44 protein-coding genes (2 of these 44 running past the window's edge) are annotated in these 57671 nt (G+C 65.4%); 26 read left to right on the plus strand and 18 right to left on the minus strand.

Going from position 1 to position 57671, the window contains the following annotated elements:
- The 3 genes in view from NMB41_RS06995 to NMB41_RS07005 are tightly spaced (at most 56 nt apart) and all read left to right on the plus strand, a layout consistent with a single transcriptional unit that may run on beyond the window.
- Positions 1 to 1084: the 3' portion of a DegQ family serine endoprotease gene (locus NMB41_RS06995; RefSeq protein ID WP_494381752.1), read on the plus strand. It extends 437 nt beyond the left edge of the window; the window shows 1084 of its 1521 coding nt (coding positions 438-1521); its start codon lies beyond the left edge, outside the window; its stop codon occupies positions 1082 to 1084.
- A 56-nt stretch (positions 1085 to 1140) separates the two neighbouring features.
- Positions 1141 to 1803: a response regulator gene (locus NMB41_RS07000; protein ID WP_494381753.1), complete on the plus strand. Its 663-nt coding sequence runs from the start codon at positions 1141 to 1143 to the stop codon at positions 1801 to 1803.
- Positions 1804 to 1817: 14 nt separating this feature from the next.
- Positions 1818 to 3143 carry an ATP-binding protein gene (locus NMB41_RS07005; RefSeq protein ID WP_494381754.1) on the plus strand — a complete coding sequence of 442 codons (1326 nt, stop codon included), beginning with the start codon at positions 1818 to 1820 and terminating at the stop codon, positions 3141 to 3143.
- Positions 3144 to 3269: 126 nt separating this feature from the next.
- On the opposite strand, the gene NMB41_RS07010 is transcribed toward NMB41_RS07005, so the two are convergent.
- Entirely contained in the window at positions 3270 to 4241 is a 972-nt protein-coding gene (locus tag NMB41_RS07010) for a Bug family tripartite tricarboxylate transporter substrate binding protein (protein WP_494381755.1), read from the minus strand.
- Positions 4242 to 4444: 203 nt separating this feature from the next.
- Between NMB41_RS07010 and NMB41_RS07015 the strand changes: the two genes are divergently transcribed.
- The 4 genes from NMB41_RS07015 (at position 4445) to NMB41_RS07030 (ending at position 13578) form a co-directional block, all read left to right on the plus strand.
- Positions 4445 to 9460, plus strand: a complete 5016-nt coding sequence (locus tag NMB41_RS07015; RefSeq protein WP_494381756.1) for a diguanylate cyclase domain-containing protein — start codon at positions 4445 to 4447, stop codon at positions 9458 to 9460.
- A gap of 112 nt (positions 9461 to 9572) precedes the next feature.
- Positions 9573 to 11051 (plus strand): alanine/glycine:cation symporter family protein, encoded by a 1479-nt coding sequence (locus tag NMB41_RS07020; RefSeq protein ID WP_494381757.1) that lies wholly within the window; start codon positions 9573 to 9575, stop codon positions 11049 to 11051.
- Between the two features lie 227 nt (positions 11052 to 11278).
- The gene (locus tag NMB41_RS07025) at positions 11279 to 13228 is read left to right on the plus strand and encodes a sensor histidine kinase (protein ID WP_494381758.1); all 1950 of its coding nucleotides are present in this window, start codon (positions 11279 to 11281) and stop codon (positions 13226 to 13228) included.
- A 98-nt stretch (positions 13229 to 13326) separates the two neighbouring features.
- A complete protein-coding gene (locus NMB41_RS07030; RefSeq protein ID WP_494381759.1) occupies positions 13327 to 13578 on the plus strand; it encodes a hypothetical protein in 252 nt (83 codons plus the stop codon).
- Between the two features lie 71 nt (positions 13579 to 13649).
- On the opposite strand, the gene NMB41_RS07035 is transcribed toward NMB41_RS07030, so the two are convergent.
- From NMB41_RS07035 to NMB41_RS07045, 3 genes are all read right to left on the minus strand, one after another.
- On the minus strand, positions 13650 to 16043 hold the full coding sequence (locus NMB41_RS07035) for a TonB-dependent receptor plug domain-containing protein (protein WP_494381760.1): 2394 nt from the start codon (positions 16041 to 16043) through the stop codon (positions 13650 to 13652).
- A gap of 139 nt (positions 16044 to 16182) precedes the next feature.
- On the minus strand, positions 16183 to 17151 hold the full coding sequence (locus NMB41_RS07040; protein WP_494381761.1) for a Bug family tripartite tricarboxylate transporter substrate binding protein: 969 nt from the start codon (positions 17149 to 17151) through the stop codon (positions 16183 to 16185).
- A gap of 33 nt (positions 17152 to 17184) precedes the next feature.
- A complete protein-coding gene (locus tag NMB41_RS07045) occupies positions 17185 to 17973 on the minus strand; it encodes a PhzF family phenazine biosynthesis protein (RefSeq protein ID WP_494381762.1) in 789 nt (262 codons plus the stop codon).
- Positions 17974 to 18054: 81 nt separating this feature from the next.
- Here NMB41_RS07045 and NMB41_RS07050 point away from each other — a divergent pair, with 81 nt between their 5' ends.
- The 5 genes from NMB41_RS07050 to NMB41_RS07070 all read left to right on the plus strand — a co-directional run bounded on the left by NMB41_RS07050 (position 18055) and on the right by NMB41_RS07070 (position 24957).
- Entirely contained in the window at positions 18055 to 18381 is a 327-nt protein-coding gene (locus tag NMB41_RS07050) for a hypothetical protein (RefSeq protein WP_494381763.1), read from the plus strand.
- Positions 18382 to 18521: 140 nt separating this feature from the next.
- Complete coding sequence (locus NMB41_RS07055) at positions 18522 to 20102, plus strand: TerC family protein (RefSeq protein ID WP_494381764.1); 1581 nt, start codon at positions 18522 to 18524, stop codon at positions 20100 to 20102.
- Entirely contained in the window at positions 20099 to 20716 is a 618-nt protein-coding gene (locus NMB41_RS07060) for an exopolysaccharide biosynthesis protein (RefSeq protein ID WP_494381765.1), read from the plus strand. The genes NMB41_RS07055 and NMB41_RS07060 overlap by 4 nt, the downstream gene beginning before the upstream one ends.
- A 344-nt stretch (positions 20717 to 21060) precedes the next feature.
- Entirely contained in the window at positions 21061 to 24249 is a 3189-nt protein-coding gene (locus NMB41_RS07065; RefSeq protein WP_494381766.1) for an error-prone DNA polymerase, read from the plus strand.
- A gap of 93 nt (positions 24250 to 24342) precedes the next feature.
- Positions 24343 to 24957 carry a pyridoxamine 5'-phosphate oxidase family protein gene (locus NMB41_RS07070; protein WP_494382803.1) on the plus strand — a complete coding sequence of 205 codons (615 nt, stop codon included), beginning with the start codon at positions 24343 to 24345 and terminating at the stop codon, positions 24955 to 24957.
- On the opposite strand, the gene NMB41_RS07075 is transcribed toward NMB41_RS07070, so the two are convergent.
- Positions 24954 to 25340, minus strand: coding sequence for a hypothetical protein (locus tag NMB41_RS07075; RefSeq protein ID WP_494381767.1), 387 nt, complete (start codon positions 25338 to 25340; stop codon positions 24954 to 24956). The two genes, NMB41_RS07070 and NMB41_RS07075, sit on opposite strands and share 4 nt — an antisense overlap.
- A gap of 173 nt (positions 25341 to 25513) precedes the next feature.
- Between NMB41_RS07075 and NMB41_RS07080 the strand changes: the two genes are divergently transcribed.
- Positions 25514 to 25891: a COG4315 family predicted lipoprotein gene (locus tag NMB41_RS07080; RefSeq protein WP_494381768.1), complete on the plus strand. Its 378-nt coding sequence runs from the start codon at positions 25514 to 25516 to the stop codon at positions 25889 to 25891.
- 53 nt (positions 25892 to 25944) lie between these two features.
- Here NMB41_RS07080 and NMB41_RS07085 read toward each other — a convergent pair whose 3' ends face one another.
- The 8 genes from NMB41_RS07085 to NMB41_RS07120 all read right to left on the minus strand — a co-directional run bounded on the left by NMB41_RS07085 (position 25945) and on the right by NMB41_RS07120 (position 40381).
- Entirely contained in the window at positions 25945 to 26202 is a 258-nt protein-coding gene (locus tag NMB41_RS07085) for a hypothetical protein (protein ID WP_494381769.1), read from the minus strand.
- Between the two features lie 66 nt (positions 26203 to 26268).
- Positions 26269 to 26703 (minus strand): hypothetical protein, encoded by a 435-nt coding sequence (locus NMB41_RS07090; RefSeq protein WP_494381770.1) that lies wholly within the window; start codon positions 26701 to 26703, stop codon positions 26269 to 26271.
- A 113-nt stretch (positions 26704 to 26816) separates the two neighbouring features.
- Positions 26817 to 27746, minus strand: coding sequence for a hypothetical protein (locus NMB41_RS07095; RefSeq protein WP_494381771.1), 930 nt, complete (start codon positions 27744 to 27746; stop codon positions 26817 to 26819).
- Positions 27743 to 30082: an LTA synthase family protein gene (locus NMB41_RS07100; RefSeq protein WP_494381772.1), complete on the minus strand. Its 2340-nt coding sequence runs from the start codon at positions 30080 to 30082 to the stop codon at positions 27743 to 27745. Before NMB41_RS07100 ends, NMB41_RS07095 begins: the two co-directional genes overlap by 4 nt.
- On the minus strand, positions 30076 to 31338 hold the full coding sequence (locus NMB41_RS07105; protein WP_494381773.1) for a YaiO family outer membrane beta-barrel protein: 1263 nt from the start codon (positions 31336 to 31338) through the stop codon (positions 30076 to 30078). The genes NMB41_RS07100 and NMB41_RS07105 overlap by 7 nt, the downstream gene beginning before the upstream one ends.
- A gap of 402 nt (positions 31339 to 31740) precedes the next feature.
- Positions 31741 to 36759: a two-partner secretion domain-containing protein gene (locus NMB41_RS07110; protein ID WP_494381774.1), complete on the minus strand. Its 5019-nt coding sequence runs from the start codon at positions 36757 to 36759 to the stop codon at positions 31741 to 31743.
- A 12-nt stretch (positions 36760 to 36771) separates the two neighbouring features.
- Positions 36772 to 38475: a ShlB/FhaC/HecB family hemolysin secretion/activation protein gene (locus NMB41_RS07115; protein WP_494381775.1), complete on the minus strand. Its 1704-nt coding sequence runs from the start codon at positions 38473 to 38475 to the stop codon at positions 36772 to 36774.
- A 217-nt stretch (positions 38476 to 38692) separates the two neighbouring features.
- Complete coding sequence (locus NMB41_RS07120; RefSeq protein ID WP_494381776.1) at positions 38693 to 40381, minus strand: methyl-accepting chemotaxis protein; 1689 nt, start codon at positions 40379 to 40381, stop codon at positions 38693 to 38695.
- 290 nt (positions 40382 to 40671) lie between these two features.
- Between NMB41_RS07120 and NMB41_RS07125 the strand changes: the two genes are divergently transcribed.
- A complete protein-coding gene (locus tag NMB41_RS07125; protein WP_494381777.1) occupies positions 40672 to 42000 on the plus strand; it encodes an amidohydrolase in 1329 nt (442 codons plus the stop codon).
- A gap of 58 nt (positions 42001 to 42058) precedes the next feature.
- Here NMB41_RS07125 and NMB41_RS07130 read toward each other — a convergent pair.
- A protein-coding gene (locus NMB41_RS07130) for an ISNCY family transposase (RefSeq protein WP_494382804.1) occupies positions 42059 to 43575 on the minus strand; the annotation gives its coding sequence in 2 pieces (ribosomal slippage) (positions 42059 to 42699 and positions 42699 to 43575; 1518 coding nt in all).
- Between the two features lie 601 nt (positions 43576 to 44176).
- Between NMB41_RS07130 and ltrA the strand changes: the two genes are divergently transcribed.
- Together ltrA and NMB41_RS07140 are read left to right on the plus strand one after the other, a co-directional pair.
- Complete coding sequence (ltrA, locus tag NMB41_RS07135) at positions 44177 to 45571, plus strand: group II intron reverse transcriptase/maturase (protein WP_494379832.1); 1395 nt, start codon at positions 44177 to 44179, stop codon at positions 45569 to 45571.
- Positions 45572 to 45742: 171 nt separating this feature from the next.
- The gene (locus tag NMB41_RS07140; RefSeq protein WP_494381778.1) at positions 45743 to 47335 is read left to right on the plus strand and encodes an FAD-dependent oxidoreductase; all 1593 of its coding nucleotides are present in this window, start codon (positions 45743 to 45745) and stop codon (positions 47333 to 47335) included.
- Between the two features lie 96 nt (positions 47336 to 47431).
- On the opposite strand, the gene NMB41_RS07145 is transcribed toward NMB41_RS07140, so the two are convergent.
- Positions 47432 to 49159: a methyl-accepting chemotaxis protein gene (locus NMB41_RS07145; protein WP_494381779.1), complete on the minus strand. Its 1728-nt coding sequence runs from the start codon at positions 49157 to 49159 to the stop codon at positions 47432 to 47434.
- Positions 49160 to 49424: 265 nt separating this feature from the next.
- Between NMB41_RS07145 and pyrG the strand changes: the two genes are divergently transcribed.
- The 9 genes from pyrG (at position 49425) to NMB41_RS07190 (ending at position 55773) form a co-directional block, all read left to right on the plus strand.
- Positions 49425 to 51110 (plus strand): CTP synthase, encoded by a 1686-nt coding sequence (gene pyrG / locus NMB41_RS07150; RefSeq protein ID WP_494381780.1) that lies wholly within the window; start codon positions 49425 to 49427, stop codon positions 51108 to 51110.
- Entirely contained in the window at positions 51107 to 51964 is an 858-nt protein-coding gene (kdsA, locus tag NMB41_RS07155; RefSeq protein ID WP_494381781.1) for a 3-deoxy-8-phosphooctulonate synthase, read from the plus strand. The genes pyrG and kdsA overlap by 4 nt, the downstream gene beginning before the upstream one ends.
- Before the next feature lie 88 nt (positions 51965 to 52052).
- Positions 52053 to 53336: a phosphopyruvate hydratase gene (gene eno / locus NMB41_RS07160; protein WP_494381782.1), complete on the plus strand. Its 1284-nt coding sequence runs from the start codon at positions 52053 to 52055 to the stop codon at positions 53334 to 53336.
- 59 nt (positions 53337 to 53395) lie between these two features.
- Positions 53396 to 53761: a cell division protein FtsB gene (gene ftsB / locus NMB41_RS07165; RefSeq protein WP_494381783.1), complete on the plus strand. Its 366-nt coding sequence runs from the start codon at positions 53396 to 53398 to the stop codon at positions 53759 to 53761.
- Positions 53762 to 53765: 4 nt separating this feature from the next.
- Positions 53766 to 54032: a helix-turn-helix domain-containing protein gene (locus NMB41_RS07170; RefSeq protein WP_494381784.1), complete on the plus strand. Its 267-nt coding sequence runs from the start codon at positions 53766 to 53768 to the stop codon at positions 54030 to 54032.
- Positions 54033 to 54152: 120 nt separating this feature from the next.
- Positions 54153 to 54725: a hypothetical protein gene (locus tag NMB41_RS07175; protein ID WP_494381785.1), complete on the plus strand. Its 573-nt coding sequence runs from the start codon at positions 54153 to 54155 to the stop codon at positions 54723 to 54725.
- A gap of 72 nt (positions 54726 to 54797) precedes the next feature.
- On the plus strand, positions 54798 to 54929 hold the full coding sequence (locus NMB41_RS07180; protein ID WP_494381786.1) for a hypothetical protein: 132 nt from the start codon (positions 54798 to 54800) through the stop codon (positions 54927 to 54929).
- A gap of 62 nt (positions 54930 to 54991) precedes the next feature.
- Positions 54992 to 55396 (plus strand): DUF3224 domain-containing protein, encoded by a 405-nt coding sequence (locus NMB41_RS07185; protein WP_494381787.1) that lies wholly within the window; start codon positions 54992 to 54994, stop codon positions 55394 to 55396.
- A 59-nt stretch (positions 55397 to 55455) separates the two neighbouring features.
- Positions 55456 to 55773, plus strand: a complete 318-nt coding sequence (locus tag NMB41_RS07190; protein WP_494381788.1) for a DUF5076 domain-containing protein — start codon at positions 55456 to 55458, stop codon at positions 55771 to 55773.
- A gap of 73 nt (positions 55774 to 55846) precedes the next feature.
- Here the strand turns inward: NMB41_RS07190 and NMB41_RS07195 are convergent, their stop codons facing one another.
- Positions 55847 to 56353, minus strand: coding sequence for a Dps family protein (locus tag NMB41_RS07195; protein WP_494381789.1), 507 nt, complete (start codon positions 56351 to 56353; stop codon positions 55847 to 55849).
- A 232-nt stretch (positions 56354 to 56585) separates the two neighbouring features.
- Here NMB41_RS07195 and NMB41_RS07200 point away from each other — a divergent pair, with 232 nt between their 5' ends.
- Positions 56586 to 56891: a YciI family protein gene (locus NMB41_RS07200; protein ID WP_494381790.1), complete on the plus strand. Its 306-nt coding sequence runs from the start codon at positions 56586 to 56588 to the stop codon at positions 56889 to 56891.
- Here NMB41_RS07200 and NMB41_RS07205 read toward each other — a convergent pair.
- Complete coding sequence (locus NMB41_RS07205) at positions 56888 to 57316, minus strand: acyl-CoA thioesterase (RefSeq protein ID WP_494381791.1); 429 nt, start codon at positions 57314 to 57316, stop codon at positions 56888 to 56890. The two genes, NMB41_RS07200 and NMB41_RS07205, sit on opposite strands and share 4 nt — an antisense overlap.
- A gap of 17 nt (positions 57317 to 57333) precedes the next feature.
- Positions 57334 to 57671, minus strand: the end of a protein-coding gene (gene hslO / locus NMB41_RS07210) for an Hsp33 family molecular chaperone HslO (RefSeq protein ID WP_494381792.1). The gene runs 619 nt beyond the window's last position; the window shows 338 of its 957 coding nt (coding positions 620-957); its start codon lies beyond the right edge, outside the window; it ends in the stop codon at positions 57334 to 57336.

The following is a 57671-nucleotide window of genomic DNA, read 5'->3' on the forward strand; positions in this document are numbered from 1 at the left end:
CCTGACAAATGCCCACGTGGTGCAAGGCGCCGACGAAGTCACGGTCAAGCTGGCCGACCGGCGCGAATACCGCGCCAAGGTGCTCGGCTCCGACCCGAAGACCGACGTCGCGGTCCTGAAAATCGATGCGAAAAACCTGCCGGTAGTCCCGGTCGGTAATTCGCGTAACCTGCAGGTGGGTGAGTGGGTGCTGGCGATCGGTTCGCCCTTCGGGCTCGAATCGACCGTGACGGCCGGCGTGGTCAGCGCCACCGGCCGCAACCTGGGCAGCGACAGCAACGTGCCCTTCATCCAGACCGACGTGGCGGTCAACCCCGGTAACTCGGGCGGCCCGCTGTTCAATACGCGCGGCGAAGTGGTCGGCATCAACTCGCAGATCTATAGCCAGACCGGCGGCTACATGGGCATGTCCTTCGCGATCCCGATGGATGTCGCGGTACGCATCAAGGACCAGATCGTCGCCACCGGCAAGGTGCAGCACGCCAAGCTCGGCGTCTCGATCCAGGAAGTGAACCAGGGCTTTGCCGATTCGTTCAACCTGGCGTCCCCGGAAGGCGCCCTGATCGCCAATGTGGAGCGCGGCAGCGCCGCCGAGCGCGCCGGCCTGAAGGCGGGTGACGTGGTGCGCAAGGTGAACGGCCAGGCCATCGTCGGCTCGGCCGACCTGCCGGGCATGCTGGCGGTCTCGAAACCGGGCGAGAAGATTGCGCTCGACGTCTGGCGCGACGGTAAAATCGTGCGCGTGAACGCGACCCTGGCCAATGCCGACGACAAGCCGGAACGCCTCGAGCGCGAAGAGATCGCCGACGTCGACAAGGGCGCCAGGCTGGGCTTGTCCCTGCGTCCGCTCGAGCCGATCGAACAGCGCCAGAGCGGCATCTCCTCGGGCCTCGTGATCGAGGACGCGGGCGGGCCGGCGATTGCCGCCGGCGTGATGCCGGGCGACGTGCTGCTGTCGGTGAACGGCAAGCCGGTGTCGAGCGTCGCGCAGGTGCGCGCGATGGTGAGCAAGTCCACCAAGTCGGTGGCCTTGCTGATCCAGCGCGGGAGTGACAGAATCTTCATTCCGGTGCGGATTGGCTAAGTGAGCTCACACTGAGCTTTGCCAGCGCGGCCGGGTCACACAAAGAGGTAACAAACATGCGGCTGCTGCTGGTAGAAGATGACACGATGATCGGCGAAGTGGTGCTCGACCTGCTCAGGGCCGAGCACTACGCCGTCGATTGGGTGAAAGACGGCGAGATGGCCGACACGGCCCTGGTGCAGAACCAGAACTACGACCTGGTGCTGCTCGACCTGGGCCTGCCGCGCAAGGACGGCCTCGACGTCCTGCGCTCCATGCGCAACCGCAAGGACCGCACCCCGGTGCTGGTCGCCACCGCGCGCGATTCGGTCGCCCAGCGCATCGCCGGGTTAGACGCCGGCGCCGACGACTATGTATTGAAACCCTACGACCTCGACGAGCTGCTGGCACGCATCCGCGCGCTGCTGCGGCGTGCCGCCGGGCGCGCCGAACCCATCTTCGAATACAAGAACATCTCGATCAATCCCGCCACCCGCGAAACCCTGGTCGATGGCGAGCCGGTCTCGCTGTCGGCGCGCGAATGGGCCGTATTGGAGGCGCTCGTTGCCCGGCCTGGCGCCGTGCTCTCGCGCGCCCAGCTCGAGGAAAAGCTCTACAGCTGGCGCGATGAAGTCTCCAGCAATGCCGTCGAGGTGTATATCCACGGCCTGCGCAAGAAGCTCGGCAGCGATTTGATCCAGAACGTGCGCGGCGTCGGCTACATGGTTCCGAAGGCATGAAGGTGAAGGTGACGATGACGCATTCGCTGCGCGGGCGATTGCTGTGGTTCCTGCTGGCGGCCATCACCCTGGCGGCGCTGGCCCAGGCCTCGATCGCCTACCGTACGGCGCTGGACGACGCCGACCAGATCTTCGACTACCACATGCAGCAGATGGCGCTGTCGCTGCGTTCCAGCACGCCGCTGTCGAACACCGAAGCGACCGAACGCCTGGAAAGCGCACCCGGCAACGACGACCTGGTGGTGCAGATGTGGTCCCCGGACGGCGTGCAGGTGTTTCACAGCGTCTCGCGCGCGCGCCTGCCGCAGCGCGCGGTGCTCGGCTTTTCCAACCTGAAAGCCAACGGCACGACTTATCGCGTGTTCTCGATCCAGACCAACAACCAGACCGTGCAGGTCGCCCAAGACCTGGCCGTGCGCCGCAACATGGCCGGCAACCTGGCCCTGCGCACGCTGGGGCCGATCGCGGTCATGATGCCGATCCTGATGGTGGTCGTGTGGTGGGTGGTGAGCGGCTCGCTCGAACCCGTGGCGCGCGTGCGCTCGCAGGTCGCGCGGCGCCAGGCCGACGATTTGTCGCCGGTGTCCGAAGCCGGCCTGCCCGACGAAGTGCGCCCGCTGGTGCACGAACTCAATTTGCTGTTCGGGCGCGTGCGCACGGCCTTCGACGCCCAGCAGAATTTCGTCGCCGACGCCGCCCACGAACTGCGCACGCCGCTCGCCGCGCTGCGCCTGCAGGCGCAAAGCCTGGACCGCGCGCCTGACGCCGAAGCACGCAAGGTGGCCGTCGGCCGCCTGACCGCCGGCATCGACCGCGCCACGCGCCTGGTCGAGCAGCTGCTGGTGCTGGCGCGCCAGGAAGCCTCGGCCGCGAACGGCGTCGCCACGCGTCCGGTCGACCTGGCCGAACTGGCGCGCCGCACCGTCGGCGACCTGGTGGGCCTGGCGCAGGCCAAGGAAGTCGACCTCGGCCTGCAACACGCCGATTCCATTTCCATCGACGGCCAGCCCGACGCGCTGCACATCCTGCTGCGCAACCTGGTCGAGAATGCGGTCAAGTACACGCCAGTTGGCGGCACGGTCGACATCGCCGTGCGCGCCGACAAGGGGACGGTGGACGTCGTCGTCGAGGACAGCGGCCCGGGCATCCCGCCCGAGGAACGCGAGCGCGTGTTCGACCGCTTCTACCGCGTGGCCGGCAGCGACGCCGCCGGCAGCGGGCTGGGACTGGCCATCATCAAGGCGATCGCCGAGCGGCATGGGGCGACGCTCAAGCTGGATAAATCGGAGCGGCTTGGGGGCCTGGCAGCCACGGTCAGCTTCCCGCTATTGAAGACGTAGGGTGGGCGGCTCCACCCGGGTGGTTGGCGATCACGCTGCGTGTACGCCGCCCACGCGTTCAACGCAGCATAAAAAAAGGGACTGGAATAATCCAGTCCCTTTCTCATATCCGGCAAACCGAAAAAATCAGTCCACCGTCGCGCCACTATCCTTCGCCACCTTCGACCACTTCGCCGATTCGGCGTGGACGAACTTGGTGAAGTTTTCCGGAGTATCGGCCAGCAGTTCCGAACCGGTTTCGGCGCGGACCTTGGCGAATTCAGGCGACTTCATGAACTTGATGGTTTCGGCGTTGATCTTGTCGATCACGGCCTTCGGCGTCTTGGCCGGTGCGAACAGGCCGTACCAGGCGTAGGACTCGATCTGCGGGATGCCGGCTTCGGCGAAGGTCGGTACGTCCGGCAGCAGCGGCGAGCGCTTGTTGCCCGAGATGGCGATCGGGCGCACTTTGCCGCTCTTAATGTGCGGCATGATCGCGATGGTGCTGTCGAACATGATCGGGATGTGGCCGCCCAGCAGGTCGGAAATCGCCGGCGCCGAGCCCTTGTACGGCACGTGCACCATGTTCAGTTTCTGGACGCTGTTGAACAGTTCGCCGGTCAGGTGCTGCGGCGTGCCGTTGCCCGACGAGCCGAACGAGAAGCCACCTTTCTTCGACTGGATGTGGGCGATCAGTTCCTTCAGGTTCTTCGCCGGGACCGATGGGTTGGCGACCAGCACCAGCGGCACGCGCAGCAGGTTGCTGATCGGGGCCAGGTCCTTCAGCGGATCGAAGGTCATGCCCTTGTAGACGCTCGGGTTGATGACGATCGGCGCGCTCGAGGTGATGAGCAGGGTGTAGCCGTCCGGCTGCGAACGCACCACTGCCGCGGTGCCGATGTTGCCGCCGCCGCCGGCGCGGTTATCGATGACGAAGGTCTTGCCGAGCGACTCGGTAAGCTCCTTGGCCCATGGACGCGCAGCGATGTCGGACGGGCCGCCCGGTGGCCATGGCACGACGACGTTCACATTTTTTTCAGGCCAGTTCTGGGCCGCGGCGCTGAGCGACACGACCGAGGCGGCGAAGGCGAGGGCGAACGATTTGGAAAACAGCTTCATATCCGGCATCCTTTGGTTGGTTGTCCATCTGACTTCGGGGATTTTACACGAAGGCCCCTGTGCGCAGTACCCCGGCTGGACATCGATACCGGCCACCCGGGAGACATAGGCAGTACTGCTATAATAATTACTTGTAGGTAATGCGATCAAGTCCGTATCGTCCGCGGCCTCGCAACATCACCGGACCACTGCAGGCCCAGTCCATGAGCGCTTTTTTCGACCACGAGATCATCGAACAGCTGCATGCCAGCTCCCGTTCGCTCGTGTATCGTGCTCGCGCCGCCGACGGCGCCGCGCTGATCGTCAAATCGCCCAACCAGCCTTTCCCTTCCTTCCAGCTGCTGGCGCAGTTCAAGCGCGAGTATGCGATCGCCTGCCGCTGCAGCCATCCAGGCGTGGTGCGTCCGCTCGCGCTCGCGCAGCACGGCGGGCGCTGGACGATGATCCAGGAAGACATCGGCGGCCTGGCGCTCGACAAGCTGCTGCGCACGCGGCGCGCGCTGGAACTGGACGATTTCTTCGAGATCGCGCTGCAACTGTGCGACGCCCTGGAGGAAGTGCACCGGCAAGGCGTAATCCACAAGGACATCAATCCCTCCAACCTGGTGTGGAATGGCGAGCGGCGCCTGCTGCAGCTGATCGATTTCGGCATCGCCTGCGAGCTGCCGCACGAAAGCCAGGCGCTCGCCCGTGCGCATGCGCTCGAAGGCACGCTGCGCTACCTGGCGCCCGAGCAGACCGGGCGCATGAACCGGCGCGTCGATTACCGCGCCGATTTCTATGCGATCGGCGCCACCTTCCACGAACTGCTGTCCGGACAGGCGCCGTTCGAATCGAGCGACGACATGGAGCTGGTCCATTGCCACATTGCGCGCAGCCCGGACTGGTCGCACCCCGCGCTCGCTGCACTGCCGGCTTCACTGAAGGCGATCCTGGAGCGGCTGCTGGAAAAGAACGCCGAGCAGCGCTACCAGAGCGTGCAGGGCCTGCGCAGCGACCTCGCGTCCTGCCGCACGGGGATGGCCGGCCCGGCCCAGGCGCTCACGCTGTCCGGCCACAACGGCCGCTTCCTGGTGCCGCAAACCCTGCACGGGCGCGAGGAGGCGATCGCCGCGCTGCTGGCCGCCTTCGAGCGCAGCGCCGCGGGCAGCCGCGAGATGCTGCTGGTGGCCGGCTATTCGGGCATCGGCAAGTCGGCCGTGGTCAACGAAGTGCACAAGCCGATCGTGGCCCGGCGCGGCTGTTTCCTGGCCGGTAAATTCGACCAGTTCCAGCGCGATGTGCCTTATGCCTCGCTGATCCAGGCCTTCCAGGGGCTGGTGTGCCAGCTGCTCGGCGAGCCGGAGGAAGTGCTGCTGGAATGGGCCGGCAAGCTGCGCGAGGCGCTGGGCGACGGCCTGGGCGTGATGGTCGAACTGATCCCCCAGCTGGCGCTGGTCGTCGGTCCTACCGAAGCGGTGCCCGTCCTCGCGCCGGAGCAAAGCCAGCTGCGCCTGGGCCGCATCTTCCCGCGCTTCGTCGACGTGTTCGCCGCCCCCGGCCATCCGCTGGTGCTGTTCCTCGACGACCTCCAATGGGCCGATGCGCCCACCTTGCGCATGATCGAACTGTGCATGGCCGCGCGCGGCAGCGGCTGCATGCTGGTGATCGGCGCCTACCGCGACAACGAAGTGGGCGCCGTCCATCCGCTGACCGGGCTGCAGGACAAGCTGCTCGCTGCGGGCCTGCCCCTGTCGACATTGGCGCTCGGCCCGCTCAGCGAGTCCGAGGCTGCGCAGATCGTGTCGGCCACCGTGCGCGTGCCTGCCGGCGACTGCGCGCCGCTGGCCCGGCTGTGCTGGCGCAAGACCGCCGGCAACCCGTTTTTCCTCGGCCAGTTCCTGGAAACGATCCATGCCGCCGGCCACCTGCGCTACCGCGCCGCCGACGACTGCTGGGACTGGGACCTGGCCGCGATCGAGCAGGCGAACTACACCGACAACGTGGTCGAACTGCTGCTCGATAAAATCCGCAGCCTGCCGGCCGCGGCCCAGCGCCTGCTGCAGCTGGCCGCCTCGACCGGCAACCGCGTCAAGCTCGACACGCTGGCGCTGGTCGCCGGCGCCAGCGCCTGGGAGACGCAGCAAGCCCTGTGGCCCGCGCTCGACGCCGGCCTGATCCAGCCGCTCGACGAAGCCTACAAATACCTCGACCCCGACGGCGGCGCGAACGGCGTCGGCTACCGCTTCCTGCACGACCGCGTGCAGCAGGCCGCCTACCTGGTGTTCGATGCCGGCACGCGCGCGGCGAATCACCTGCACATCGGCCGCCTGCTGCTGCGCCACGCGGATCCCGGGCAGGAAGACGCGCGCCTGTTCGAGATCGTCGAGCAGATGAATGCCGGCCGTGCGCTGATCGACGATGGCGGCGAGCGTGTGCTGCTGGCCGGCCTGAACCTGCGCGCCGGCGCCAGGGCACGCCGCTGTGCGGCGTTCCAGGCCACGCTGGAGCACATGCGCACCGGCCTGGCCCTGCTGCCGGCCGATGCCTGGCGAGACCACGCCGCCCTCTGGCTCGACCTGCAGCTCGGTGAGGCCGAGGCGGCCTACCTGTGCGGCCAGTTCGATGCCGCCGAGGCGATCTATCCGCTGGTGCGCGCGCGCAGCCCGGCACCGCTGCTGCAGGTGCGCTGCATCGCGGTCCAGGCGCACCAGTACCAGTTGCAGGGCCGCCTGCTCGAGGCCATCGCCGTGCTGCGCGAGGGGCTGGCGCAGCTGGACATCGCCATCCCGCACGATAGCGCGCAGATGAAAGAACGCTTCGACGGGATCTTCGCCGACATCGGACGCCTGCGCGGCGCGCGCGGCCCCGAAGAATTACTTGAGGCCGGCGAGATGCTCGACCCGGGCGCGATCGCCGCCATGCAGATGATGCAGGGCCTGTGGATGGCCAGCTACTATGCCGGCCAGCAGGGCCTGAGCGAGCTGATGGTGGTGTCGATGACGCGCCTGTCGATGCAGCAGGGCAGCAGCGATTTCAGCGCCGTCGCCTACGTCGGCTACGGCTCCATGCTGCGCATGTACAGCGGCGACGACGCCGGCGGCCACCGCTTCGGCGCAATGGCGCTGGCGCTGGCCAGGCGCCGCGCCAACCTGCAGACGCGCATCCTGACGGCGCTGATGTTCGCGGCGCTGATCAATCACTGGACGCGCCCGCTGCGCAGCTCCGACGCGCTGTACGACGAGGCCTGCGGCTGGGCGCTGGAGATCGCCGATTTCGTGCAGGTCGGCGTAGTGACGGCCGTGCGCGCCACCGAACGGATCATCCTCGGCGACTACCTGCCGCAGCTGCTGGACGACGTCAGGCGCGACCTGGCCCTGATGCGCGCCAATGGCCAGCACGCGATGGCCGATTGCTGCGTGGCCGCCGCGGTCCAGCCGATCAGCTGCCTCATCGGCCTTACCAGCCGCAGCGACAGCTACGACGATGCCGCCTTCAGCGAGGCGCGCTTCCTGGAACAATACGGCGGCTCGCGCCTGTACCGCGCCTACTTCATCCAGGGGAAGATCCGCAATGCGTATCTGTTCGACGGCGCCGACGCCGAGGCGCTCGCCGCCCAGCTCGACGTCGTCACCGGGATGATGCGCGGCCAGGCCAAGGTGCCCGAGTCCAGTTTCTTCGCCGTGTTGATACTGATTCGCGCCTTGCGCCGCGCTCCGGCGCGCGCCGATGCGAACGACGTGCAGGAACGGATCGACACGCTGCAGGCCAGCCTGGCCGCCTGGGCCGGGCAAAACCCGGACGACGCCGGCCCCCGGCACATGCTGGTGCAGGCGGAACTGGCACGCGCGCGGCACGAACTGGCGCCGGCCACGCGCTGGTACCAGCAGGCGATCGACGCGGCCGGCATGGCGGGCCTGGTCAACCTCCAGGCGCTGGCCAATGAGCTGTGCGGCGAATGCTGGTTCGACCAGGGGCAGCCGCGCGTGGCGGCCGTGTTCATCCGGGACGCCATTGCGCATTACGAGCAATGGGGCGCGCAGGGGAAAGTGACGCAGCTGCGGGCGCGGTACGGCGCCGTGCTGTCGGGCGCGGACGAACGCAGGACGCAGACGCATTCGGCCCGCGGCACGCACGACAATACCGCGCTCGACCTGGTGTCGCTGCTGAAGGCGACCCGGATCCTGTCGAACGAAGTGGGATTGCGCAAGGTGCTGCACTGCTTGATTTCCATCGTGCGCGAGAACGCCGGAGGGCAGGTGGCGCGCCTGCTGCTGCTGTCCGACGGCGTCTACCGGCTCGAAGCCGACGCCGACGACGACCAGGTCACCGTGCTGCAATCGCGCCAGGTCGACCTCGATGCCGCCGCCGATCCGCACTTTCCGCTGTCCCTGCTGCGCTACGTCATCCGCACCGGCACCGAGGTCATCGAAGACAACATCGCGCTCGCCTCGCGCTTCGCCGCCGATCCTTACGTGCAGCAGCAGCGCCCGCGCGCCGTCATGTGCCTTCCGGTGCGGCACGGCGGGCGCATCGACGGCGTCCTGTACTTCGAGAACCGCCTGGCCGATGCCTCGTTCACGCAGGAGCGCGTCGCCTTTCTGCGCATGCTCGGCGCCCAGGCGATGATTTCGATCGCCAGCGCCAGGCTGCACGACAGCCTCGAACAGCGCGTCGCCGAGCGCACCGCACAGCTCGAGGACGCCAACCGCATGCTGGCGACCCTGTCCGTCACGGATGGCCTCACGAACCTCGCCAACCGGCGCCATTTCGACGAGGTGCTGCAGCTCGAATGCGCGCGCGCCGCGCGCAGCAGCCAGCCGCTCGCGGTCATCATGCTCGATGTCGACCATTTCAAGAAGTTCAACGACCGCTATGGCCACCAGGCGGGCGACGCCTGCCTGGTCCGCGTCGCGCATGCGCTGGCGGGTGCCACACGGCGCGCCAGCGACCTGGCGGCGCGCTACGGCGGCGAAGAGTTTTCGATCGTCCTGCCGAACACCGGCGCTCATGAGGCGAAGCAACTCGGCGAAGCGCTGCGCGGTGCGGTCGAAGCCCTGGACATTCCCCATGCGGGCGCGGCGGCCGGCATGGTCACGATCAGCGTCGGCATCGCCGTACTGCTCGAAGGCGGCAGCGCCGACCCCGACACGCTGATGCGGCTGGCCGATGCCGCGCTGTACCGCGCCAAGGATGCCGGGCGCAATTGCGTGGTGCTCGGCGAGACCGGTTTCGGCTGACGACGAAAAACAGCCTCGGGCATCTCGACCCGACCCCGCCGGCGTTCGGAAAACGTTGCCCATCCGGCCAGGCTTCGGGTATGGTTTCTTTTTTTCAATCCGAAAATTTACGATGAACGATTTGGTCAGCACCATCAACGGCATTATCTGGAGTCCGGCCCTGATCGCCCTGTGCCTGGGCGTGGGCCTGTATTTCTCGATCCGCTCACGCTTCCTGCAGGTGCGCCATGTGCGCGAAATGGTCCGCCTGATGTTGGAGGGAAAAAGCTCGGAGCAGGGCGTGTCCTCGTTCCAGGCCCTCGCCATGACGCTTGCCGGGCGCGTCGGCACCGGCAACATCGCAGGCGTCGCCACCGCGATTACCTTCGGCGGCCCGGGCGCGGTGTTCTGGATGTGGGCCGTCGCCTTCCTCGGTGCCAGCTCTGCGTTTGTCGAGTCCACCCTCGGCCAGGTCTACAAGGAACAGATCGACAACCAGTACCGCGGCGGCCCGGCCTTCTACATCGAGAAAGGCCTGGGCATGAAATGGTATGCGCTGACCTTCGCGTTTGCCACTGTCTTCGCTACCGGCCTGCTGCTGCCGGGCGTGCAGGCCAATTCGATCGCCGAAGGCCTGCAGACCGCTGTCGGACTGGACCGCACCACCACGGCGGCGGGACTGGCGGTGGTGCTTGCCTTTATCATCTTCGGCGGCGTCAAGCGCATCGCCACCTTTGCCGAAGTCGTCGTGCCCTTCATGGCCCTGGGTTATATCCTGGTGGCCCTCGTCATCATCCTGATGAACCTCGAGCGCCTGCCGGAAGTGATCAGCCTGATCTTCCGCAGCGCCTTCGGCATGGACGCCGGCTTCGGCGCCATCCTGGGCCTGGCGATCCAGTGGGGCGTCAAGCGTGGTGTGTATTCGAACGAAGCCGGGCAGGGCACCGGTCCGCACGCGTCGAGCGCGGCGGAAGTGAGCCACCCGGCCAAGCAAGGCCTGGTGCAGGGCTTCTCGGTCTATATCGACACCCTGTTCGTCTGCTCGGCCACAGCCTTCATGCTGCTCATCACCGGGCAGTACAACGTCGAGGGGCCGGACGGCAAGACCATGTTTACCGGCGTGCAGGGCGTGGCCAGCGGCCCCGGCTACGTGCAGACGGCGCTGGAAAACGTGATGCCGGGCTTCGGCGCGATCTTCGTGGCCGTCGCCCTGCTGTTCTTCGCGTTTACCACCATCGTCGCCTACTACTACATCGCCGAGACCAACATCTCCTACATCGACCGCCATGCGAAGTACCCATGGCTGAAGTTCCTGCTCAAGGCCGCCATCATCGCCGCGACCGTGTACGGCACGGTCAAGACAGCCGACCTGGCCTGGGCGCTGGGCGACATCGGCGTGGGCCTGATGGCGTGGCTGAACCTGGTCGCCATCGTCCTGCTGCGTAATGTCGCCTTCAAATGCCTGCGCGACTACGAGGCGCAGAAGGCGCAGGGCAAGGATCCGCAGTTCGATCCGCTGGCGCTGGGAATCAAGAACGCCGATTACTGGGAGCGGCGCGTGCTCGAGAACGGGCGCACCAGGCAAGGCAAAGCTGAGAAAGTGGCCGGGTAAAACGGCGCTGAAATGACAACGACAGTTGCGGCTGCCGTTGTCGTGCGCGCGCGAATCGCAAGGGCGAGCTGACGCGCCAGCGGTTCACCCCGCGCACCTGGACGCCGATCCTGATTCGCTGGCCGCTGGCCCGGGTGCCAATTAATGTGCCTGCCGATATTTACTCACCGCCAGCTGGCGACTTATGGTAATTTTATGCATCCTACATCCGCCTGGTGAGCGAGCAAATGAAGACCATCGTCGAGCAGAGCTTTTCCATGCGCGTCCTCGACCATGCGTCGTCGATGCTGGCCTATTGGGATTGCGATCTGCGCTGCCGCTATGCCAACAGCGCCTATAAACAATGGTTCGGTAAATCAGGCGCGGAATTGCTCGGCACATTGTTGCCGGACCTGCTGGGGCCGGCGCTTTTTTCACTGAACAAACCTTATATTCTTGCCGCACTCGCCGGCCATCCCCAGCAATTCGAGCGCAACATCACCGGTCCGGACGGCGTCGTGCGGCGCAGCCTGGCGCGCTATCACCCTGACGTGGTCGATGGCGTGGTCATGGGATTCGTCGCTGAGGTATCCGATGTCGGCGTGCTCAAGAGCCTGGAAGCGAGCCTGCAAGAAGAAATCGCGTTGAAACACCGCATGATCGAGGCGCTCAAGAAGAAGGATGCGGCGCTGGAGGCGGCGCAGCAGCTCGAGCAGATCGGCAGCTGGCATTGGGAAATCGAAGCCGATATCACGACCTGGTCGAACGGGCTGTACCGGCTGTTCGGCTACGACCCGACTCAGCTGCCGCCCGCGTTTGCCGAGCATGCCAGGCTGTATACGCCGTCCAGCCTGGCGCTGTTGCGCGAGGCGGTCGACCAGGCCCTGGCAAGCGGCACGCCGTATGTTCTCGCACTCGAGTATTTCGTCCCGGACGGCAGCACCGGCTGGCTGGAGGCACGCGGTGAAGTCGAGCGCGACAACAAGGGAGTCATCGTCGGCTTGCACGGCACGGCGCAGGACATTACCCGGGACAGGCGCCTGGTCGACGCATTGCGGGCGCAGACACAGCGCCTGGAACTGTCGATCGACGCGGCGCATATGGGAATGTGGGACTGGGATGCGCTGAACGACGTGCTCATTTTAGAGAACAGCCAGGCCTGCGAAATTCTCGGCATCGAGAGCGAAGCGCCGCAGAGCAGGACTGCCTCCACCTTTTTCGACGCTTTGTGGCACGAGGATTGCCGGCAATCCTTTCATGAAGCGGCCGCACGTTTTTTCGAGGAGGGTGAGCCGGGTTTCTACTTCATGGGTCGCTTCCATTGCCGCGATGATGGGCAGCTGCGCTGGATGGAATGTACTGGAAGGGCAACCGCCGGCAAGTGTCAGATGACCTGTGCTTTCTTCGATATCAGCGAACGCGTCGCCCTCAAGGAAAGATTGATGCGCACCGTCGCACAGCTGGAAGAGAACGATGCGTACAGGATGGAATTCCTGTCGACGCTGGGTCACGAACTGCGTAATTGCCTCTTGCCCTTGTCGTCCGGCATGCAACTCCTGCATGCCAGGATGGCAACGATGGGAATGGAAAGAGCCCAACACATCATGACGCGGCAACTGACCCACATGACGCGCCTGGTCGACGATATATTCGATTTGAAGCGTCTGCAGCGTAATGAGCTCATGCTCGAACGCTGGCGCATTTCCTTGCAGGATGTCGTCGATAGCGCCACGTCCATGTGCGAAGATGCGCTCGCCTGCGCAGGCCATCACCTGACGGTCGACGGGCCGGAGCAGGAAATCGAGATCGATGGCGATTTCGTTCGGCTGACCCAGGTGCTGGTCAACCTCCTCGGCAATGCCTGCAAATATACGCCGCCGCGCGGCGCCATCTCCGTGGGCCTGCGCGCCGATGGGCCGCGACACGTTGTCTTGTCGGTAAGCGATAACGGTATCGGCATCGCAGCCGATGCGCTCGATCGGGTCTTCGATTTGTACATGCAGATTCACCGGGATGCGGGTGATCCCAACGCGGGACTTGGCATAGGCCTGCATCTGGTGAAGAAGCTGGTGGAACTCCATGGCGGGACGGTCACGGCGGAAAGCGCAGGACGCGGCCAAGGCACGACGATGCGCGTCCGGCTGCCGATGTCAGATCGGGAGAAGACAACTGAGTGTTGTAGTTGGCCCACGATTTAACATTTCTCCTAGAGAATGGGCTGTGATCTGTCAAAAAAGTCACAAATCTCGGACTTTAACAGTTATTCTAGGGCAACTTTAATTCTGATGGCGACGCCATGTCCCTGGACTTCCCGACCGTACCGCCCCGCGTGGCCCTGATCACCGATGCCGACGAAGCCGCGCGCCGCGCCCGGCTCGTCGAGCGCTACAACAGCCTGGCAGGCAAGCCAAAGAAGATCACGAAAACGATCCAGAAGCAGTTTCTGATGGGGTTCATGAGCCAGGACGATACCGAGGCGCTGCGCGGTTTCTACAACTGCGCGATCGCCGCGATCGAGTCGGTGCTGCGTTCCCGCCACGCAGGCTGAGCTGTCGCGTCGGGAGGGCCATGAAAAACGGGGACACCTGCGTGTCCCCGTTTTTCATGGCGCCAGCGTGATCAGAACTTGTGCCAGAGGCGCGCGAAGTAGGCCGCGCCGTTCAGGCCGAACTGCACGCTCTCGTACTTGAAGCCGTTATCGGTCTGGTCCGGATCCTGTTCCGTTGGCTTGACGTTGAAGATGTTGGTGCCGCCCACGGTCAGCTTGGTGCGCTCGGTGAAGGACCAGCTGAAGGACAGGTCGGCCGAGGTCTTCGGCTCGTAGTGCGCGTTCGGCGTTGGCGGACCGGCGAAGGTGCCGAGCGTCTGCGGGCCGAAGTGGATGATGCGCAAGTCCGAGCCAAACTTGCCCTGGCTGTATTCGAAGCCGAGCGTGGCCTTGCGGCGCGGGCCGCCCTGTTCGATGAACAGGCGCTCGCGCTCGGACAGCAGCACGTCGTCGAAACCGGTCAGCGCGCTTGGCGTATGGATGGCGGTCACCTCGGTCTTGCTGAAGTTCAGCGCCAGGAAGGTGTTCAGGCGGCCGCTTGCTACCGGCATGCGGTGCGAGGCCGTCACGTCCAGGCCCTTCGTGCTGGTATCGACCGAGTTGACGAAGAACTGGGCCTCGTCCACGCCCAGGGTCTGCAGGGTCGCGCCCAGCGCCGGATAGTTGTCGGCATTGAAGCGGCCCGACAGCACGATACGGTCGTCGATGTCGATGCGGTACAAGTCGGCGGTGATCGAGGTCGATTGCGACGGCGTCCAGGTCGCGCCCAGGGTGGCGCTCTTCGATTTCTCTTCCTTCAGCGCCGGGATGCCCGCGGCGAGTGCCACCGGACCGCCGTTCGGCGCCAGTTTCACGTTGATCGATTGACCTTCGGGGAAGTCGGTGAAGGTCGACGAGAAGTAGACCTGCTGCAGCGACGGGGCACGGAAGCCGGTGCTGACCGAACCGCGCAGCAGCACGTCGCCGCCCAGCTTGAAGGAGCCGGCCAGCTTGCCGTCGGTGGTGGCGCCGAAGTCCGAGAAGCGCTCGTGGCGCAGCGCCGCCTGCAGCTTGAGGCGGTCGGTCAGTTCCGCCTCGAAGTCGAGGTAGGCCGCGGTGCTGTGGCGGCTGCGGTTGGTGGCATCGACCGGCTGGAAGCCCGGGAAGCCCTGGCTGCCGGCAGCACCGCCGAAGCTGGCGCCGTCGGCGTCGACGTAGGAACCCGGTTCGCCGGCGAAGATCTTGTAGTTCTCGCTGCGGTATTCCAGGCCGAAGGCGGCGTTCAGGCCCTGGAAGACAGCAGGATAGTAGCGGCTGAAGTCGGCGTTCGTGGTCAGCTGGCGGAAGGAGAAGCCGCCCGCGCCGAACGTGTTCGGGCTGATGCCGCGCCCGCCGTTGATCAGGTCGAGGTTGGCGATCGACGCGTTCAGGGTATTGGCAATGGTGTAGTCGAGGCGGTTGTAGCCGTAGGTCTGCGAGAAGTCGGCATCCCATTCGCCGATTTTCAGGCGGTAGCCGAGCGTGCCGTAGCGGTCATCGACGTCGCCGTTGATGAAGGGGACGAAACCGTCCGGATACATCGCCGCTGAATTTTTCTTCGGGATGTCGTCCGAGCCGATGCCGCCGCGTGCGAATGCGCCCGACGAGGCATCGCGGCGCTGCACGCCGAGCGTCGTGTACAGGCGGCCCGCGCCCAGCGGGATATCGCCATTGATATACAGCGTCTGGTTTTCCGAGCGGCTGTCGCCGATGATGCGCGGGTTGCCTTCTTCGGCGCGGTTCGAGCGGTCGCGGAACAGGTATTCGCCGGTTACGCCGAAGGTGCCGCCTGCAAGGGCAATGCCGCAATAGGCCGAGGCCAGGTAGTTCTCGCCGTCGCCTTCGGTGTATTCGCCGAAGCCGGTAACGGCTTCGCAGCCCAGGCTTTTCTTGAGTTCGATGTTCATCACGCCGGCGATCGCGTCCGAGCCGTACTGGGCGGCGGCGCCGTCGCGCAGCACCTGCACATTTTTGATCGCCAGCATCGGGATCGCATTCATGTCGGTGCCGGTGTTGCCGCGGTTGCGCGCGCCGAACAGGTTGACCAGGGCCGTCGTGTGGCGGCGCTTGCCGTTCATCAGCACCAGGGTCTGGTCGGAACCGAGGCCGCGCAGCGCGGCCGAGTCGACCAGGTCGGCGCCGTCGGCGCCGGTCTGGCGCGTCGAGTTGAACGAAGGCGAGATGTTGGTCAGCGTCTGCGACAGGTCGAACTGGCCGCCTTGTTCGGCCAGGCGCGTCATCGGAATGATGTCGACCGGGACCGGGGTATCGGTCGAGGACGAGGCGCCGACGCGGCGGGTGCCGACCACGCGCACGCTTTGCATGGATTCAGCCTGGGCAGTGTCAGAAGTTGCGGTCTGGGCCGTGGCCGCCGGGGAGAGGGCAAGGGCAGCGCTGCCATACAGGGCAAACAGCACGGCACGGCGCAATTGTTTTTGTTTGAACACGCAACATCTCCAAAGGGGAAAATTGCATGCTAATCAATATTGACGGGCTGAACCACTGGATGTGTCGAAAACGCAACGATTGCACGGAAATAGGGCGGATAAAGCGCACATCCGCTGCGTTCAAGAATCCAACTCCAGATCAATCGAGCCTGATCGCTTTGGCCTTGATCACCTTCCCCCATTTTTCGCGCTCGGCCCTGGCATACGCCGTCATGTCGTTCGGGCTGCCGGGAATGGCTTCGAGGCCGAGGGCCTGGAAACGCGTTTTCACGGCCTCGGTCTGGACCGCCTTCTGCAAGGCCTTGTTCAGCGTCTCGATGGTGGCCGCGGGCGTTTTTGCGGGCGCCACCATGCCTTGCCAGGCATAGGCTTCGAAGCCGGCCAGTCCCTGCTCGTTCAGGGTCGGGATGGTCTCGAAATTCTGTACCCGCTTCAGGCTCGCAACGCCGATGGCGCGCAGTTTGCCGGCGCGGATATGCGAGCCGCCGGCGGCGGTGTCGACGAACATGAAGGGAATCTGGCCGCCGATGACGTCCTGCACTGCGGGCGCCGCGCCTTTATAAGGTGCGTGCAGCAGTTTCAAGCCGGAGACATCGGAAAACAATTCGGTCGCCAGATGGTGCGGGCTGCCGGCGCCCGGGCTGCCATAGGCCACCGGATTGCTTTGCGCCTTGGCCCATGCCATGAACTCCTGCAGGTTCTTGGCGGGGACGTCGGGATGGACGACGAGGATCATCGGGAAGCGGGCGATCAGGCCGACCGGCGCGAAATCCTGCTCCGCGCTGTAACCGGGTTTGGCATACAAAAACTGGTTGGTCGCCAGGGTGGCGGTATCGGCCGTCAGCACCAGGTGGCCGTCCGCTTTCGCCTTGGCGGCATAGGCCGCGCCGATGTTGGTGCCCGCACCGGGCTTGTTGTTGATGACAATCGGCTGGCCGAGCGTCTTCGTCATTTCCGAGGCAATCACGCGCGCCACCACGTCGGAGCCGCCGCCCGCGGCGTAGGGGACGACCCATTCGACGGGCGCGGTGGGAAAGGCGAATGCCGAAGCCGGCAAGCTCAAGGCGATGGCGGCCATGCAGCGCCGGGTGCGGGTCCAGAATGTCATAAGGTCTCCATGGGTTGTTATGTTTGTTTTAATTTAACACGCAACAGCCCGGCCGCCGACAAACACGGCGTCGCCATCGATCATGGTGTGCATCAGGCACGCTCGCCCACTGGCGCGGCCCTGGTGCAGCATCAGTCCATGCCCGAGCGCGGCGGTGAGTGCGCCGGCCGCTGCGCCGGTCGCGCTGTCTTCGAGCCGGGGATCGAGGTGGTTGAAGTTGCGGCCTTCGTATTCCTGCTCGCCGATGCGGCACCAGGCGTAGCAGCCGCTCACGCCCTGGGCGCGACCCCATTCGACGATCGCTTCCAGGTCCGGCGTCAAGCCATGCAGGGTCTCGCGGTCCGCCACTTCCAGCAGCAGCTTCGGGCTACCGACCGAGGCGAGGCGCGGACTGCCGGCGAGCTGCAGGCCTGGCGCCGCCAGCAGGCGCCGGGCCAGGGCGGCGTCCGCCGCCACCTGCGGCGCGTCCTGCCGCGCCAGCTGCACGAACACCAGCTCGCCCTCGCGCGAGAGCACCAGGCGCTGGCCGCGCATCGCCGTCGTCACCTGCAAGGGTAAGGCGTCGCCAAAGCGCGCGAACAGCACCTGCGCCGCCGCCAGCGTTGCGTGCAGGCAGAGCGGGCTGCGCATGTGCGGGTAGACGAAGTCGAGCGTGGCGGCCAGGCCAGGCGCGCCAGGGGCGTCGAGAAAGACGCAAGTGAGCGCATGCTCACGCGCCAGCCGTGCGCGCTCCGCATCCTCGCGTGGGCCATCCTCGATCACGAGCGCCGGATTGCCGCCGCCGCCGTCCTCGCCGAAGCAGCTGAATTCTTTCATGTTCATTGAAGTCTCGTGCCAGGTTCTGTAAAAACTGCCAATAACAATAGCTGGTATACTCCAGCCGTCCCGTCCAACGACCTCCCTATGCGACGAGCATTCGTCATCTTCCTGATCCTGCTGTTCCCCCTGAATGTATTCGCGCTGTCGATGTCGGTATCGTCGATGCAGAGCGGCGCAGTGCAACACGTAGCCCTCGCCGCCGACGGCGACGCCATGGGTGCACCCGATATGCAGGCGATGGGCGATCCGGATTCGGACGAGCCCCCGGCCGGCTACGACTTTCACGATTCGGTCAACGAAGAAGGGCGCCTGCAGCCTGCCGCGCTTCCCGGCCGTTCCAGGCCTGCCTCCCTGCCGCCCCGGCGCGGCCTTGCGCCATTTCCACCGATAAAACCTCCTCCCATGCACTGAGCCACGGTCCTGCCGTTTATCCGGCATGGACCGCCGTCTGCACACGCCGGGCGACACCCGGCGCCCCTTGATTCCTGTCCGACACGCCTGCCGCGCCGCCACCGGGATCAGCTTGAATCTTATATGAACGAGGTATTGAAATGGAATGGCTATTCGACCCCACGATCTGGGCGGGCTTGCTCACGCTGGTCGTGCTGGAAATCGTACTGGGCATCGACAACCTGATTTTTATCGCCATCCTGGCCGACAAGCTGCCGCCGCACCAGCGCGACAAGGCGCGGCTGATCGGCTTGTCGCTGGCGATGCTGATGCGCCTGGGGCTGTTGACGATCGTGTCCTGGCTGGTAACGCTCACCGCGCCGCTGTTCGCACTGGGCTCCTTCAGTTTTTCGGGACGCGACCTGATCCTGCTGGGGGGCGGCCTGTTCCTGCTGTTCAAGGCCACCACCGAACTGCATGAACGCCTCGAAGGCGTGACCCATGCCCACACCGGCTCGAAAGCCTATGCCGCCTTTGGCGTGGTCGTGGCCCAGATCGTCGTGCTCGACGCCGTGTTCTCGCTCGACGCCGTCATCACGGCAGTGGGCATGGTCGACGAGCTGGGCGTCATGATGGCGGCCGTGATCATCTCGATCGGCGTCATGATCCTTGCTTCGAAGGCGCTGACGCGCTTCGTGAACGCGCATCCGACCGTCGTCGTCCTGTGCCTGAGCTTCCTCCTGATGATTGGCCTGAGTCTGGTGGCCGAGGGCCTGGGCTTCCATATCCCGAAGGGCTACCTGTATGCGGCCATCGGTTTCTCGATCCTGATCGAAGCGCTGAACCAGTTCGCGCGCCGGAACTTCATCAAGAACGAGGCGCGCCTGCCGCTGCGCGCGCGCACTGCCGACAGCGTGCTGCGCCTGATGGGCGGGCGCAAACGCCTCGATGCCAGCGAGGAGGCCTCGGATAGCCGCCAAGCAGAGGAGGCAGGGTTCGCGGTCGAGGAACGCAACATGGTCAGCGGCGTGCTGGCGCTGGCCGACCGCTCGATCCGCTCGATCATGACGCCGCGCTCGGAAATGTCGTGGGTCGACCTCGACGACGAGCCCGACGCCATCCTGCGCCAGCTGCAGGACACGCCGCACGGTTTGATGCCGGTGTGCCGCGGCGAGCTCGATCAGGTGGTCGGCATCGGCCGCACCAAGGACCTGATCGCCGGCCTGCTGCTGCGCGGGCGCATCGACGAGGAGGGCGCGGCCAGCCTTTTGCGCACCCCGATCATCATGCCCGACACCGCCGGCGTCCTGCGCGCGATGGACACGCTCAAACGCGCGCACGGCCAGTTGCTCCTGGTGACGGACGAATACGGTATCGTCCAGGGTTTGCTGACGCCGGTCGATATCCTGGAAGCGATCGCCGGCGAGTTCCCCGACGAGGATGAGCAACTGGCGATCCAGGCGCGCGCGCCGGGCGAATGGGAAGTCATCGGCACGGCCGATCTGCGCCAGTTGCAACAGGTGCTGGGCACCGAGGGCCTGCTCGGCATGGATGCGGATTACACTTCGCTTGCAGGATTCCTGCTGGCGCGCTTCGAGCGCTTCCCGGAAGTGGGGCAGAGTGTCGAACACGATGGCCTGCGCTACGAAATTCTGGCGGTCGAGGCGCATCGCATCGCAAGGGTGGCGATCCGCCGGATCACCGCCGCTTCAATGCACGCGCACATGGAGGAAGAACGATGAAAGAAGTATCGGGTGGCCCGGCCTTGTCGGAAGTCTTGCAGCAGCTGGCAGACGACGCCGAGCGCGAACGCATCTCGATCGGCGACCTGCTCGCGGCGCTGGCCGACCGCGCGCTCGGCGCCTTGCTGTTCGTGTTCGCCTGCCCGAACGCGCTGCCGGCGCTGCCCGGCACCTCGGTGATCCTGGGCGCGCCGCTGGTGCTGCTGGCGGCGCAGCTGGCTTTCAACCAGAAGCCCTGGCTGCCCGGCTTCATCGCCAACCGTTCGATGGCGCGCGCCGATTTCGGCGCCATGATCGCCCGCATCTGTCCCTGGCTGCAGCGCGCCGAACGCATGCTGCGCCCGCGCGCCAGCATCTGGGCGCTGCCGCCGATGGAATACCTGGTCGGCATTGTTTGCCTGCTGCTGGCGATCGTGGTGCTGCTGCCTATCCCGCTCGGGAACATGCTGCCGGCGCTGGCGATCAGCATGCTGGCGCTTGGCATCCTCGAACGCGACGGCTATTGGATCGTTGGCGGGCTGGTGATGGCGGCGGCGTCGGCGGTGCTGGTATCGGGCGTCGTGTTCGCCGCGGTGCAGGCGGTGCTGTTCATGATGGTGAAGTTTTTCGCCTGAAGCCGGGAGGCGGGGCGCCGGTCAACCAGCCTTATTGCTGCCGCTTTTTCTCTTCCTGTTTCACCTTTTTCGCTTCCTTCTTTTCCTTGGCGTTCTTGGCCGGTTCTTTTTTGGTGGATTTCTTGGCGTCCTGGCTTTTACTCATGGTGGGCTCCTGTTGGTCGTGCGCGTGTGGGTTGGGGGTGCGTTTCACTATAACGTAAAGCGCACCCGATCGCGTACGAGCGCCCCCGGCGGACCTGTGGTTCTTGTATCCGCATGGAAATTACTTATTAACTTGCTCTGTTCGGCTATACTGTTTTTTTGTACAGTAGTTTGAATGCTCACCGCATTCCACCTTGCCGATGCCGTCTCCACCTCCGCCGCCGACACAGGGCCAGTCCGGCCATCTACCAGACTATGCCGAGCTGTTCTGCCTGTCGAATTTCTCCTTCCTGCAAGGCGCTTCGCACGCCGAGGAGCTGGTGGAGCGGGCAGTGCGCCTCGGTTATTCGGCGCTGGCGCTGACCGACGAGTGTTCGCTGGCCGGCGTGGTGCGTGCCCATGCCGAGGCAAAGGAAGCGGCGCTGCCCTTCATCGTCGGCGCCCATTTTCACCTGAAGCATCCGGGCGGCGACCCGGCGCTGTCCCTGATCCTGCTGGCGCAGAACCGCAACGGCTACGGCAACCTGTCCGAATTCATCACGCTGGGGCGCACGCGCAGCGAGAAGGGCACCTATTTCCTCACGCTTGACGACATCGCCAATCCGCAGGGGGCGCTGGCCCACCTGAAGGGCATGCCCGACTGCCTGGCGATCCTGCTGCCGCATTATCCAGGGCATGAACCGGACGACGTCGACCGCCTGCATGCACAGGCGAAGTGGGTGGCGGCGCAGTTCCCGGAACGCGCCTGGCTGGGCCTGGTGCTGCTGCACCGCGCTTTTGATGATGCGCACCGGGTCACGATCGAGGAAGTCGCCTGGCAGCACCGGCTGCCGATCGTCGCCCTCGGCCACGTCGTGATGCACGTGCGCTCGCGCAAACCCCTGCAGGACACGCTCACCGCGACGCGCCTGAACAAGCCCGTGGCCGAATGCGGCTATGGCCTGGCCCAGAACGCCGAGCAGCACCTGCGCGCGCGCCTGCGCCTGGCGAACATCTACTCGCGCGAAGCATTAAGTGAGACACTCCGTATCGCTTCTTTATGCACCTTCTCGCTCGACGAACTGCGCTACGAATACCCGAACGAAGTGGTGCCGAAGGGGCAAACGGCATCGAGTTTCCTGCGCGCCGAAACCTATATCGGCGCGCACCGGCGTTTCAAGGAAGGGATTCCGGCCAAGGTGCAGGCCCAGATCGAGCATGAACTCACGCTCATCACCGAGATGGGCTACGAACACTACTTCCTGACCGTCTACGACATCGTCCACTTCGCGCGCTCGAACAACATCCTGTGCCAGGGCCGCGGCTCGGCGGCCAATTCGGCCGTGTGCTACTGCCTCGGCATCACCGAGGTCGATCCGGCGCGCGCCAATCTGCTGTTCGAGCGCTTCATTTCGAAGGAGCGCAACGAGCCGCCCGACATCGACGTCGACTTCGAGCACCAGCGCCGCGAAGAAGTCATCCAGTACATCTACAACAAGTACGGCCGCATGCGCGCGGCGCTGGCGGCGGTGGTGATCAGCTATCGCCCGAAGAGCGCCTTGCGCGACAGCGGGCGCGCGCTCGGCGTCGATCTCGGCATCATCGAAAAGGTCTGTAAAAGCCACCGCTGGTTCGACAACAAGGCCGACCTTCTGAATCGCCTGGCGGAATCCGGCCTCGACCCGGAAGCGCCGCTGTCGCGCCAGTGGGCTACGCTCGCTACAGGGCTGCTGAACTTCCCGCGCCACCTGTCGCAGCACCCGGGCGGCTTCGTCATCGCGCAAGGCAAGCTTTCTCGCCTGGTGCCGATCGAGAACGCGGCGATGGTGGACCGCAGCGTCATCCAGTGGGACAAGAACGACCTCGAGGAACTCGGCCTGATGAAGGTCGACGTGCTGGCGCTGGGCATGCTGTCGATGCTGCGGCGCGCCCTGGAACTGGTGAGCCTGCGCCACGGCAGCCAGTTCGAGATGCAGGACATCCCGCCCGACGACAAGGCCACCTACGACATGATCTGCGCGGCCGACACGGTGGGCGTGTTCCAGATCGAATCGCGCGCGCAAATGAGCATGCTGCCGCGGATGAAGCCGCGCGTCTTCTACGACCTCGTGATCGAGGTGGCGGTGGTGCGCCCGGGCCCGATCCAGGGCGGCATGGTCCACCCGTATCTGCGCCGGCGCCAGGGCCTGGAACCGGTGCGTTACCCGAGCGAGGAAATGAAGCAGGCGCTCGGACGCACGCTGGGCGTGCCGATCTTCCAGGAGCAGGTGATGCAGGTGGCCATTCTCGGCGCCGGCTTCACGCCCGGCGAGGCGGACCAGCTGCGCCGCGCGATGGCGGCCTGGAAGCGAAAGGGCGGACTCGAACACTATTACGACCGCATCGTGCGCGGCATGCTCGAGCGCGGCTACGAACTGGAATTTGCCGAAGCGATCTTCAGCCAGATCCAGGGCTTCGGCGAGTACGGTTTTCCGGAGTCGCACGCGGCCAGCTTCGCACTGCTGGCCTATGCCAGCTCCTGGATGAAGTGCCACGAGCCGGCGGCTTTCTTATGCGCTTTGCTTAACAGCCAACCGATGGGTTTCTACAGTCCCTCGCAGCTGGTGCAGGACGCCCAGCGCCACGGCATCGAAGTGCGTCCGGTCGACATTGCGATCAGCGGCTGGGAGTCGACCCTGGAAGAACTGCACGACACGACGCGCCAGCCGGCCGTGCGCCTTGGCTTGTCGCTCCAGCGCGGCATGAGCCGCGAGGCGGCGGCGCGCATCGAGGACGCGCGCGCGATTCGCCCCTTCGAAAACGTGGCCGACCTGGCGAGACGGGCAGGGCTGGACCGCGGCGACCTGCAGGTGCTGGCCGGCGCCAACGCCTTGCGCTCGCTCGCCGGACACCGCAGGGAAGCCTTGTGGCAGGCCGTCGGCGGCGTCCCCGACAAGGACTTGCTGCGCCCGACGACGATCGACGAAGAGATGCCGGTGCTGGCCGCGCCCTCGGAGGGCGACGAGATCGTCGGCGACTACCGCGCGCAGGGGCTCACACTGGGCCGTCATCCGGTGGCGCTGCTGCGCAAACAGCTGCTGGCGCAGCGCTTCATGCCCTCATCCGTGCTGAACGAGTACGCCGACGGCCAGCTCGCGCGCGGCTGCGGCCTGGTCACCGTGCGCCAGCGGCCCGGCACCGCCAAGGGCGTGCTGTTCCTGACGCTGGAAGACGAGACGGGCAATGTCAACGTGATCGTCTGGCCCGACCTGGTCGAGCACCAGCGGCGCGAAGTGCTGGGCGCGAATTTACTGGGCGTGTACGGCATCTGGCAAAGCCAGGGGCAAGTAAAACACCTGGTGGCGAAGCGGCTGGTGGACATGTCGCATTTGCTGGGGCGGCTGGCGACGGGGAGCAGGGACTTTTGTTGAGGGCCGGGCGGGCCTTTGGAAAAACCGCCGGCTTGCCATGAATGGAACTGGACCGTACACTGGGTTTTGCCGATTGATCTCGCCAGGGGCGCCATGTCCGAACATCTCATCACCGATCTCGCATCGCTCGAAGCGCTGTTCGGCCCCGTGGCGCCTGCGTCCATCGCCAAGGAAGTCGACCACCTGCATCCGCTTTACGCACGGTGGATCGACAACGCACGCTTCGCCTTGCTGGCGACCAGCGGGCCGCATGGGCTGGATATATCGCCACGCGGAGACGCCGGCCCCCTGGTGCGTATCATCGATGAACGCACCTTGCTGCTGCCCGAGCGACGCGGAAACAACCGCATCGACAGCCTGCGCAACCTGATTTCCGATCCACGAGTGAGCCTGATATTCCTGATCCCGGGCGTGGGCGAAACCTTGCGCGTGCGCGGGCGTGCAGAAATATGCGTCGACCCTCAACTGCTGGCGTCGTTCGCTGTTGAAGGGAAAGCGCCAATCTGCGTGTTGCGCATCTCGGTCGACAAGGTATTTTTCCAGTGTGCCCGTTCGATCCTGCGCTCGCGTCTCTGGCATCTTCAAGAACACGATATCTCGCAGGTACCCACGCCCGGATCGATCCTGGGCGAGCTGACGCAAGGCGGCATCGACCGCGAAACCTACGATCGCGCGCTGCCGCAGCGCCAGCGCGAGTCGCTGTATTAGCGGACCCGGCCCCGGCATTGCCTGGTACGCAGCAGGACCAGCGCGGCGCTTGCCGCCAGCATCGCGACCGCAAAGGCATTCACGATCAACACGCCGGCCGGCAAGTGCACGACGAAGGCCAGGCTGAAAGCCCATGGTGGCTGCCAGGCCGGCGTGGAATCGTAGGGATGGAAAGCGGCGAGCTGCACGCCATAAAACAGGAGTCCGGCAGCGTGTCCGGACAGCCGTCCGCGCCAGGCCAGCACGCCCGACAGCAGGCCGAGTAGGGGCAGTAGCGGCAGGCTGTCGATGGCGCCGCGCGACGGCAGGCCCGTCACCCACATGGCAAGGCCCAGCATGCCGTTGGCCATCGTCAGGCCAGCGATCCATTTTTCAACGCACACAAGAGGGATCGCAGCTTGCAAGTGGCCTTGGAGGTCAGGAGAAAGAAAAACTTAATAGCAAGAAATATCCTCCATCTCTGGCAAGTAAGTCAATCATTTTTGATAACGCGAACGCGTGCGATTCGTCAATACAAGGCATATACTGGCGCTTCACCGTCATCCAGGAGGTTGCCATGAAAGCGATTCACCCTGTACTCGCCGCACTGACCACTGCACTCGTATTCTCCAGCAGCGCCGCCCTGGCGCAGTCGGGCTTCAAGAAAGCGAACGGCGTGCTGTCCGACGCCGCCGGGATGACGGTCTACACCTTCGACAAGGACACGGCCGGCTCGGGCAAGAGCGCCTGCAACGAAGGCTGCGCCAAGATGTGGCCGCCGGTGCCGGTCACGGACGAACGCGTCGCCTCGCCGTATTCGACCGTCACGCGCGACGACGGCACGAAGCAGCTGGCCTACAAGGGCAAGCCGCTCTACCTGTTCGCCAACGATACCAAACCGGGCGATCGCAAGGGCGACAAGGTGAAGGACGTGTGGCACGTTGTAGCTGACTGAAACGCCTGTCCGCTCCCTGGGTGGGCAGCGTGTCCACCCAGGGAAAGCCTGGTTCAGCTCAGCCAGGCCTTGAGCACATCGGCGCTGTGCTCCATCCCGAACTGCAGGCGCCCCTGCGCATGGGCCACACATTGCTCGGGCGTGCCGTTGCCCTGGCTGGCAGCCTTCAATGCGATGGCCTTGCTGGCGATGCCGAAGGCGGTAATCGCCTGATCCCAGGCCAGGCCCGAGGCCAGCGCTTCCTCGACCACCTGCGCAGCCAGGGCGCCCAGCTTCTCGACCAGTGCGTCGTCCGTTCCGAGTTTCAGCATCTTCAGGCTCCTTCGAATCAGTCGTGAAGGGATAGTACGACAGCCTGGACATTGGGCCTGCACGGATCAGGCCAGGCCTGGACCTTGGGCGGCAAGGCGTGCATTCAAGCGGGACCAGACGATATGGAAAACCAGGGCGCCTGCCAAGCCGTGCATCCCGAAGCGCAGGATATCCTCGCCATACAGGAACCAGGCGTATTGCGTCGGGAAGCCGTCGATATAGGTCTTGATGTAATGTCCGTGCCAGTTCTGACCCGCTGAAAAACCGGGAAGCCTGCCGGGCCAGGACAATGCCGCCACCGGCAGCGCACCCAGCAAAAAGCCGGCCAGCGCCAGCGAAGCCCGGTTCGCGCGTCCAAAGGTATGCAGCAGCAGGAATGCCGGAATCCCGAGAACGAGCACGGCCGCTCCCGCCACCACCAGGACACTCAACAACAGCAGCCCGACGCCATGAACGGGATTGGGCGACATGAAAAGATCGTAGGCCATGAGCGCCATCATGATCAGTGGCTGGACCACTGTCGCCGCGATTGCCGCTAACCAGAGATGCATGCTGTCCCCATGTGCGTGTAAAGCCGACAGTATGCGCGATACCGAGTATCGGCAGGTGGGCTTTAATCGAGCCCCAGCCACTTCCGGTACGACCCGTAGTGGTGAACCACAAAGCCCCCGAAGGACGGCATCGCGCCCACGCTTTTCGCCGTCAGCCCGAGTTCGCGTTCCATGTCCGCCTCCTTCAGGTGGTAAAACGACACCTTTTTGAGCGCATTCGGCAGCGTCTCCACGCCGATCAGCACCTGCTTCCCAGTCTTCTCTGCATACGCCAGTTCGTCCAGCGCATGGCTGACGATGCCGTCGCCGCCTGCTGCGCGGTCGCGGTAGTCCATCAGGGCGACATAGTCGTACTGGTCCTGCACGTGCTGGCTGACCGGTCTCGATACGCCCTTGTACTCGATCACGAGGCCATCGAGCCAGAACGGGATGGCAGGCCCCATCGGGAGCGTTTGTCCGGAGGCGCGTTTGGCGCGCATCAGCGCATCGGACAGTTCGACGAATTCTGCCAGCAGCGCCATCTTGCGGGTCGACCATTCGGCCAGGATGTGCGGCTCGATGTCGACGTTGATGCCGTCGAAGCGCTCGTCTGGCGCGGCCGTCCTGTTGTAATCGAGGACGCGCTGCAGCATCGCCAGCGCCTCAAGCCGGTGCTTTGGCAGCACGTAGCGCTCGGTGTTCAGGTAGCCCGAACCGAGCAGGGCATAGGCGCGCAGGCCGGAAGCGTGCAGGCGCCGGATCAGGCGCCGGTAAAGCTGCGGTTGCGATACGATCAGGTTGCGTCCGCCGTAGGCATCGGCATACAGGAACACGGTGTCGACCGATTTCGACTTGAGGAAATCGATCGCGCGGCCAGCGGTTGCGGGTTGTTCGAGCAGCGCATACGAATCTTCTTCCCAGGTCCAGATCGCGCGCGGCGCGGCAGCGTCGGCCTGGGCGCCGACGCCGGCGCAGGCGCAGGCCAGCAGCAAGCTGGCAAACAGGCGTTTCACAGCTTCACCCCCACGTGGTACTGGCCGACGCCGAGCGGGCGCCCGGTATCCGGGTGCGAGGGCAGGGCCGAAATGAAATAGGCGCCTGGCGCCACCTTGCGCAGGTCCGGCTGCCAGCGGATGGTCGCCGATTCGCCGGGCGCCAGGGTGCGCACCGGGGCGGCGGTTTCGTTCAGTTCCAGGCCGTGTTCGTTGGTCACGACCAGCAGCGGCGCGAACTGCGGCGAGCGGGTCGCGCCGTGGTTGGTGAAGGTGGCTTCGAACACCGCGCCGCCCGCGCGGTACACGCCGGTCACGCCGATGTCGCCGGCGCTGGCCGCCAGCGCCACGCCGCGCAGGGTGCGCTGCCCGCCATAGGCAGCAAACTGCGTTGCCGCATGCGGCGCGAGCGCCTCGCTGCGCCCGGCCGTGCGGTTCGCCTTCAGGAAGGCGCGGAACTGGGCCTGGGCGCGCGCCAGGGCGTCGGGATCGTTGTTGCGGTCGATCTGCATGCCCTCGCCCAGCGTATGGAGCTGGCCTTGCGCCAGGTAGGCGGTGCCGGAGACGAAGTCGCTCATCTCGCTCTTGGTCTGCTTGAGCGGCACCACGTGCAGGTTGCGGAAGGACTCTTCGGTGTCCAGGCCCGTGCCGATCCAGGTCACCTCGGCCGGGGACTTCAGGCCGTAGCCGTTCGCCAGGAATGCCAGCAGCGAGGGCGCGATGTCGAATTGCGAGGACACCGAGCGGAACGAGCGCGCGCCTTTCAGGAGCGGCGAATACACGATCAGCGGCACGTGGTAGCGCTCGATGCGCGTGTCCATCGGCAGCTCCGGCAGGCGGTGGTCGCCGGTGATGACGAAGACGGTGTTCTCGTAGCCCGGCAGGCGTGACGCGCGCTCGAAATACATGCGCAGCGCGTCGTCCGTGTACAGGATGCTGGCGAAGATCTCGCGCCCGTTCTCGTACACCGGGGAGTCCGGCAGCTTCAGCGCGCGGACGCGTTCGCCGGCACGGCGCAGCCAGGCGTCCTTGCCGGGGAAGGTGAAGGGGCTGTGCATGCTGGTGGTCTGGATGATGCTGACATGGCGGCCGGCGGGGGCCGCGGCCTCGCGCTGGAGCGCCATCTCCATCAGGTCGCGGTCGGCATAACCCCAGTCGTTGCTGCGCTGGTAGGGCGGCTTGAAATCGCGTTCGCTCACCAGGGTGTCGACGCCCTGGCGCCGCAGGTAGACGCCTTCGTTGTCGAAGTCGAGGTTCGAACCGGAATAAAAGCGCAGGCGGTAATCCTGCGCCTTCAGCACCGACAGCAGCGAATCGTGGCGCGGCAGCTTTTCGCCCAGCGCCGCCAGGCCGTTTTCGCCGAAGGGGAGCGAGCCGAAAAGCGTGGTCAGCACGCCGAAGGTGCGGCCCTGGCCGGCCAGGAAGTTTTCGAAGTAAAGGCTGCGTCCTGCCAGTTCGTCGAGGAAGGGCGTGAAGCTGCCCAGGCGCGCGCCGGGGCCGGAGAAGCTGCGCCCCAGGCCTTCGACGACGATGAAGACGATGTTCGGCGGCGCCGCACCCGGACGCACGTTGAACAGAGGGCCCAGGGTGTCGGGCGTGCGCTCGGCGTGCAGGAAGGGGTAGCGCGGATCGGCGCCCGACCAGGGCGCCTGCGCGTTCATGCGCGGCGCCGCGGCCTCGTCGCCCGGCTGGCGCAGGCGCGCGATATTGTTATCGATGAAGAAGGCGGTCTTGTTGCCCAGGTAGGCCAGGTCGGTATCGGTGCGCGCCACCAGCGGCGCGAAGCGCGGCGGCAGCAGCGCGAAAGCGAGCAGGCTGGCGCCAAATGCCACGAACACCGTTTGCGCTGCGGCGCGCGGCCACCAGTCGCGCACCGAGAGCGACAGCAGGGTCCACAGCACCGCCAGCGCCGACACCAGGGCGATGCCGAGCAGGGGACTCAATGCCCAGCCGCCGGCGACGGTGGCGGCGACTTCGCTGCCTGAATACGCGAACAGGTCGGCCCCGAGCGGCACGCCCGCGACCCAGTGGTATTGCATCAGCGCCGCCTGCGCGAACAGCAGGGCGCTCCAGACCAGGCCGAGCGCCAGGGTGCGCCAGCGCGGCGATGGGATCAAGGCCAGCGCCAGGCCGCCGAGCAGGAAGACGAAGCCGAAGCGCAGCAGCGACAGCAGGTCGTTGCCAAGTGCCGCGCCGAAGAGCGTGGCTTGCGGCACGCCGGCGCCGCTGGCGTGCACTGCTTCGCCGATGCGCAGGCAGAACCAGGCCAGCACCAGGGCCGGCAGCGCATCGAGCGAAAAGGCGAGGGCGCGCGCCAGCCCTCCGCCGGCGCTGCGCAGGCGCGCAGGTATTACCATCGGCGGTACAGCCCGGCCGAGACGCCGCGCTCTTGCGCGTCGTTTGCGTCGCGCGAGAAACTGGCGCCGACCTTGGTGCCCCAGTGATCCGACCAGTAGCGCACCCAGGTGACGCTGCCGCCGCCCGAACGCGCGCGTCCGCCCGAGAGCGAGAGAGGATCGTCGCTGCGCCCGCTGTTGGCGGTCGCTTCCAGGTAGCTGTCGGCGTCGCCCGCGTAGTAGTAACGCGCCAGCAGGCGCTGGCCCTTACTGTGCGCGCTTTCGGAGACGATGTTCTGGTGGCGCAGCTGGACATACCAGTTGCCCACGTATTTGCCGAGGGCGACGCCATAGATGTTGACGCGCGAGTCGAAGCCGAGCACGTCGTCGGCCAGGGACAGTTCCCAGCCGCTGCCGAGCGACTGGTAAACCTCGACCCGGCCCGAGTTGGCCGGGAACAGCCTTGCAGCCGGCGCGCGCTGGTAGCGGATGTTGGCGTAGGCCCCGTTCCAGAGGTCGGTATAGGCGTCGAGCGCCCAGGCGTGGCCGGTCTGGTCGAAGCGGTGCGCGCGCAGCGTCTCGAAGCCGATCGAACCATGCTTCATGTAGTGGCGCACGCTCGCGGTCTGGTCGTTCCAACGGGGGCCGGCACCAACATCGGTCCAGCTGCCGGACAGGCTGGCCGCCCAGCTGTAGCCGGCGGCCAGCGCCGCTTCCGGATTGGCGGCGCGCGGCTGCGCCTGGGCTGCGGGCTGCATCTGCACTGCGGGGTGCAGCGCCGCCAGCGCGGCGTCGATCTCGGCCGCGTTCGCACCAAGGCTGCGCGCCTGTTCCAGGTCGGCGCGTGCCGCATCGCGCCGGCCGGCCGCGCGGTTGGCGCGCGCGCGTGCCTGCAAGGACGCGGCATCGGCCGGGCGCAAGGCAGTCAGGCGGGTGTAGGCCTCCACCGCCTGTGCCGGCTGGTGGTGCCACAGGTGCAGGTTGCCGAGCGCAAGCCAGACATCGGCGTATTCGGGCGAGGCTTTCGCCGCCGCTTCGAGGTCGGCCCGGGCTTCTTCCCAGCGCTCCATGCGCGTGTAGGCAATGCCGCGCCCGAGCAGCACGTCGACATTGCCGGGCGACTGGGCAAGCAGCGCGTTGTAGGCAGCCAGGGCCAGCGCCGGCTGGCCGCTGTTGGCGAGCGTGCGCGCCTTGTCGTACTGTTCGTCGAAGGAGGCCGCGCTGGCGGCTTGTACCTGTGCGTTGGCGGTCGGGGGAAGCTGGAAGTCGATGGGCATGGAAACGGGAGAGAGGCGGAGGGACGCACTAACAGCTTAGTGCCATGGCGCAACTCTGCCGCAGCCGGGGGTGAGCGTCAAGAAGAGCAGGGCGCAGGCAGCCAGGATGTCGCGTCCATGCTGCAAAGCGTGGTCAAGCTGGTTATGAAACTTGTTGGAGTGGCACGTGGAAGCGGCCGAGGTCTGGGCTGCTCTTGTAGGGTCGGCACTCCGTGCCCACGCGGACGCTGGCCTCGTGTTATCGGAATCAGCACTGCAGCGCTGGCATCGTCAAAACGTATGCGATTGATCCGCGATAGCGTCCGATTTGATAAGGTCGCGACCGCGTTCAGCAGCCAACATGACGCGGATGTCCGCGTGGACACGGGGTGCCCGCCCTAGGTATGCGAGAGCGGCACGTGGCTAGTTGGTCTTCGGATTGAGCAGATACTCGCCGCCGCTCGCATGCCCCGACGACAGGATGATCCCGTACGACGGCACCTGTCCATCGCTGCTCTTGCTGACCTTGTCGCGTATGGCGAGCAGCATGTCGCGCGCGGGGATTTCGCCCTGCGCCGCCTCGAGCTGGCGCAGCAGGTGCCAGGTGAAGGGCGAGTGGCCGTCGAGGGAGCTGTCGGCCACGACTTCTTCGCCGCCCGAGGACAGCGCCACCACCGAGCGCCGCATCAGGATGGCGTTGCGGCTCATGCCGGTCTTCTGTTCGGCTGCCGCGCCTTCGCGCGTGAGGGCGCCGGAAAAGCAGCTATCGGACACCAGCAGCAGCTGGCGCGCCGGCATGTTGGCCAGGAAGCGGGCGATGTCGATGTTCGACAGCCAGCCGCGCGGATCGTCGACGTTGGCGCCCGTCGGAATCCAGTAGCCGACCGAGGAGCCCGGGTGGATATAGCCATGGCCGGCATAGAACACCAGCACGCTGTCGTCCGGTTCGCTGCCGCGGATCAGGCGGTTGAGCGAGGCGATCATGCTGGAGCGGTCGGCGTCGAGCAGCTGGTCGACCTGGTAGCCCTGCCGCTGCAGCAGGCCGGCGACGGCGCGCGCATCGCGTCCCGCGCCTTCCAGTTGGGACAGCGGCGAGTGGTAGTCGTTGTTGCCGATCACGAGCGCCAGCTTGCGCTTGATGCGCATGGCGGGTGCCGCGCCGCCCGTGTCCTCGCTCACCTGCGCCTGGTAGGCCATGCGCGGTTTGGCGATGCAGTCGGCCAGCTCCGTCTCGCCGCAGGTTTTGAGGGTGCCGATGCCGGGGGCGCGCGTGATGGCGTCCCCGGCCTGCAGGAACAGTTCCTTGCGCTGCGGCGTCGCGCCGCCGGCCACGCTGGCGGCCAGGGCGACGCTGCCGGCGGCGAGGGCGTCCGGCACGCGCGGCAGCGCCAGGGGGGCCTGCATCAGGCTCTGCACCGGTACCGGCGGTTCGGTAGCGGCGGCCACGCCTTCCACATTCAGGATGCCGTCCACCGTGCTGACGCTGTAGTTCGGGCCGGCGTCGGCGCCCGTGAAGCGAATCGGGAAGCTGCCGGCGCCGGCACCGTCGGCCGCCAGGTTCACGCCGCCGACCAGGCTGGGGCCGTCGGCATACTGGAAGCCGCTGGCTTGCCAGGTAAAGGGCGGCAGCGCGCCGCCCAGGCGCATCGCCTTGTCGTCGGCTTTGAGCACCAGCGGCGCCCTGTCGATGGTGACCGTGCCGGGCAGGTAGACGATGTCGTATTTGCTCGAACCCAGGCCGCCCGGCAGCACGCCGTAGCTGCCGGCATTGATGGCGCCGATGCCGCTGCCGCCGTAGCCGAGCTGGCCGCTGAGCTGGGCCATGCTGTCGCCGCCTTGCAGGCCCGTGACCGACACCGACAGGTCGCCCGCCCCGATGGCGCCGCTGCCGTAGACCCGGCGCAGGTCGAGCGCATCGATCACGAGGTCGTACTGGCCCTTTGAAAAGCTGCGCAGGGAAGGGGTGCCGTCGACCATGCGCCAGGTGCGCTCGAAATCCCAGCCGGTATAGGTGGCGAGCGATTGCAGCTCGGCCGTGGTCTTGCCGGTGCCGCTGCTGCTGTTCGTCGTGCCGCTGGTGTCGGTATTCCAGAAGCTGTTGGTGACGCCGGTCCTGCCGCTGCCGACCAGGCCGCCCCCGGCGCCTGCGCCGCTGTCGTTGCCGACCGTGCCGCTGGCGAAGCTGTTGCTGATGGTGCCGCCATTGGCGCCCACCAAGCCTCCCTCGTAACCGCTCTCGGCGAGGACGCTGGCGCTGCTGTAGCTGTTGCTGATGTCGCCGAAGTTGCCGCCCACTAGACCGCCGCTGCCGGAGTACTGGGACAGCACCGTGCCGCTCGAAAAACTGGCGTCGACGCGCGCGCCCTGCTGGTTGCGGCCCACCAGGGCGCCGACGTAGTACAGGCCGTCGACGCTGGCGTTGCTGACACCGAGGTTGCGCACCGTGCCGTAGTTCACCCCGACCAGGCCCACGTAGGGCTGCTGCGGCAGCAGCAGGTTCAGGTTGCGCACCCGGTGGCCATCGCCGTCGAGCGTACCCATCAAATAGGGAAGGAAGAGGCCGGGCGCGGCAGCCAGGTCGATGTCCGCGTTCAGCCGAAAGCTCAGGGCGGGGTCGTCGACGAAGCCGAGCATGGCGTTCATTCCCGCCACGGTCGACACCAGGTAGGCGCCGCTGGCCGCGTCGCGCGGCAGCACATTGGCGTAGTTCGCGATGGCCAGCCGGCGGCCGTTGCCGATCCAGTCGTTGTATTGGCCGCCGCGCAAGCCGCCCATCGTCAGCATGCCGGTGCTATGGTTGATCAGTACGGCGTCGGCGTTGTAGTGGGTATTGCGCAGGATGCCGGAGTCGAAATCGCCGATGACCCCGCCCAGGGTGGATGTGCCGGTGATGTTGGCCGTGCTGACGCTGTCGAGCAGTTGTCCGCCCTGGTACTGGAAGCCGACCAGGCCGCCGACGCTGTCGCTTCCGTGCAGCTCCCCGCTGACCGAGACGTTCTGGATCGTACCCAAATTGCTGCCGGCCACGCCCCCTGCGAGACCGCCCTGAATCCGGACATTGGCCAGGTTCAGGTTGCGGATGGTGCCGGAATTCGCGCCGACCAGGCCGGCATACATGACGCGGTCGTCGGCCGTGAGCAGGAGATTCGAGATCGTATGGCTGGCGCCATCGAACTGGCCATTGAAGGTGGGCAGGAACAGGGCGGGTTCCTGCGCCAGGTCGATGTCGGCGGTCAGCCGCAGCCTGATGCCGGCGTTGGCGAAGCCGAGCAGGTCGCGCACGCCTTGCAGCGTGCCCAGGGTGTAGCTGTCGGTCTGCGCATCGTAGGGCAGCGACGCGGCATAGTCGGCGATGCGCAGCTTGCGCCCGCCTGCCAGCCAGGCCGCGAACTGGCCGCCGAGGATGGCGCCGGGACCGAGCGCATGATCGGCATAGCCTTCGTCGCTCGCATTGTAGAAGCTGTTGCCGATGCTCGATCCGGCAAACAGGGATGCGTCGCCGATCAGGCCCGTCCCCTCGAAGGCCCCGTCCAGCGAGACGCCACTGGTATAGCTGCTGTCGATCACAAGGCGCGGCGTGCGGGCCCCGCCGAACGTAAGCGTACCCACCAGGCCCCCGGCTGTCCCGCTGCCGCTGCTCCTGACGCTGCCGCCGGCGACATAGGTGTTGAAAATGGACGCGTTCGCCGAGTCCACGCTGCCGGCCAGGGCGCCCGTCGATGTGCCGCCCGTGATGTCCGGATCGACCAGGCCCAGGTCGCGTACGGTCCCGCGCAAGGCGCCGAAGAGTCCCACATAGCTGCTGCTGCGGTTGATGGTGAGGTTGCCGATGACATGGCCAAAGCCGTGCAGCTGGCCCGAGAACGGCGTTTGCGCGGTCCCGAGCGGCTCCCATCCCTGTCCATTGTTGTCGGAGGCCGTCTCCGACGCATCGAGGTCGGTGGTCAGCACGTAGTTGCCGCCAGGGTTGGCGCGCGCCGTGACGGCCAGTGCGTCGGGACTCCATTCGTTGATCACCGTGAACGGTACGCCGTTCATCGTCACGCGCGGCGTCAGCCCGCCCAGCGTGATCTTGTTCTCGCCCAGGCGGTAGCCGGCGCCGAAATTCAGGACCAGGCCGGCGTTGTCGCCGCTGGCGTTCAGATTGGCCGGCGCCGCCAGGTTGGGGTTGAACGGGTCGAGAATCGCGCCCGATGCGAACAGGATCGAATTTTGCGCCGTGAGCGTGAGCGTGGTGTCGGCTTCCCAGCTGATGGGCGCATTCACGTGGATGTCGCCGGCGCCGCTGCGCGCACCGGCCACGCTCTCGATCGTGACGTTGCCCTGCGCAAGATTGGAGGACAGGGTGAGGCCGCTGATGTCGTCGCCGGGCGCCTCGCCGATGGTGTAGTCCTGCGGGTCGATCAGCCAGGTGCCATGGCGCCCGCTGGCCGACAGGGTGTTGACGCGCGCCTTCGGTCCTGCCTGCACCCGCGCCGCCGAGGTCTCGATCATGCCGCCTTTCATGGCGCCGCGCGCATCGATGCCGGCGTCCGGACGCACGCGGCCCGCCTGCAGGTCGCCGAAGATGGCGACGCTGCCGGCCTCTCCCTGGGCCGCGCTCACATCGATGCTGCCGCTGGCCTCGACCTCGCCGCCGATCAGCGAGACCGTGCCGCCGTTGCTGCGCACCGCGCCGGCGCGCACGATGCCGCTCTCGATCACGAGGCCGCCGGCGCCCCCGGCAACGCCGCTGGCGGCCAGCGCGATGCGGCCGCCCTCGCTGTCGAGGATGCCGCTGTTGGCGACGCTTGCCTGCGGCGCGGCCAGCGTGACCTGGGCCTGGATCAGGCCATCGCTGGAAAGGTTGATGCGCACCGCGTCGCCGGCGGCCAGCGTGATGGCGCCCTGCGGCGCCGTGATGCTGCCGCTGTTGCCGACAGCGGCGCCGGCCAGCACCACGCTGCCGCCGTCGGCCGTCCGGATGGTCCCGGCGTTGTTGACGGCGCCGCGTGTGGCGACCTGCGGGGCGCCGGAGAGGAAGCTGGCGTCGCTGACCGTGCCGGCGGCCGTTACAAGGCCGCTGACGTCGACCCGCGCGGAAGACCCGAACAACACGCCGTTCGGGTTGACCAGGTAGACCCGCCCATTGCTGGTAAGCCTGCCCGCGATGTCGCTCGGCCCGCCGGCCACGCGGTTCAGGATGGTGGACGCGGCGCCCGGCTGGATGAACTGCACCGCCGCATCGCGCCCGATATTGAAGCTCTGCCAGTTGACGATCGCCTTGTCGCTGGCCTGGTGCACGCGCAAGGTGGCGGCGTCCTGCTGCAGCGTGACGGCGCCGCTGGCGACCTGGCCGCCGGCCGGCAGGGCGTTCGGCGCGGTCTGGGAGCGCGCCAGCGCAGGCAGGGCCAGCAGGCAGAAGCAGACGGTCGGACGCAGCCGCAGCGGCAGGTTCAGCATGGTCATCTCCCTTCAGAAGCGTACGGTTGCGAACGACCAGAGACGGTAGCGGCGCGAGCGGCCGTCGCTGTCCGTGCCGGTGAGCGGATCGGCCAGCGGATTTCGCCCGACCTTGGCCGCACCGATCAGCGACAGCTCGACGCGCGGCCCCGGATTCCAGACCAGGCCCGCGCCGGCGCCCTTGAGCTGCACCTCGTTGCGGCCCTTGAGGCCGGGCCAGGGATGGCGGTGCTGTTCGATCCAGCCGTGGTCGTAGAAGGCGAAGGCGCGCAGGCCGTCGCGCAGGCGCAGGTGGTATTCGAACTGCGCGATCGCGCTCTGGTCGCCGGCCGTTTCCCCTGCCGGATAAGCGCGCACGGCGCCCATGCCGCCGAGCAGGAAGGTTTCGGACGAATCGAGATTGGTGCTGGCCGCCTGGCCGGACAGCTTGACGACCAGGTCGCCGCGCTTGCCGATCGGCTGGCTGCGGGTGTAGCCGGCGCCGAGCTTGGCGAAGCGGCCATGCAGGCGCGCGGTGGCGGCGTCGCTCAGCGCATCGGCGCCCTCGGCGCCGACCTGCGTGTAGCCGCCGCTGAGGTTGAACCAGCCTGCGCTGAGCACCTCGCCAGCGCTCCAGTCGGCGCGCATGCCCAGCGTCAGTTCGCTGACCCGGTGTTCGCTGGTGGTCACGCCCAGCTGGCGGTTGGTGAGGCGCCGTTGCAGCAGTTCGGCGTTCAGGTAGACGCTGCGCGCGCGGGTGCGCTGCAGGGCGCGCGAAGCGGTGAAAGCCAGCATGCCCGTGCTGCCGCGCGCATCGAGCGGCGTGAAGACGCAGCACAAATGGTAGCGGCTCGCCTGCCCGGTCACACCGAGGCGCCAGTCGCGCCCGGCCGGTGCCTGGTAGCTCAGGTGCAGGTTGCGCTGGTTGGGCGTGAGCAGCTGCGCGTGGAGTGTCAGCTGGTCGGCATGGCCGGTGAGATTGGCCACGCGCAGGCTGAGCGAATCGTGCCAGCGGCTGGTGTAGCGGTTGCCGGTATTGTCGACGCTGGCGCTGGCCGTCACGCGCCGGCCCTGCTCGATCTCGAACACGACATCGTATTCACCCAGCGTGGCGGCCGGCACCAGCACCGCGCGCGCCGGCATGCCGAGGTAGTCGGAGACCCGGTAGACGGCTTCTTCCAGGCGCTCGCGCACGATCGGCGCGCCTGCGGCCAGGACGCCGCGCGCGCTGGCCAGGGCGCCGTCGCGCGCGCTGCCGGGCGTGAATGCCGGGTCGAGCCGCAGCTGGCCAACCGCGCCCTGCAGGATGCGGATTTCGACCACGCCATGCTGGACGTCCTGCAGCGGCACCCAGGCCTTGGCGACGATGCGCTGCTGGTCGTTCTGCAGGTAGCGCTCGATCCTGGCCGCCACGCCGTGCAGCGCCTTCAGGGTGACCACCTTGCCGCCTTCGCCGGCCAGCATGCTTTCCATCTCGGCCACGGGCAGGCCGTCGAGCTTGCCGGAGAAGCGGAAGGCGCGCACCTCGAGGCTGCCTTCCGCGATGTCGACCGGCGCGCCGGCCGGCGCATGGCGGGGAGCCGGGGCGAGGACCGGCCGCGGCGCGCTGGCCGGGCTGGGTGTGGGAGGAGTGGGGCGGGGTTCGAGCGTGCCGGCCTGGGGCGGCACCGTCTGGGCAGGGCAGGAAAACGGCAGCAGGGCCAGCGCATACGCGAAGGGGGAAAACCGCTTTTTCATGTCCACTAAGCCCGTTATTTGTTTAGCTTTCGGCGTGACCAGAATGCGAGTGCGCAAAAAAGAATGCTCTTTTTGTATTTATTGGTCAATATACTTTTTGAAAGATTTTGGCCAGATGTGGCGTGGCGGCACGGCGACGGGGATAAAAAAGCCGCCCGGCGAGGCGGGCGGCTTGGGGCGGCAGGTCGATGCCGCATGCATGAACGTTGAAAACCGTTTAGAAGGTTTCCCATTCGTCGGCGCTGGCGCGTGCCGCCGATTTGGCCGGCGCGGCCGCTTTTGAAGCGCGCAGGGCAGGCGCCGGGCGGGCGAGGGCGCGGGCCGGGGCAGCCGGGGCGCTTGGCGCCGCCAGGGCCGGGCCGGCCAGCTTGAACACGCCGACCACTTGCGCCAGCTTTGCCGCCTGGTCCTGCATCGAGGCGGCAGCGGCGGCCGATTCTTCGACCAGCGCGGCGTTCTGCTGGGTGACCTGGTCCATCTGGCCGATGGCCTGGTTGACCTGCTCGATGCCGCCGGTTTGTTCGGCGCTGGCGTGGGTGATCTCGGCCATGATGTCGGTGACGCGGCGGATCGAGGAGACCACTTGCTCCATTGTCGCGCCGGCCTGGTCGACCAATTTGGCGCCGGCGTCGACCTTGTCGACCGAGTCGCCGATCAGGACCTTGATCTCCTTTGCCGCCGCAGCCGAACGCTGGGCCAGGTTGCGCACTTCCGAGGCGACGACCGCGAAGCCGCGGCCCTGTTCGCCCGCACGCGCCGCTTCGACGGCAGCGTTCAGCGCCAGGATGTTGGTCTGGAAGGCGATGCCGTCGATGACGCCGATGATGTCGACGATCTTGCGCGAGGATTCGTTGATCGAACCCATGGTCGTGATGACCTGGCCGACCACTGCGCCGCCTTGCACCGCGACTTCGGATGCAGTAATGGATAACTGGTTCGCCTGGCGCGCATTGTCGGCGTTCTGGCGCACGGTGGTGGTCAGTTCTTCCATCGAGGCGGCGGTTTCTTCCAGCGCGCCGGCCTGCTGTTCGGTGCGTGCCGAGAGGTCCAGGTTGCCGGCCGAGATTTCAGCCGAGCCGGTGGCGATGGTGTCGGTGCCGGCGCGAACCTGGGACACGATCTTGACCAGGCTGTCGTTCATGTGGCGCAGGGCGCGCAGCAGGGCGCCGGTTTCGTCCTGGGCGGTGGTGTGGATGTTGCGGGTCAGGTCGCCGTTCGCCACGGTCTCAGCCAGTTCCAGCGCATCGTGGATCGGACGGGTGATGCCGCGGGTGAGCAGCCACGACAGGATCGCGCCGAGCAGCACGGCGGCAGTGGTCAGCACCGCGATGATCGTCGTGCTGCGCGCGGCATTGGCGTCGATCGCCTTGGCGGTGGCGTCGATGCTGGTGCGCTGCATCTCCACCAGTTCGTGCAGCAGTTCCTGGTACAGCTTCGAGGCAGGCGTGAAGTTCTGGTCGAGCAGGCGCGCCGCTTCTTCTTCGTTGCCGGCGGCCTTGGCCTTGACGGCGCCGTCGCGCGAGGCGCTGTAGAGCTTACGCTGGTCGAGGATCTTCGCGAACAGGGCTTTCTCGGCATCGCCGTCGATCAGCGGCTCGATCCCCTTGAGCAGTTCGGCGGCCTTCTTCACCGAGGCAGCCGAGTCTTCCTTGAAATAAGGGCCCAGGGCCGGGTCGGTGCTCTTGACGATGGCGGCGGTACGGCGGATCGACGCGAAGTTCAGGCTGTACCAGTCGGTGATCAGGCGCTCTTTCGTGAGCGGCGCGGCCATCATGGTGCGGGTTGCATCGGCCACTTCGTTGAGGCGCCAGATGCCTGCGCAAGCGATCAGCACGGTCATGGCGAGGATCAGCGCGAAGCCGAGTCCGAGGCGCTTGCCGATCTTGATGTTCGAGATAAAGCCCATTACAGCATTTCCTTGTCGTTGATGGAGTTGGGCGTGGCGGCCTGTGCACGAACGGCGGCCACGTAGCAGCCCGAGCGGGCGCTTCAAGGGTGTGGATTCTACGAGTGTTTCGTTCAATAATGAAGTAAAAAGATGACCTAGGGAAAGTTTTACGACACTTTTGCCGTTAGCCTTACCACGTTGATTGTTAAATATTGCTATGAAGCATTGAGTTTGCTAGGCTTGCGGACCTCCGGAATCTGCACTAGATTCCTGTCACCCGCGTCCAGTGGCGCCTCACAAAAAAGACCATGAAACCATCGACCCGCACACTGAAACACCTCCTGCTGGCCGGCGCCGCAGTCACCACCGCTGCCCATGCCGCCCCCCTGCCACCGGCATTCACCACCCAGCTGGACAAGGATTTCCCGGCCATCGAGGCCCTCTACCAGGACCTGCACCGCAATCCCGAGCTGGCCTTCAACGAGCACCAGACTGCAAAGAAGCTGGCCGAGCGCGTCAAGGCGCTGGGCTTTGAAGTCACGACCGGCGTCGGCGGCACCGGCATCGTCGCGATCCTGAAAAATGGTCCCGGCCCGACCGCAATGCTGCGTACCGAACTCGACGCGCTGCCGGTGCTGGAAAAGACCGGCCTGGCCTTCGCCAGCACGGCCACGGCCAAGAACGCGGCCGGCGAAACCGTGCCGACCATGCACGCCTGCGGCCACGACGTCCACATGTCGGCCTGGTATGCCACCGCCAAGCTGATGGCGGAAAACCGCAAGGCCTGGAGCGGCACCCTGATGCTGGTCGGCCAGCCGGCCGAAGAGCCGCTGACCGGCTCGGCCGCGATGCTCAAGGATGGCCTGTTCAAGCGCTTCCCGAAGCCTGACTACGCGATCTCGATGCACGACGAAGGCACGCTGCCGGCAGGCCAGGTGGGCTGGCGCGCCGGCCACTTCCGCGCCTCCGCGGACACCATCACCATCACCATCCACGGCCAGGGCGGCCATGGCGCCACGCCGCAGGAAACGCGCGACCCGGTCGTCATGTCGGCACGTGTCGTGATGGCGCTGCAAACCCTGATCTCGCGCGAGAACAACCCGGCCGACCCGGTCGTCATCACCGTCGGCAGCATCCACGGCGGCACCCAGGCCAACATCGTGCCCGACCAGGTCAAGCTGATGCTGACGGTGCGTACCTTCAAGCCGGAAGTGCGCCAGCGCGTGCTGGCCAGCATCGTGCGCGAAGTCGAAGGCGAAGCCATGGCCGCCGGCATGCCGAAGAAACCGGAAGTGAACATCGTGCCGGGCGCCGATTCGGTCTACAACGATCCCGAGCTGACCGCGCGCGCCGTGACGGCGGTGCAGGGCGCGCTGGGCAACCAGAACGTGGTCGAAATGCCGGCCAAGATGACCTCGGAAGACTTCGCCAACTACGGCCAGGCCGGCGTCAAGGCGGTGCTGCTGCACGTCGGTGCGGTGGAGCCGGGCAAGCTGGCCGCGGCGCGCAAGGCCGGCAAGTACCCGCCGGGCACGCACTCGCCGCAGTGGGCGCCGGACTTCAAGCCGACCGTGCGTTCCTTCATCATGGCCGAGACGGCGATCCTGCTCGACCTGCTCAAGCCGGGCGCGAAGTAATCACCCTCTGAGTTTGAAAAGAAACAGCCGCCCGGCAATGCGCCGGGTGGCTTTTTTTCTAGGACGGCACATTTAGCTTGTCACAAGCTGACTCTAGTTTAGTCAGATAGGCCGCAGGGTTTTTCCTGAAACGGAACCGCAGGCAGCGTGACTGGCGGCGACGTTCGAGCGCGGCGCGTTCGCTGTACCAGCGGGCATGCGACACGGCAGCCAACATGTCCTGTGTCACCGTGCGAGTACGAGTAAAAACGGCAGCGGCCATTCGCACACACCCACTGAGTACCAGGGACGGCGAAGCGACCTTGCGGCCGCTGGCGCGGCGGTCGTGATAACGCAAGCTGCCAAAAGCTTGTTCGAGGGCGTTGTTAGTGCGCGGCAGGCCCGGGATCCGGTAGCAATGGAAAAGATCCAGGCCATACCCGCGGGTCACTCTGATGAAATGGGAAGCGGCCTCGCGCAGTGCTGCGGACAGACCGGCAGCGCTACTTTCCAGTTCCAGGCGGCCGATCCAGTCCTGATAGCGCCCCGCGACAAGGTCGGCTGGCAGTGCGTCACTATTGGCGAGGATGGACGATGCTGCGTGCACCCAAGAAGCGCCCAGCTCAACGTCGGGCCACAAGGTGGCAGTACGTTGAAGCGCCCGCTCCAGCATATCGCGCAGGCGCCTGAGCGCCGTCAGCGCCCCTTTTTTTCGGCGCTTCGCCGCACACTGGCATGGATATCAGTGAGATGTCGATGCAGGCGCAATCCTGCAAACACCAGTGGCGGATGCGCGTCTTCGGTCATCGCACTGCGCACGGCGGCGCAGTAGCCGGTCACCACATCGGCTGCTGCGCCGCCATCAGCGGCGGCGCATTCGAGCGGGCGTACCCCCCGTACCAGTTTTTTCAGCTCTTTCTTGGCATGCCGATCTGCCTCCCACAAAGGGCTGGCTGCCTCTCGTAGATAGTGGAATTGGCATAGTTGGTGTGCCACACCCGGCAGGGCAGCGGCGACAGCGTGCCGAACACTGCGCTGACCGTCGGATACCACGGCAATCACCGGGACCGGCAGCGCCCGAGCCACTTGCTCGATCAACGGTTGCAGTTCCGATTTGGCCGACGACAAAAGGCTGCGTGCGCAAAGCACTTCGCCCGACAGCACTTCGCGCACCACCCATAACACTTCATGGCCGACATCGGGCTGCAAACCATCGATCGCCAAAATGGCGTGTCCCTGTGCCGCCAGCTTCGCGCCGCGCTCGGGAAGCGTGTCCAGAGAGAGGCTGAGTAATATGTCGTAGTGCGCCAGCAAATTGGACACGCTACGCTCGCCCAGCGTCACGCCGTCCTGCAGCAAGCGTTGATGGATTTCGGCACGGGATCGGTGTTCCCGGTATCGCAGCTGCCCGACACGCAGCACGACATCGAGACCGAATTCCTGATCAGGCAATGCCCAGCTCCCTTCAGCTTCGGGATGGCACACTTTGTGGAATCGTTCACAAGAGCTGTTTTGACAGCGGCGAATCTGCAGCCGAAGCAGAACCAACCCGCTCATCGTCATCAGCTTGCGCGTCTTGGTGTACGCCACTGGCATCGCATGCCCGCATGCAGCGCAGTGGGTCAGGGTAACCGGGAGCCGGTGCTCACTTTCGGCGTTATCACGAGCAATGCGTCCAGACATGGCAACTCTCCTTCATGCATGTCCGTTTGACCACGGTCGGGAGAGAAAAGTCCGGCACAAGCGGAATGTGCCGTCCTAGTTTTTTTTGGTGCGCCCGGCAGGGCGCACTTACTTGGAGGTGAAAGTCCTCTACTCACCCGGCAAGGGGAAGAGTTAGCGGAAGGCAAGGGTGTCGTGGGCGACTGCGAATCTGGAGGAAGCCGGAAGCAAAGCGCTGGCCTGACGAACAGGAAGCGGATGAGGCGGCGCGGCGGGGTGAGATGTCCAAAATCATCAAAGCCCAATACTTGCACGGAACGCTGCGACGTAGATCCGACAGGCATAAGCGTGAAGGTGAGTGCGCAATACCCGGGGAGATCTGCATGCATGCCTAGTGCTACCGACATCGAGAGGTGTTGGGATGTGCATGCAGAAGTCAGCAGACGGCATAGTAGGTTGGGCCAAGGCGGTGAGCCGAAGAGAACCCGACCGAAGGCCTGAACATTGAACAACGCGATTAGGACATTCGACCTCGATGCAAATCGACGACGCAACAAGGCAGGCAACTGCGCCAGATACGGAAAGAGGCGGCCGGATGTCGTCAATGGCTGTGCCTGGTGCCGAGGTTGGCACGGCGGCGGATGGGCAAACGAAAGCGGAAGGACTGCGGCAGATGGATGCCGTGGTTGAACGTAACAACCTGTGGCGAGCGTATGAGCGAGTCATGCGGAACAAGGGTGCGGCAGGAGTCGACGGACTCACCGTGGCCGAATTCAAGGCATGGCTGCAACAGCACTGGCCAAGCGTCAGGGCAGCATTGCTAGCGGGCGATTACATGCCAATGGCGATTCGCAAAGTGGAAATACCGAAGCCGAATGGCGGGGTAAGAACACTGGGCATCCCGACGGTACTGGACCGTTTGATCCAGCAAGCGCTGCTGCAAATTCTGCAACCAGAATTCGAACCTGAATTCTCCGAGCATAGCTACGGGTTCCGACCGGGCCGCAATGCATGGCAAGCGGTGCAACGAGCGCAAGGCTTTATTTGGGAAGGCCGCCGCTGGGTGGTTGACCTCGATCTGGAGAAGTTCTTCGATCGTGTTAACCACGACATTCTGATGTCGCGGATAGCGCGCAAGGTCAAGGATGAACGGGTTTTAAAACTGATCCGGCGTTACCTCGAAGCGGGCATGATGTCTGACGGGATCGTCAGCGCGAGGACGGAGGGCACGCCGCAAGGCGGGCCGCTGTCGCCGCTGCTGTCGAACATCCTGCTGACTGACTTGGATCGCGAACTGGAACGTCGGGGCCACCTGTTCTGCCGTTACGCCGATGACTGCAATATCTACGTCAGGAGCGAAATAGCAGGGCAACACGCGATGGCTGCGATCACCGATTATCTGGAGCGGAAACTCAAGCTTCGAGTGAATCGGGAGAAAAGCGCCGTAGCGCGACCCTGGGCCAGGAAGTTCCTCGGTCACAGCTTCACTTGGCATAAGCAGGCTCGTCTGAAAATCGCCGACAGCAGTTTGAAGCGACTGAAAGACAAGGTTCGGGACATCGTCGTTGGGAACGCCTCGCGCAACCTCGTCGCCACGATCAACGAACTGAACCCTGTGCTGCGTGGCTGGACATCGTACTTCCGGCTGACCGAGGTGAAGGGTGCGCTACAGGATTTGGATGGATGGATTCGCCGCAAACTTCGCTGCCTGTTGTGGCGTCAATGGAAGTACCCGTCGACACGTAACAAGCGGCTGCAAACCCGCGGACTGGATGCGGCGCGGGCGTGGAAATCGGCAAGCAATGGTCGTGGCCCATGGTGGAACGCCGGAGCGAGCCATATGAACGCTGCGTATCCGAAGAGTTCGTTCGACGTGCTCGGGTTGGTTTCGCTGCTGGAGACCCAGCAGCGCTTCCAGCTTGTTAAATGAACCGCCGTATGCGGAACCGCACGTACGGTGGTGTGAGAGGGCGACGGGGGTGACCCCGTCCCCTACTCGATTGCCTGCGCCGGGCGCGCCGCGGTACGCGATCAGGACTACACTGGATCTATCCGGTCTTGGCACAAAGCCTTTCTTTTATCCGAACAGAGAGGAGGACGTATGTCGCTCAATACTAACGGAAGTTCGACCTCGCCCTGGATGGACACCGTGTCGATCCCGGCGTTTGCCCCCTTGCAGGGCGATGCCGGCGCCGAGGTCTGCGTCATCGGCGCCGGCATCGCGGGCCTGACCTGCGCCTACCTGCTGGCGCGCGAGGGCAGGGATGTGATCCTGATCGACGCCATCGGCGTCGGGGCCGGCGAAACGGGCCGCACGACGGCCCACTTCTTTCCGCCGGACGAGTGGTATGCGGGGCTGGAGGCCGCCTTCGACACCGAGACCGCCAAACTGGTGGCGGAGAGCTACGCGGCCGCCACTGGCCTGGTGGAATCGATCGTCGCCGCCGAAGGCATCGACTGCGGCTTCGAGCGCGTCGACGGCTTCCTGTTTGCGCGTCCCGGCAACGAGGCGAAAGACCTCGAGAAGGAACGCGTTGCCGCCATCCGCGCTGGCCTGAACGCCGAGGTGCTGTTCGGCGTGCCCGGGCTGTCCTTTGCGACGGGACCCTGCGTGCGCTATCCGAACCAGGCCCAGTTCCACCCGCTGAAATACCTGGCCGGGCTGGCCGCGGCCTTCGTGCGCATGGGCGGACGCATTTATGGCGGCACCCAGGCCCATGACATCGACGATGCAGGCAATGCCCAGCTGGTGAAAACCGGCGAGGGCGCCATCCGCGCCGGCGCCGTGGTGGTGGCGACCAACACGCCCTTCCACCACCGGGTGGTCATGCATACCAAGCAGGCCGCTTACCGCACCTATGTCATCGCGCTCCAGGTGCCGGCAGGCTCGGTGCCGCACCTGCTGCTCTGGGACACCGGGGACCCTTATTTTTACGTACGGGTCGCCGCGCCCGATCCGGCCGCCGCGCACGAGCTGCTGCTGGTGGGCGGGGCCGACCACAAGGTGGGGCAGGACAGCCATCCCGAACACCGCTACGCCGAGCTCGAGCGCTGGGCGCGCGCGCATTTCCCTATGGCGGAGGCGCTTGCCTACCGCTGGTCGGGCGAGGTAATGGAGCCGAGCGACGGCCTGGCCTACCTGGGGCGCGATCCGCATGGCGGCAAGCACCGCTATCTCATCACGGGCGACTCGGGCAACGGCATGACGCACTGCACGGCTGGCGCGATGCTGGTGACGGACCTGATCGCGGGACGCGCGAACCCCTGGCAGGACGTCTATGACCCGGGCCGCAAGGGCTGGCACGGCGTCAACGACTTCATGGCCGAGCAGGCCAATACCATCTCCCAGTACAGCGACTGGCTGACCGCGGGCGAGGTCGCCTCGGCCGACGCGATTTCCCCGGGCGAGGGAGCGGTGGTGCGCGAAGGCATGCACAAGCTGGCCGTGTACCGCGACGAGGCGGGGGCCGTGCATGCGCTGTCGGCCACCTGCACCCATCTCGGCTGCGTGGTGCACTGGAATTCAGCCGAGCGCTCGTGGGACTGCCCTTGCCACGGCTCGCGTTTCGATGTCGACGGCAGGGTGCTGCATGGACCGGCGGCGCGCGCGCTGGAGCCGGCCGCACCGGGTTCGGTGCAAGGGCGTGAGCAGGGGAGGACGGAAGAGCGGAGGAATCCGCCGCCGCCGGTGTAGTTAGCCGGGGCGCCGGTACACCCGCGCAATACCGGCGCCTTTCAAAAAAAACCGCCCGACAATGCGGGCGGTTCGATCGATCACGCCATAACGCGTTTAAAACTCTTCCCACTCATCCGCACCCGCCGCCGCCGTGGCACGCGCCGCCGGCTTGGCCGGCTTGGCTGCGGCCGGCGCCTTGGCCGCACGCGCGGCCGGCTTCGGACGCACGGCAAGCGCACGCGACGGCGCTGCTTTCGCCGCTGCCGGCGCGGCAACGGCCACCGCTGCTGCCTGCGCATCGAGCTTGAACACGCCCACCACCTGGGCCAGCTTGGCCGCCTGCTCCTGCATCGCGCCCGCTGCCGCCGCCGATTCCTCGACCAGGGCCGCATTCTGCTGGGTCGCTTCGTCCATCATGCCGATCGACTGGTTCACCTGTTCGATGCCGCCGGTCTGCTCGTGGGTTGCATGGGTGATCTCGGCCATGATATCGGTCACGCGGCGGATCGATTCGACCACTTGTTCCATCGTCGCGCCGGCCTGGTCGACCAGTTTGGCGCCGAGGTCGACCTTGTCGACCGAGTCGCCGATCAGGACCTTGATCTCTTTTGCCGCCGCCGCCGAACGCTGGGCCAGGTTGCGCACTTCGGAAGCGACGACCGCAAAGCCGCGGCCCTGTTCGCCGGCACGTGCCGCTTCGACTGCCGCGTTCAGCGCCAGGATGTTGGTCTGGAAGGCGATGCCGTCGATAACGCCGATGATGTCGACGATCTTGCGCGAGGATTCGTTGATCGAACCCATGGTCGTGATCACCTGGCCGACGACGGCGCCGCCTTCGGTAGCCACGTTCGAGGCGGTGATCGCGAGTTGATTGGCCTGGCGCGCGTTGTCGGCGTTCTGGCGCACGGTGCCGGTCAGCTGCTCCATCGAGGCGGCCGTTTCTTCCAGCGAAGCGGCCTGCTGCTCGGTGCGGCTCGACAGGTCGAGGTTGCCGGCGGCGATTTCGCTCGAGGCGCCGCTGATGGTGTCGGTGCCGCTGCGTACTTCGGTGACGATCTGCACCAGGCTGTCGTTCATGTGGCGCAGCGCGCGCAGGAGGGCGCCGGTTTCGTCGCGCGTGGTGGCGTCGATACGGCGCGTCAGGTCGCCGCTGGCAACCGTCTCGGCCAGCGCGACGGCTTCGCGGATCGGACGCACGATGCTGCGCGTGAGCAGCCACGACGACAGCGCGCCGAGCAGCACCGAGAACAGGGCCAGGGTGCCGATCAGGGTTTCGCTGCTCTCGGCGCGTTCGCCGATGGTGCGCGCCGTGGTGCTGATGTTCGCGGCCTGCATGGCCACGAGCTGCTGCATCGAGTCCTGGTAGGCCTTGGCCGTCGGGGTGAAGCGCTCGTTGAGGATCTGCGCAGCGAGTTCCTCGTTGCCGTCGGCCTTGGCCTTGACGGCTTCGTCGCGTGCGCTCGAATAGGCCTTGCGCTGTTCGGTAATGCGGTCGAACAGGGCTTTTTCTTGACCCGCTTCGATCAGGGGCTCGATCTGTTTCAGCAGCTCGGCCGAGCGCTTGCCGGTCTGGGCCGCATCTTCCTTGAAGAAGGGGCCGAGGGCAGGATCGCTGCTCTTGACGATGGCGGCCGTGCGGCGCACCGCGGCGAAGACCTGCATGTACCACTCGGTGATCATGCGTTCCTTGGCCAGCGGCTCGGCCAGCACCTGGGCGGTGTTGGCGGCGCCGCTGTTGAGGCGCGCGATGCCGACCACGGCGATCAGGACGGCCATGGCCAGGGTCAGCGCGAAGCCGATCGCAAGGCGTTTACCGATGTTCAGATTGTTGAAAAAACCCATGACGCTCATGCCTATACAAATAAGAGAACAGGGAATGTAACCTTGTCTCACGGCAATTGCAATTGCACCTAGCCATCATGTTAGCGCTTCCTGCGATTGCGGCCTGAAGCTGTTGTCTTTACGAAACAATCGAGGCTTGTGCAAGCTGCCACAGGGCGTGGCAAGGCTTGTGCCAGTGCGGCGGGCGGCTTGTTGTGAAGATGCACTCGCCGGTTTAAGGTATAATTTCGATTTCCCGCGCGTGCCATTCGGCACCTTCAGCACAATGACCAAATTTGTATTCGTCACTGGCGGCGTCGTGTCTTCCCTGGGCAAGGGAATTGCGGCCGCTTCTCTCGCTGCGATCCTCGAATCGCGCGGTCTCAAAGTCACCATGCTCAAGCTCGATCCCTATATCAATGTGGATCCCGGCACGATGAGCCCGATGCAGCACGGCGAAGTCTTCGTCACCGACGACGGCGCCGAGACCGACCTCGACCTCGGCCACTACGAGCGCTTCATCAGCACCCGCATGAAGAAGGTGAACAACTTCACGACCGGCCAGATCTATGAATCGGTGATCCGCAAGGAACGCCGTGGCGAGTACCTCGGCAAGACCGTGCAGGTGATCCCGCACATCACCAACGAGATCCAGGATTACATCCGCCGCGGCGCCGAAGGCGTCGACGTGGCGCTGGTGGAGATCGGCGGCACCGTCGGCGACATCGAGTCGCTGCCCTTCCTCGAAGCCGCGCGCCAGCTGTCGCTGCGCGCCGGCCGCAAGTCGACCGCGTTTGTCCACCTGACCCTGGTGCCCTACATCGCGTCGGCAGGCGAACTGAAAACCAAGCCGACCCAGCACAGCGTGCAGAAGCTGCGCGAGATCGGCATCTCGCCGAACGCGCTGCTGTGCCGCGCCGACCGCCGCATTCCGGACGACGAGCGCGCCAAGATTTCGCTGTTCGCCAACGTCGAAGAGCAGGCCGTCATTTCGGTATGGGACGTCGACACCATTTATAAAGTGCCGCAGGTGCTGCACGACCAGGGCCTGGACGACATCATCCTCGAAGCCCTCGGCATCGAAGCGCCGCCGGCCGACCTGTCGATGTGGACCAAGTTGATCCACACGCTGGAAAACCCGAAGCACGAAGTCACCATCGGCATGGTCGGCAAGTATGTCGACCTGACCGAATCGTACAAGTCGCTGACCGAAGCGCTGCGCCACGCCGGCATCCATACCGAAAGCCGCGTCAACATCGAATACCTCGACTCGGAAGACATCGAGACGACCGGCTGTGCGCGGCTGGCCAAGTACGACGCCATCCTGGTTCCGGGCGGCTTCGGCAAGCGCGGCGTGGAAGGCAAGATCATGGCGGCCCGCTATGCCCGCGAAAACAAGATCCCTTACCTGGGCATTTGCCTGGGCATGCAGGTCGCGCTGATCGAATACGCGCGCCACATGGCGGGTCTCCCGAACGCGAACTCCACCGAATTCGATCTCGATACCGACCAGCCGGTCGTCGCCCTGATCAACGAGTGGCAGAACCACGACGGTAAAGTCGAGCAGCGCGACGCGGACTCTGACCTCGGCGGCACCATGCGCCTGGGCGCCCAGACCTGCGCGGTGAACCCGGGCACGCTGGCTGCCGAGATCTACGGCAGCGTCGTCACCGAACGTCACCGTCACCGCTACGAAGCGAACAACCACTACCTGCCGAAGGTGGAAGCGGCCGGCCTGATCGTCGCGGCGCGTACGCCGAACGAAGACCTGTGCGAAATCATGGAACTCCCGCGTACCGGCGAGAATGCGCACCCGTGGTACATGGGCGTGCAGTTCCACCCTGAATTCAAGTCGACCCCACGCAGCGGCCACCCGCTGTTCACCTCGTTCATCCAGGCGGCGCTCGCGCACCAGTCGGCCAATGCGCCGGCTGCTGCCAATGCACCCGCCTTGCAAGGAGACGCAGCATGAAACTTTGCGGCTTTGAAGTAGGCCAGGACCAGCCGATTTTCCTGATCGCCGGCACCTGCGTGATCGAATCGCGCCAGATGGCGATGGACGTCGCCGGTACCCTGAAAGAGATCACCGCGGCGCTCGGCATCCCCTTCATCTATAAATCTTCTTTCGACAAGGCGAACCGTTCGTCCGGCACGTCCTTCCGTGGCCCTGGCCGCGAGAAGGGGTTGGAGATCCTGCTTGATGTCAAGCGCACGATCGGCGTGCCTGTGCTGACCGACGTCCACACCGAGGAAGAGATTCCGGAAGTGGCGAGCATCGTCGACGTCCTGCAGACCCCGGCCTTCCTGTGCCGCCAGACCGATTTCATCAACGCCTGCGCCCGTTCGGGCCTGCCGGTGAACATCAAGAAGGGCCAGTTCCTGGCCCCTGGCGACATGAAGAACGTGATCGACAAGGCACGCAATGCGGCACGCGCGGCTGGCCTGAACGAAGACAATTTCATGGCCTGCGAACGCGGCGCCTCGTTCGGCTACAACAACCTGGTCTCGGACATGCGTTCGCTCGCCATCATGCGCGAATCGAACTGCCCTGTGGTGTTCGACGCGACCCACTCGGTGCAGCTGCCGGGCGGGCAGGGCACGTCTTCGGGCGGCCAGCGCGAACACATCCCGGTGCTCTCGCGCGCCGCGGTGGCAGCCGGCATCGCCGGCCTGTTCATGGAGACCCACCCGGACCCGGCCAACGCCCTGTCCGACGGCCCGAACGCCGTGCCGCTGGGGCGCATGAAGGAGCTGCTCACCACCCTGGTCGACCTCGACCGCGTGGTCAAGCGCTCGGGCTATCTCGAGAACAGCTTCAAGATCTGACCTAACTATTTAGCTCGAAAGTCGAGGCGCTCAATCAGCGCCTCGACTTTCATGTGCGACGATTTTCTTACTTTTCGGAGACTGAAACATGAGTGCTATCGTTGATATTATCGGCCGCGAGATCCTTGACTCGCGCGGCAATCCGACCGTCGAATGCGACGTGCTGCTGGAATCCGGCGTGATGGGCCGCGCGGCTGTGCCGTCGGGCGCATCGACCGGCTCGCGCGAAGCGATCGAACTGCGCGACGGCGACCCGAAGCGTTATTTCGGCAAGGGCGTGCTGCAAGCCTGCGAGAACATCAACACCGAAATCAGCGAAGCCATCATGGGCCTGGACGCCAACGAACAGGCCTTCCTGGACCGCACCCTGATCGACCTGGACGGCACCGAGAACAAGAGCCGCCTGGGCGCGAACGCGATGCTGGCCGTCTCGATGGCGGTGGCCAAAGCCGCCGCTGAAGAAGCGGGCCTGCCGCTGTACCGCTACTTCGGCGGCTCGGGCGCGATGCAGATGCCGGTGCCGATGATGAACGTCATCAACGGCGGCGCGCACGCCGACAACAACCTGGACATCCAGGAATTCATGATCATCCCGATCGGCGCTCCCTCGTTCAAGGAAGCGATCCGCTACGGCGCCGAAGTCTTCCACACCCTGAAGAAGATCCTGCATTCGAAGGGCCTGTCGACCGCGGTCGGCGACGAAGGCGGCTTTGCCCCATCGGTGGCGAACCATGAAGAAGCGATCAAGCTGATCATGCAGGCGATCGAAGAAGCAGGCTTCGAAGCGGGCAAGGATATCGCCCTCGGCCTGGATTGCGCGGCCAGCGAATTCTACAAGGACGGCAAGTACCACCTGGAAGGCGAAGGCCTTTCCTTGAGCGCAACCGACTTCACCAACATGCTTTCGACCTGGGTCGACAAGTACCCGATCATCTCGATCGAAGACGCGATGCACGAAGGCGACTGGGACGGTTGGGCAGTCCTGACCGCCGCACTGGGCAAGCGCGTGCAGCTGGTGGGCGACGACCTGTTCGTCACCAACACCAAGATCCTGAAAGAGGGCATCCAGAAGGGCATCGCCAACTCGATCCTCATCAAGATCAACCAGATCGGCACCCTGACCGAGACTTTTGCCGCCATCGAGATGGCCAAGCGCGCCGGCTACACCGCGGTGATTTCGCACCGTTCGGGCGAGACCGAGGACTCGACGATTGCCGATATCGCAGTCGGCCTGAACGCCCTGCAGATCAAGACCGGTTCGATGTCGCGTTCGGATCGCATGGCCAAGTACAACCAGCTGCTGCGCATCGAGGAAGACCTCGGCGACGTCGCCAGCTATCCTGGCCGTGACGCGTTCTATAATCTGAAGTAATTTCGTTGTATCCCGCGGGCCGCCCATCGTGGCGCGGCCCGCGTTCCTGATTTCTCTCCATGCGCATTATTACGCTCGTTCTCGCCGCACTCTTATTGATGATCCAGTACCCCCTGTGGCTGGGCAAGGGCGGCATGCTGGCCGTCTCCGACATGCGCGACCAGGTGCAGCTGGCGCAAGTCAAGACCGACGGGCTCAAGGCGCGCAACGCCAAGCTCGAATCGGAAGTGCGCGACCTGCGCGAAGGCACCGGCGCCGTCGAAGAACGCGCGCGCCTGGAGCTGGGCATGATCAAGCAGAACGAAATCTTCGTGCAGGTGCTGAGGAAAGACGAGCAGCCGACCGAATCGATGACGGTGCCGCCTCCGCCGCCGGCACCAAAGCCGGGCAAGGACGGCAAACCGCTTCCCGTGGCGGCGCACTGATCCCATGAATACCGATCCCGCAGCGTCCCTGACCACGCTCGAAGCACTGGCCGGCTACCTCGCCGCCGCCTTCGAGAGCGGCGACGCCGCCACCCTCACCGAGGCCTTCGCCCACGCGGCGCGCGCCGACGCCACGAGCGAGCTGGCTGCCGCAGCCGGCCTGCCGCAAGCCGACCTGCGCCATGCTTTCGCCACCGGCGAGATGAGCATGGCGGCGACGCTGGCGATCATGAAGGTGATCGATCTGCATATGCCGGGCGCGGCGCACTGAGGCGCAATAGCGGCTTCGCCGGATCCGCGAGACTGGTTAAAAAAAAGTATTGACAACTAGTTCATAGAATTAAAGAATGGCGTACGAGCAACATTTGCCGCGCACCATTTTTCGAAGCCTATGTCTATCCTGTCCCGCCTGCTGTTGCTGCCCCTGTTCGTCCTCGCCGGCCAGCCGGCTGCTGCGCAGGAGAGCGCAACACCCTCTACCACGATCAACATCGTCACCCGCAAAAATCCCGGGGATCTCCCGTACCGGTGGTTCATCCGCGCCCAGCGCCGGCTGCTGTCGGCCCTGCCTCCGCAGCCGCGACGGCTCGACCTGATGCACCGGATTTCCTTCACCGAACTGCCGCAGGCGCAGCGCGATGCCTATCTTCCGAAAAGCTGGGGCGTTTCCGTGGTGGGCACCACGGTCGACCAGGAAGTGGAAATCAGGCGTGGTGGCTACTTCCTGATTCCGGTGAATCCGGTCGCTTATGACGAAGACGCCACCGTCATGTTCAAGGAGCAGAGCCGGGCCAAGCGCGTCGAAACCGGCTGGATCGTCCGTCCAGACCCTGGCCAGCGCCTGCGCTATGCCGGCTTCGCCGGGGCGTTGAATGAAAGCAAGGCCGTGCAAAAAGAGATTTCGCTGTTCGACATGTCCCTGCGCATCGAAAAGCACGCCAAGCTCGACACCCTGAAAGCCTGATTTCTCGAGGCAGGCGGCCAGCTTCTCATCGCGGGCAAGCCAGCTGCCGATGCAGTGGTCGGCAACTGCGCCTTGCTGAAATTCGATCCGGCCCGCGCCGCCGGCGGCGAGGAGATCGAGTTCGCCGGCCTCCTCGACATCGTCACCCTCGTCGAGAGCCGCCATTACGCATCGAGTCTGTCGGCGCCGCCTGCCCATCAGTGAACGCAAGGCAGGCGGATTGCCCTAGAATGTTCGTTACCTCTTCACCCACAAGGAAGCCGATCATGAGCCAGCAACATGTCGCAGGACCGTTCGATGTGACCGTCACCCCGCAAGGCCAGCCCGAGGTACGCGACGGCGTGACCACCGGCCGCATGGCCATCGACAAGCGCTACCACGGCGAGCTCGAGGGCACCGGCGTCGGCGAAATGCTCTCGGCCATGACCACCACCGAAGGCTCGGCCGGCTATGTCGCCATCGAGCGCGTGACTGGCACGCTGCAGGGCCGCAGCGGCAGCTTCGTCGTCCAGCACAGCGGCACCATGGCGCGTGGGGCGCAGGCGCTGTCGATCACGGTGGTGCCCGATTCAGGGACCGGCGAGCTGGTGGGGATTGCGGGGACGATGCGGATCCGGATCGAGGAGCGCAAGCATTTTTATGAGTTCGATTTCGAGCTGCCAAACGCCTGAGCCGCGCGGCAAGCCATTCGTCTTACCTCAACCAATCCAGCACAGGAGCGACTAAAGACATGCGCGAATTAACGATACCGATTGAAAACGATGGCGACGAGAATGCCGTCGAGATGGCGCGGGTCTGGCTCGGCAACGGCACGTGCAATGTGTCCCTGTTCCTGGGAATGTATGAAGATGCGGAAGAGTGCGACGAGGATGAGCTGGAAGTATGGGGCAACATCCTGAGCGATATCGCACAGCACATCGCCAATGGCTTCAAGCAGAGCCATGACTGGGACGAAGTGGAGACCATGGCGCGGCTGCGGCGCAGTTTCAACGCCGCCATGAAGGAGCGTGCGCCGGGGCTGTCAGGGTACTTCCCCGACGAGCATTAAGAAGAAGCCTGCCAGCTCGGCAGGCCAGGGCAGGCAGTTGACGCCTGCCCCATGAGTCAACGCGCTGCCGGACTCAGTCCGACGAAGCATCACCCTGCATCGACCCCGCACCCTGCTCGAGGAAGGAGCGCAGCATCCACGCGTTCTTCTCGTGCACGTCCATGCGGGTGGTCAGCATGTCGGCGGTCGGGAAGTCGTCGAGTTCGTCGGCGACCTTGACGCCCGCGCGCAGTGTGCGGGTCAGGATTTCGTTGCCTTCGACCAGTTGACGGATCATGTCCTTGGCCGAGAGCACTTCCGGTTCTTCCTTGATGCTCGACAGCTCGGCATAACGCTTGTAGGTGGCCGGCGCGAAATGGCCCAGCGATCGGATGCGCTCGGCGATGTCGTCCAGCGCAGTCCACTGCTCGGTGTACTGTTCCTCGAACATCACATGCAGGCTCGAGAACATTGGGCCGGTCACGTTCCAGTGGAAGTTATGCGTCTTCAGGTAAAGCATGTAGGCGTCGGCCAGGACGGTCGAGAGCGAGTCGACGATTCTGGCGCGGTCTTCGGTGTTGATTCCGGTATCCATGTGCATTGCGGTTCTCCCCTGGTAAATGGCAGTGTTGGTTCAAATGGCAACACTGCTAACAATGCAACAGCTTAACACCGGCGGCGAAATCCTGTAGCACGGCGCCCCGTTTCAAATTCGGGACACAAACGGCCCAGCCTGAGTGCCGGCAGGATTGCGTACGTCGTTCCGAAAAGCGCTGTGTTACGGTTCAGTGTGATGGGGCAGCGCACGCGCAAATAACCGTGGAGGGGTCGGCATGGAAAAATTTCTGATCGTATTTCGGGGTGGAACCGCCGGAGAATCGGAAGGTCCGCCACATGAACCCGAACGCTGGCGTGCATGGTTCGGCGAACTGGGCGACGCCCTGCTGGACCCGGGCGCGCTGAGCCACGGCAGTGTGGAGGTGCCGACGCGGCTGATCGGCCCCAAGCTGAGCAGCAGTGCCTTGTCCGGCTATTGTCTCATTGAGGCAAGCGACTTCAACGATGCTGTCCGGCTGGCGGAATCGTCGCCCATTTTTGACGAGCACGGCTCGGTGGAAATCGCGCACCTGCGCGCTTAAGCCGGCTGCAGCGTCGCCAACAGGTCGCGCACCGGGGCCGGAATCGGCACCGATTTGCCGCCCGGCCGGTCCACGTACACATGCACGAAGTGGCCGGCCGCTGCGGGCAGCGGCTCGTCGTTGCGGTACAAGGCCAGTTCGTAGCGCACGCTCGAATTACCGAGCTTGGCCACGCGCACGCCTACATGGATCAGATCGGGAAACGAGATCGAACTGAAGTAGGAGCAACCCGTTTCGACCACGAAGCCGACAACGTCGTCCTTGTGGATGTCGAGCACGCCGCGGTCGATCAGGAGCTGATTGACCGCGGTATCGAAGAAGCTGTAGTAGTTGACGTTATTGACATGCCCGTAGCTGTCGTTGTCCATCCAGCGCGTCGGCAGCGCCAGGAAGTGGGGGAAGGCAGAGCGGGGTGTATCGCGCATCGTCAAAAGTCCTCGTTTCAGTGCTTGATTTCGCCCGGCGCCAGCAGTGCGTCGGCGGTCGTGGCGGCAGCGAACAGCTGGGCGCAGTCGACCTTGTCGAACGAATAGTGCTTGCCGCAGAAGTCGCAGTTGATGCCCAGTTCGCCCAGTTCGGTCAGCGCCGCTTCCACTTCCGGCTGGCCCAGCATTTTCAGCATGTTGCCGACTTTTTCGCGGTTGCAGCTGCAGTGGAATTGCGGGTGCTGCGGATCGAACACGCGGATCGTCTCTTCCCAGAACAGGCGGTTGAGCAGGGTTTCAATATCCGTGGTGAGCAATTCTTCCTGTTTCAGCGTGCTGCCGAGCACGACCGCGC

The organism is Massilia sp. FBCC-B171, from assembly GCF_059134155.1.

Bases quoted from the DNA above. Each gene is read 5' to 3' on its own strand.
- NMB41_RS07000 (WP_494381753.1), top strand. From the start codon at position 1,141: ATGCGGCTGCTGCTGGTAGAAGATGACACGATGATCGGCGAAGTGGTG.
- NMB41_RS07005 (WP_494381754.1), top strand. From the start codon at position 1,818: ATGACGCATTCGCTGCGCGGGCGATTGCTGTGGTTCCTGCTGGCGGCC.
- NMB41_RS07010 (WP_494381755.1), bottom strand. From the start codon at position 4,241: ATGAAGCTGTTTTCCAAATCGTTCGCCCTCGCCTTCGCCGCCTCGGTC.
- NMB41_RS07015 (WP_494381756.1), top strand. From the start codon at position 4,445: ATGAGCGCTTTTTTCGACCACGAGATCATCGAACAGCTGCATGCCAGC.
- NMB41_RS07020 (WP_494381757.1), top strand. From the start codon at position 9,573: ATGAACGATTTGGTCAGCACCATCAACGGCATTATCTGGAGTCCGGCC.
- NMB41_RS07025 (WP_494381758.1), top strand. From the start codon at position 11,279: ATGAAGACCATCGTCGAGCAGAGCTTTTCCATGCGCGTCCTCGACCAT.
- NMB41_RS07030 (WP_494381759.1), top strand. From the start codon at position 13,327: ATGTCCCTGGACTTCCCGACCGTACCGCCCCGCGTGGCCCTGATCACC.
- NMB41_RS07040 (WP_494381761.1), bottom strand. From the start codon at position 17,151: ATGACATTCTGGACCCGCACCCGGCGCTGCATGGCCGCCATCGCCTTG.
- NMB41_RS07045 (WP_494381762.1), bottom strand. From the start codon at position 17,973: ATGAACATGAAAGAATTCAGCTGCTTCGGCGAGGACGGCGGCGGCGGC.
- NMB41_RS07050 (WP_494381763.1), top strand. From the start codon at position 18,055: ATGCGACGAGCATTCGTCATCTTCCTGATCCTGCTGTTCCCCCTGAAT.
- NMB41_RS07055 (WP_494381764.1), top strand. From the start codon at position 18,522: ATGGAATGGCTATTCGACCCCACGATCTGGGCGGGCTTGCTCACGCTG.
- NMB41_RS07060 (WP_494381765.1), top strand. From the start codon at position 20,099: ATGAAAGAAGTATCGGGTGGCCCGGCCTTGTCGGAAGTCTTGCAGCAG.
- NMB41_RS07065 (WP_494381766.1), top strand. From the start codon at position 21,061: ATGCCGTCTCCACCTCCGCCGCCGACACAGGGCCAGTCCGGCCATCTA.
- NMB41_RS07070 (WP_494382803.1), top strand. From the start codon at position 24,343: ATGTCCGAACATCTCATCACCGATCTCGCATCGCTCGAAGCGCTGTTC.
- NMB41_RS07080 (WP_494381768.1), top strand. From the start codon at position 25,514: ATGAAAGCGATTCACCCTGTACTCGCCGCACTGACCACTGCACTCGTA.
- NMB41_RS07085 (WP_494381769.1), bottom strand. From the start codon at position 26,202: ATGCTGAAACTCGGAACGGACGACGCACTGGTCGAGAAGCTGGGCGCC.
- NMB41_RS07090 (WP_494381770.1), bottom strand. From the start codon at position 26,703: ATGATGGCGCTCATGGCCTACGATCTTTTCATGTCGCCCAATCCCGTT.
- NMB41_RS07100 (WP_494381772.1), bottom strand. From the start codon at position 30,082: ATGGTAATACCTGCGCGCCTGCGCAGCGCCGGCGGAGGGCTGGCGCGC.
- NMB41_RS07105 (WP_494381773.1), bottom strand. From the start codon at position 31,338: ATGCCCATCGACTTCCAGCTTCCCCCGACCGCCAACGCACAGGTACAA.
- NMB41_RS07110 (WP_494381774.1), bottom strand. From the start codon at position 36,759: ATGCTGAACCTGCCGCTGCGGCTGCGTCCGACCGTCTGCTTCTGCCTG.
- NMB41_RS07115 (WP_494381775.1), bottom strand. From the start codon at position 38,475: ATGAAAAAGCGGTTTTCCCCCTTCGCGTATGCGCTGGCCCTGCTGCCG.
- NMB41_RS07120 (WP_494381776.1), bottom strand. From the start codon at position 40,381: ATGGGCTTTATCTCGAACATCAAGATCGGCAAGCGCCTCGGACTCGGC.
- NMB41_RS07125 (WP_494381777.1), top strand. From the start codon at position 40,672: ATGAAACCATCGACCCGCACACTGAAACACCTCCTGCTGGCCGGCGCC.
- ltrA (WP_494379832.1), top strand. From the start codon at position 44,177: ATGCAAATCGACGACGCAACAAGGCAGGCAACTGCGCCAGATACGGAA.
- NMB41_RS07140 (WP_494381778.1), top strand. From the start codon at position 45,743: ATGTCGCTCAATACTAACGGAAGTTCGACCTCGCCCTGGATGGACACC.
- NMB41_RS07145 (WP_494381779.1), bottom strand. From the start codon at position 49,159: ATGGGTTTTTTCAACAATCTGAACATCGGTAAACGCCTTGCGATCGGC.
- pyrG (WP_494381780.1), top strand. From the start codon at position 49,425: ATGACCAAATTTGTATTCGTCACTGGCGGCGTCGTGTCTTCCCTGGGC.
- kdsA (WP_494381781.1), top strand. From the start codon at position 51,107: ATGAAACTTTGCGGCTTTGAAGTAGGCCAGGACCAGCCGATTTTCCTG.
- eno (WP_494381782.1), top strand. From the start codon at position 52,053: ATGAGTGCTATCGTTGATATTATCGGCCGCGAGATCCTTGACTCGCGC.
- ftsB (WP_494381783.1), top strand. From the start codon at position 53,396: ATGCGCATTATTACGCTCGTTCTCGCCGCACTCTTATTGATGATCCAG.
- NMB41_RS07170 (WP_494381784.1), top strand. From the start codon at position 53,766: ATGAATACCGATCCCGCAGCGTCCCTGACCACGCTCGAAGCACTGGCC.
- NMB41_RS07175 (WP_494381785.1), top strand. From the start codon at position 54,153: ATGTCTATCCTGTCCCGCCTGCTGTTGCTGCCCCTGTTCGTCCTCGCC.
- NMB41_RS07185 (WP_494381787.1), top strand. From the start codon at position 54,992: ATGAGCCAGCAACATGTCGCAGGACCGTTCGATGTGACCGTCACCCCG.
- NMB41_RS07190 (WP_494381788.1), top strand. From the start codon at position 55,456: ATGCGCGAATTAACGATACCGATTGAAAACGATGGCGACGAGAATGCC.
- NMB41_RS07195 (WP_494381789.1), bottom strand. From the start codon at position 56,353: ATGCACATGGATACCGGAATCAACACCGAAGACCGCGCCAGAATCGTC.
- NMB41_RS07200 (WP_494381790.1), top strand. From the start codon at position 56,586: ATGGAAAAATTTCTGATCGTATTTCGGGGTGGAACCGCCGGAGAATCG.
- NMB41_RS07205 (WP_494381791.1), bottom strand. From the start codon at position 57,316: ATGCGCGATACACCCCGCTCTGCCTTCCCCCACTTCCTGGCGCTGCCG.